The sequence below is a fragment of the Acidimicrobiales bacterium genome (assembly GCA_040219515.1).
Classification (GTDB): domain Bacteria; phylum Actinomycetota; class Acidimicrobiia; order Acidimicrobiales; family Aldehydirespiratoraceae; genus JAJRXC01.
Genome location: JAVJSI010000001.1, coordinates 1 through 57,435 on the forward strand (window position 1 = coordinate 1; position 57,435 = coordinate 57,435).

The 57,435-nt window shown below is 68.1% G+C and carries 51 protein-coding genes (1 of these 51 only partly in view); 23 read left to right on the forward strand and 28 right to left on the reverse strand.

The window, feature by feature from the left end; genetic code table 11:
* Positions 1–142: 142 nt before the first annotated feature.
* The 5 genes from arfB to RIB98_00025 are packed head-to-tail and all read right to left on the reverse strand — an operon-like array spanning position 143 to position 4,666.
* On the reverse strand, positions 143–538 hold the full coding sequence (arfB, locus tag RIB98_00005; protein ID MEQ8839341.1) for an alternative ribosome rescue aminoacyl-tRNA hydrolase ArfB: 396 nt from the start codon (positions 536–538) through the stop codon (positions 143–145).
* Positions 535–1,119, reverse strand: coding sequence for a histidine phosphatase family protein (locus RIB98_00010; protein ID MEQ8839342.1), 585 nt, complete (start codon positions 1,117–1,119; stop codon positions 535–537). The genes arfB and RIB98_00010 overlap by 4 nt, the downstream gene beginning before the upstream one ends.
* On the reverse strand, positions 1,119–1,601 hold the full coding sequence (locus RIB98_00015; protein MEQ8839343.1) for a hypothetical protein: 483 nt from the start codon (positions 1,599–1,601) through the stop codon (positions 1,119–1,121). Before RIB98_00015 ends, RIB98_00010 begins: the two co-directional genes overlap by 1 nt.
* A 14-nt stretch (positions 1,602–1,615) precedes the next feature.
* Positions 1,616–2,323 (reverse strand): hypothetical protein, encoded by a 708-nt coding sequence (locus tag RIB98_00020; GenBank protein ID MEQ8839344.1) that lies wholly within the window; start codon positions 2,321–2,323, stop codon positions 1,616–1,618.
* A complete protein-coding gene (locus tag RIB98_00025) occupies positions 2,324–4,666 on the reverse strand; it encodes a transglycosylase domain-containing protein (protein ID MEQ8839345.1) in 2,343 nt (780 codons plus the stop codon). It lies immediately after the preceding gene.
* Positions 4,667–4,751: 85 nt separating this feature from the next.
* On the opposite strand from RIB98_00025, the gene RIB98_00030 reads away from it, so the two are divergent.
* Entirely contained in the window at positions 4,752–5,642 is an 891-nt protein-coding gene (locus tag RIB98_00030; protein MEQ8839346.1) for a hypothetical protein, read from the forward strand.
* Here RIB98_00030 and RIB98_00035 read toward each other — a convergent pair.
* The 3 genes from RIB98_00035 to RIB98_00045 all read right to left on the reverse strand — a co-directional run bounded on the left by RIB98_00035 (position 5,635) and on the right by RIB98_00045 (position 8,115).
* Positions 5,635–5,988, reverse strand: a complete 354-nt coding sequence (locus RIB98_00035; GenBank protein MEQ8839347.1) for a hypothetical protein — start codon at positions 5,986–5,988, stop codon at positions 5,635–5,637. The genes RIB98_00030 and RIB98_00035 overlap by 8 nt on opposite strands.
* 76 nt (positions 5,989–6,064) lie before the next feature.
* On the reverse strand, positions 6,065–7,843 hold the full coding sequence (locus RIB98_00040) for a PilZ domain-containing protein (protein ID MEQ8839348.1): 1,779 nt from the start codon (positions 7,841–7,843) through the stop codon (positions 6,065–6,067).
* A gap of 65 nt (positions 7,844–7,908) precedes the next feature.
* Positions 7,909–8,115, reverse strand: coding sequence for a cold-shock protein (locus RIB98_00045; GenBank protein ID MEQ8839349.1), 207 nt, complete (start codon positions 8,113–8,115; stop codon positions 7,909–7,911).
* A 126-nt stretch (positions 8,116–8,241) separates the two neighbouring features.
* On the opposite strand from RIB98_00045, the gene RIB98_00050 reads away from it, so the two are divergent.
* On the forward strand, positions 8,242–10,068 hold the full coding sequence (locus tag RIB98_00050; GenBank protein ID MEQ8839350.1) for a carboxyl transferase domain-containing protein: 1,827 nt from the start codon (positions 8,242–8,244) through the stop codon (positions 10,066–10,068).
* Positions 10,069–10,071: 3 nt separating this feature from the next.
* Here RIB98_00050 and RIB98_00055 read toward each other — a convergent pair whose 3' ends face one another.
* The 3 genes from RIB98_00055 to RIB98_00065 are packed head-to-tail and all read right to left on the reverse strand — an operon-like array spanning position 10,072 to position 12,301.
* Positions 10,072–11,010: a TIGR03619 family F420-dependent LLM class oxidoreductase gene (locus tag RIB98_00055; protein MEQ8839351.1), complete on the reverse strand. Its 939-nt coding sequence runs from the start codon at positions 11,008–11,010 to the stop codon at positions 10,072–10,074.
* Positions 11,010–11,465 carry a hypothetical protein gene (locus RIB98_00060; GenBank protein MEQ8839352.1) on the reverse strand — a complete coding sequence of 152 codons (456 nt, stop codon included), beginning with the start codon at positions 11,463–11,465 and terminating at the stop codon, positions 11,010–11,012. Before RIB98_00060 ends, RIB98_00055 begins: the two co-directional genes overlap by 1 nt.
* Positions 11,462–12,301: a hypothetical protein gene (locus RIB98_00065; protein ID MEQ8839353.1), complete on the reverse strand. Its 840-nt coding sequence runs from the start codon at positions 12,299–12,301 to the stop codon at positions 11,462–11,464. Before RIB98_00065 ends, RIB98_00060 begins: the two co-directional genes overlap by 4 nt.
* Positions 12,302–12,360: 59 nt before the next feature.
* Here RIB98_00065 and RIB98_00070 point away from each other — a divergent pair, with 59 nt between their 5' ends.
* Positions 12,361–12,909, forward strand: coding sequence for a DinB family protein (locus RIB98_00070; GenBank protein ID MEQ8839354.1), 549 nt, complete (start codon positions 12,361–12,363; stop codon positions 12,907–12,909).
* Between the two features lie 19 nt (positions 12,910–12,928).
* On the opposite strand, the gene bmt is transcribed toward RIB98_00070, so the two are convergent.
* On the reverse strand, positions 12,929–13,930 hold the full coding sequence (gene bmt / locus RIB98_00075) for a betaine--homocysteine S-methyltransferase (GenBank protein MEQ8839355.1): 1,002 nt from the start codon (positions 13,928–13,930) through the stop codon (positions 12,929–12,931).
* 81 nt (positions 13,931–14,011) lie between these two features.
* Between bmt and RIB98_00080 the strand changes: the two genes are divergently transcribed.
* From RIB98_00080 to RIB98_00095, 4 genes are read left to right on the forward strand one after another with little or no spacing between them, the layout of a single operon-like run.
* Positions 14,012–14,836 (forward strand): phytanoyl-CoA dioxygenase family protein, encoded by an 825-nt coding sequence (locus RIB98_00080; GenBank protein ID MEQ8839356.1) that lies wholly within the window; start codon positions 14,012–14,014, stop codon positions 14,834–14,836.
* The gene (locus tag RIB98_00085; GenBank protein ID MEQ8839357.1) at positions 14,833–16,959 is read left to right on the forward strand and encodes an ABC transporter permease; all 2,127 of its coding nucleotides are present in this window, start codon (positions 14,833–14,835) and stop codon (positions 16,957–16,959) included. Before RIB98_00080 ends, RIB98_00085 begins: the two co-directional genes overlap by 4 nt.
* Positions 16,956–19,946, forward strand: coding sequence for an MFS transporter (locus tag RIB98_00090; protein MEQ8839358.1), 2,991 nt, complete (start codon positions 16,956–16,958; stop codon positions 19,944–19,946). Before RIB98_00085 ends, RIB98_00090 begins: the two co-directional genes overlap by 4 nt.
* A gap of 28 nt (positions 19,947–19,974) precedes the next feature.
* Positions 19,975–21,777, forward strand: coding sequence for a hypothetical protein (locus RIB98_00095; GenBank protein ID MEQ8839359.1), 1,803 nt, complete (start codon positions 19,975–19,977; stop codon positions 21,775–21,777).
* Positions 21,778–21,781: 4 nt separating this feature from the next.
* On the opposite strand, the gene nagA is transcribed toward RIB98_00095, so the two are convergent.
* Together nagA and RIB98_00105 are read right to left on the reverse strand one after the other, a co-directional pair.
* On the reverse strand, positions 21,782–22,867 hold the full coding sequence (gene nagA / locus RIB98_00100; protein ID MEQ8839360.1) for an N-acetylglucosamine-6-phosphate deacetylase: 1,086 nt from the start codon (positions 22,865–22,867) through the stop codon (positions 21,782–21,784).
* Positions 22,864–24,414: an AMP-binding protein gene (locus RIB98_00105; protein MEQ8839361.1), complete on the reverse strand. Its 1,551-nt coding sequence runs from the start codon at positions 24,412–24,414 to the stop codon at positions 22,864–22,866. Before RIB98_00105 ends, nagA begins: the two co-directional genes overlap by 4 nt.
* A 122-nt stretch (positions 24,415–24,536) precedes the next feature.
* Between RIB98_00105 and RIB98_00110 the strand changes: the two genes are divergently transcribed.
* Positions 24,537–24,932, forward strand: coding sequence for a PilZ domain-containing protein (locus tag RIB98_00110; protein ID MEQ8839362.1), 396 nt, complete (start codon positions 24,537–24,539; stop codon positions 24,930–24,932).
* Positions 24,933–24,937: 5 nt separating this feature from the next.
* On the opposite strand, the gene RIB98_00115 is transcribed toward RIB98_00110, so the two are convergent.
* Positions 24,938–25,960: a hypothetical protein gene (locus RIB98_00115; GenBank protein MEQ8839363.1), complete on the reverse strand. Its 1,023-nt coding sequence runs from the start codon at positions 25,958–25,960 to the stop codon at positions 24,938–24,940.
* A gap of 31 nt (positions 25,961–25,991) precedes the next feature.
* On the opposite strand from RIB98_00115, the gene RIB98_00120 reads away from it, so the two are divergent.
* On the forward strand, positions 25,992–26,933 hold the full coding sequence (locus RIB98_00120) for an SDR family NAD(P)-dependent oxidoreductase (protein ID MEQ8839364.1): 942 nt from the start codon (positions 25,992–25,994) through the stop codon (positions 26,931–26,933).
* Complete coding sequence (locus tag RIB98_00125; GenBank protein ID MEQ8839365.1) at positions 26,933–27,832, forward strand: GTP-binding protein; 900 nt, start codon at positions 26,933–26,935, stop codon at positions 27,830–27,832. Before RIB98_00120 ends, RIB98_00125 begins: the two co-directional genes overlap by 1 nt.
* Here the strand turns inward: RIB98_00125 and RIB98_00130 are convergent.
* Entirely contained in the window at positions 27,816–28,274 is a 459-nt protein-coding gene (locus RIB98_00130) for an NUDIX domain-containing protein (GenBank protein ID MEQ8839366.1), read from the reverse strand. The genes RIB98_00125 and RIB98_00130 overlap by 17 nt on opposite strands.
* Positions 28,275–28,334: 60 nt before the next feature.
* Here RIB98_00130 and RIB98_00135 point away from each other — a divergent pair, with 60 nt between their 5' ends.
* Both RIB98_00135 and RIB98_00140 read left to right on the forward strand, forming a co-directional pair.
* Positions 28,335–29,408 carry an acyltransferase gene (locus RIB98_00135; GenBank protein ID MEQ8839367.1) on the forward strand — a complete coding sequence of 358 codons (1,074 nt, stop codon included), beginning with the start codon at positions 28,335–28,337 and terminating at the stop codon, positions 29,406–29,408.
* The gene (locus RIB98_00140) at positions 29,408–30,289 is read left to right on the forward strand and encodes an alpha/beta hydrolase (protein MEQ8839368.1); all 882 of its coding nucleotides are present in this window, start codon (positions 29,408–29,410) and stop codon (positions 30,287–30,289) included. The genes RIB98_00135 and RIB98_00140 overlap by 1 nt, the downstream gene beginning before the upstream one ends.
* Here RIB98_00140 and RIB98_00145 read toward each other — a convergent pair.
* Positions 30,282–31,304, reverse strand: a complete 1,023-nt coding sequence (locus tag RIB98_00145) for a pirin family protein (protein MEQ8839369.1) — start codon at positions 31,302–31,304, stop codon at positions 30,282–30,284. The genes RIB98_00140 and RIB98_00145 overlap by 8 nt on opposite strands.
* 56 nt (positions 31,305–31,360) lie before the next feature.
* On the opposite strand from RIB98_00145, the gene RIB98_00150 reads away from it, so the two are divergent.
* Positions 31,361–32,977: an AMP-binding protein gene (locus RIB98_00150; protein MEQ8839370.1), complete on the forward strand. Its 1,617-nt coding sequence runs from the start codon at positions 31,361–31,363 to the stop codon at positions 32,975–32,977.
* Between the two features lie 16 nt (positions 32,978–32,993).
* On the opposite strand, the gene RIB98_00155 is transcribed toward RIB98_00150, so the two are convergent.
* Positions 32,994–33,725 (reverse strand): alpha/beta hydrolase, encoded by a 732-nt coding sequence (locus tag RIB98_00155; protein ID MEQ8839371.1) that lies wholly within the window; start codon positions 33,723–33,725, stop codon positions 32,994–32,996.
* Positions 33,726–33,746: 21 nt separating this feature from the next.
* Entirely contained in the window at positions 33,747–34,997 is a 1,251-nt protein-coding gene (locus RIB98_00160) for a serine hydrolase domain-containing protein (protein ID MEQ8839372.1), read from the reverse strand.
* Positions 34,998–35,034: 37 nt separating this feature from the next.
* On the opposite strand from RIB98_00160, the gene RIB98_00165 reads away from it, so the two are divergent.
* Genes RIB98_00165 through RIB98_00175 form a run of 3 tightly spaced genes read left to right on the forward strand, consistent with a single transcriptional unit; the run spans position 35,035 to position 37,406 of the window.
* The gene (locus RIB98_00165) at positions 35,035–36,147 is read left to right on the forward strand and encodes a DUF1214 domain-containing protein (protein MEQ8839373.1); all 1,113 of its coding nucleotides are present in this window, start codon (positions 35,035–35,037) and stop codon (positions 36,145–36,147) included.
* Complete coding sequence (locus tag RIB98_00170) at positions 36,144–37,025, forward strand: crotonase/enoyl-CoA hydratase family protein (protein MEQ8839374.1); 882 nt, start codon at positions 36,144–36,146, stop codon at positions 37,023–37,025. The genes RIB98_00165 and RIB98_00170 overlap by 4 nt, the downstream gene beginning before the upstream one ends.
* A complete protein-coding gene (locus tag RIB98_00175) occupies positions 37,026–37,406 on the forward strand; it encodes a nitroreductase/quinone reductase family protein (protein MEQ8839375.1) in 381 nt (126 codons plus the stop codon).
* Here the strand turns inward: RIB98_00175 and RIB98_00180 are convergent.
* Positions 37,366–39,015 (reverse strand): ABC-F family ATP-binding cassette domain-containing protein, encoded by a 1,650-nt coding sequence (locus RIB98_00180; protein MEQ8839376.1) that lies wholly within the window; start codon positions 39,013–39,015, stop codon positions 37,366–37,368. The two genes, RIB98_00175 and RIB98_00180, sit on opposite strands and share 41 nt — an antisense overlap.
* A 40-nt stretch (positions 39,016–39,055) precedes the next feature.
* The gene (locus RIB98_00185; protein MEQ8839377.1) at positions 39,056–40,048 is read right to left on the reverse strand and encodes a hypothetical protein; all 993 of its coding nucleotides are present in this window, start codon (positions 40,046–40,048) and stop codon (positions 39,056–39,058) included.
* A gap of 119 nt (positions 40,049–40,167) precedes the next feature.
* Here RIB98_00185 and RIB98_00190 point away from each other — a divergent pair, with 119 nt between their 5' ends.
* The 3 genes from RIB98_00190 (at position 40,168) to aceA (ending at position 45,245) form a co-directional block, all read left to right on the forward strand.
* Positions 40,168–41,091, forward strand: coding sequence for a 2-oxoglutarate and iron-dependent oxygenase domain-containing protein (locus RIB98_00190; protein MEQ8839378.1), 924 nt, complete (start codon positions 40,168–40,170; stop codon positions 41,089–41,091).
* Between the two features lie 127 nt (positions 41,092–41,218).
* Positions 41,219–42,829 (forward strand): ABC transporter substrate-binding protein, encoded by a 1,611-nt coding sequence (locus RIB98_00195; GenBank protein MEQ8839379.1) that lies wholly within the window; start codon positions 41,219–41,221, stop codon positions 42,827–42,829.
* Positions 42,830–42,998: 169 nt separating this feature from the next.
* Entirely contained in the window at positions 42,999–45,245 is a 2,247-nt protein-coding gene (gene aceA, locus RIB98_00200; GenBank protein ID MEQ8839380.1) for an isocitrate lyase ICL2, read from the forward strand.
* A gap of 15 nt (positions 45,246–45,260) precedes the next feature.
* On the opposite strand, the gene RIB98_00205 is transcribed toward aceA, so the two are convergent.
* Positions 45,261–46,016 (reverse strand): hypothetical protein, encoded by a 756-nt coding sequence (locus RIB98_00205; GenBank protein MEQ8839381.1) that lies wholly within the window; start codon positions 46,014–46,016, stop codon positions 45,261–45,263.
* A gap of 51 nt (positions 46,017–46,067) precedes the next feature.
* Between RIB98_00205 and RIB98_00210 the strand changes: the two genes are divergently transcribed.
* Positions 46,068–47,546 (forward strand): cryptochrome/photolyase family protein, encoded by a 1,479-nt coding sequence (locus tag RIB98_00210; GenBank protein MEQ8839382.1) that lies wholly within the window; start codon positions 46,068–46,070, stop codon positions 47,544–47,546.
* Between the two features lie 29 nt (positions 47,547–47,575).
* Here RIB98_00210 and RIB98_00215 read toward each other — a convergent pair whose 3' ends face one another.
* Both RIB98_00215 and RIB98_00220 read right to left on the reverse strand, forming a co-directional pair.
* Positions 47,576–48,274, reverse strand: a complete 699-nt coding sequence (locus tag RIB98_00215; GenBank protein ID MEQ8839383.1) for an EthD domain-containing protein — start codon at positions 48,272–48,274, stop codon at positions 47,576–47,578.
* A gap of 66 nt (positions 48,275–48,340) precedes the next feature.
* Positions 48,341–49,726 (reverse strand): hypothetical protein, encoded by a 1,386-nt coding sequence (locus tag RIB98_00220; GenBank protein MEQ8839384.1) that lies wholly within the window; start codon positions 49,724–49,726, stop codon positions 48,341–48,343.
* A 214-nt stretch (positions 49,727–49,940) separates the two neighbouring features.
* Between RIB98_00220 and RIB98_00225 the strand changes: the two genes are divergently transcribed.
* Genes RIB98_00225 through katG form a run of 3 tightly spaced genes read left to right on the forward strand, consistent with a single transcriptional unit; the run spans position 49,941 to position 53,587 of the window.
* Positions 49,941–50,819, forward strand: a complete 879-nt coding sequence (locus RIB98_00225) for a TauD/TfdA family dioxygenase (GenBank protein MEQ8839385.1) — start codon at positions 49,941–49,943, stop codon at positions 50,817–50,819.
* Between the two features lie 20 nt (positions 50,820–50,839).
* Entirely contained in the window at positions 50,840–51,349 is a 510-nt protein-coding gene (locus RIB98_00230; protein ID MEQ8839386.1) for a Fur family transcriptional regulator, read from the forward strand.
* 60 nt (positions 51,350–51,409) lie between these two features.
* Complete coding sequence (katG, locus tag RIB98_00235; protein ID MEQ8839387.1) at positions 51,410–53,587, forward strand: catalase/peroxidase HPI; 2,178 nt, start codon at positions 51,410–51,412, stop codon at positions 53,585–53,587.
* Positions 53,588–53,692: 105 nt separating this feature from the next.
* Here the strand turns inward: katG and RIB98_00240 are convergent, their stop codons facing one another.
* The 4 genes in view from RIB98_00240 to RIB98_00255 are tightly spaced (at most 37 nt apart) and all read right to left on the reverse strand, a layout consistent with a single transcriptional unit that may run on beyond the window.
* A complete protein-coding gene (locus tag RIB98_00240) occupies positions 53,693–53,995 on the reverse strand; it encodes a zf-TFIIB domain-containing protein (protein ID MEQ8839388.1) in 303 nt (100 codons plus the stop codon).
* A gap of 19 nt (positions 53,996–54,014) precedes the next feature.
* Complete coding sequence (locus RIB98_00245; protein ID MEQ8839389.1) at positions 54,015–54,536, reverse strand: hypothetical protein; 522 nt, start codon at positions 54,534–54,536, stop codon at positions 54,015–54,017.
* Positions 54,536–54,841, reverse strand: a complete 306-nt coding sequence (locus RIB98_00250) for a zf-TFIIB domain-containing protein (protein MEQ8839390.1) — start codon at positions 54,839–54,841, stop codon at positions 54,536–54,538. The genes RIB98_00245 and RIB98_00250 overlap by 1 nt, the downstream gene beginning before the upstream one ends.
* 37 nt (positions 54,842–54,878) lie before the next feature.
* Positions 54,879–57,435, reverse strand: partial view of a cation-translocating P-type ATPase gene (locus RIB98_00255; GenBank protein ID MEQ8839391.1) — the 3' portion only. It continues 230 nt past the right edge of the window; 2,557 of the gene's 2,787 nt are visible here — the last part of the coding sequence; the start codon falls outside the window, past its right edge — the gene reads right to left on this strand; its stop codon occupies positions 54,879–54,881.

The window sequence follows — 57,435 nt, forward strand, 5'->3', positions numbered from 1 at the left end:
GTGTTGCGTCCTAGCGTGAATCACGAGCCCTCCGGAGTGACGTAGTGAGTTGTCGAAGACCCACAGCCTCACTCGGAGGGCTCACCTCACCGGGGGACCACCCACCCCAAACCGCCAGGGACAACGTCCCGGGTCATCACAGCTAGTCGTCTCGGGTCGGACGCCGCCGCTGCTTTTTCACCTCGCCGCGTTTGCGCTTGGTGTCGAGTCGCCGCCGCTGACTGCCACGGGTGGGCTTGGTCTTGCGTCGCCTGCGCTCGACCTTCCCCGCCGCGTCGAGACGTTCCTGGATCCGCTCCATCGCCAGGTTGCGGTTGCGCAGCTGGGAACGCTCGTCTTCGACCGTGACCCGCACGACGTCGCCGAGCTTGGCCGTGACCCGGGCCTTCAACGCCGCGGGCATCGACGGTGACTCGTCGATGCGAAATACCGCTTCGACCTTGGTGTTGGACCGGTTGGCATGCTGCCCACCCGGCCCGCCCGACGCCATGTAGCGAAACGACACCTCGTCCTCGGGCACCTGCCAGCTCGATGTCATGAGCCGGCGTCCTCGTCGAGATGATGGACCTCGTTGAACGACAGGAGCGACGGCGTGGCGCCTCGCATGGCGATCCGCGACACCGACGCCTGGGCGACGAAGCATCGCCACTGGGTGGCGATGCCGACGCCGAGCGACCAGGCCACGGCGGCCTTGATCGGCGAGACGTGGGTGACCACGACGATGTCTCGCTCGGTCGCCTCGTGGATCAGTTCGTCGAGCGCGGGCCATACGCGGGCCGCCAGGTCGTCGAGGCTCTCGCCGCCCTCCGGACGCCAGGCGGTGTCCGCCCGCCACGCCGCCCATGTGTCGGCGGGGACGTCGGCGACCGGCGTTCCTTCGAGCCGGCCGTAGTCGAGCTCGATCAGGCGTTCATCGATCTCGACCGGGAGACCGAACGCCGCTGCGGTCTCCCGGCACCGCGCCAATGGACTCGACACCACTCGATCGATACCGACCAGCATGCGGCCGATCGCGGCGGCCTGCCGCTCACCCAGATCATCCAGCCCGGGGTCCCGGCGACCGAGCAGCTCCCCCGACGCGTTCGCGACCGTGCGTCCGTGGCGAGCGATGATCAGCATCAGGCCATCTTCGGGAGTCGGCCGGTGCGTCGCAACTCGTCGAGATGCTCGGGTCGGGTCAGATCGAAGCGTCGCACCAGCCAGACGAGTGCCGCGACACCGGCGAGCTCGAGCAGCACGAGCACCGCCGGAGCCCGGTCGAACTCGGGCAACGGACGCTCCGCAATGCCGTCGAGACCGCCGACCGGCCACCAGAACAGATCGGTGCGGGTCCACGAGCCGGCGGCCACGAGGAAGACGAAGGTGCCGATCGGGATTCCCAGAAGGCGACGGCGCAGGATCCGGCGGCGCACGGTGACCGCCATCACCAGACTCATGAGGGCAACCGAGCCCAGCAGCGTGTGGAGGATGAGCGGCCGCCCGGTTGCCGCCTCCACCAGCGGCAGCACACCGCCGAGGGCGACGAAGCGGTAGTCGATGGCCGGGCTGTCGAAGACGAACAGCACCGTGAGCACAGCGGCGGCGATGAAGAAGAAGAACATCGGCGACCGACGACTCAGGTGATGACGATGCGTCCGCACTCGTTGCAGCTGAGCACGCTGTCGGAGGGCGCATGTTTCATGCGATCGAGTTCCATGGCCGGCATCGTGGACGGGCAGCCGACACAGTTGGATCCGTCGAAGCCGACCACGGTGGCCGATCCGAAGCCCGGGCGAAGCCGTTCGTACTCGGCGAGGTCGGCCTCGGAAACCTGGGCGACGGCCTCGGCCCGTGCGGTGACCACATCGGCGAGCAGGCCATCGACCTCGGCCTCGCTCACGGCCAACTCGGCCTCGAGCGTGGTGATCTGCTCCTCGACGCGCTCGAGCGAAGTCGTTGCGGCGGACTGCTCGCCGGCGAGCACCTCGGACTCCTCCATCGCTTCCAACGCCTGATCCTCGAGTTCGCCCTGCCGCGCCCGCAGTCCGGCGATCTCGTCCTGCAGCGGCTGGAGATCCTTCATCCCCACATCACCGCTGTAGAGACGCTTGTCGTCCTCGTCAGCCTTCGTCGCGAAGATCTGCGCTTCGTCCTCGAATCGTTTCTGGCGGTTGGCCACGTCCACCCGCCGGATTCCGAGCGACTCGATCTCGGCCTGAAGGGCAGCTCGGGTCGTCTGCGCCTCGTCGATCGCGTCGCGCGCCGGGAGCGTGGCGTGACGATGCCGAAGCTGCTCGGCCTCGGTGTCGAGCCGTTGGATGTCGAGAAGTCGGTGGTCGGTCATTCAGCCCGTCGTTGTCGTGGTCGTTGGCGATGTTGTCGTCGTGGTCGGCGCTGCGGTGGTCGTCGTGGTCGGCGCCGCCGTGGTCGTCGTGGTCGGCGCCGCCGTGGTGGTGGTGACCGGCGGCGTCGTCGTGGGTACCGGTGTCGTGGTGGTCACCGGCGTCGTGGTGGTGGTCGTCGTGGTGGTCGTGGTGGTTCGCGGAACGCAGACATCGAAGGTCCCGTCGCCATCCTGATCGAACGGATCGAGCAGCGCCGGGCAACGTCCGATCGAGGGATCGAAATTGAAGTCGCGATTCTCGCAATAGTCGACTTCGCCATCGCCGTCCTCGTCGATCTCGGCGCTCGAACTACCGCAGAGACTGTTGATCGCGTTGCTGTAGCGATCCTCCTCGTCGTCGGTGCGAACCCTCTGGCCTGACCTCGTCGGCGCGGGCGATTCGAAGGATCGTGCCTCGAGGTCGGCATGGTAGAACTCGTTGAACGCCGACCAGACCGCGGCCGGCAGGAAACCGCCGGTCACGCCACTCGTGTAGCCCAGCTCGGGAACCGTCACGCCCCGCATCTCCACCTCGGCGAGCGGGTTGCCGAACCACACGGCAGTTGCGAGATAGGGCGTGTAGCCGACGAACCAGGCGTTCTTGAACTCCTGACCGGTGCCGGTCTTGCCTGCTGCCGTCTGGCCGGTGATCTGCGCCCTGGTGCCGGTGCCGCCCTGCACGTTGTCCTCGAGGATCGAGGTGACCAGGCGTGCGGTCTGGGTCGACACCGCACGCGAGGGGTTCGGCTCGTTCGAGAACACGACATTGCCGGCTCGGTCCTCGACCCGTTCGATGAAGATCGGATCCACTTGGAGGCCGTCGTTGGCGAAGGTCGCGTAGGCCACGGCCATGTCGAGCGGGGTGACGTTGAGCGGCCCGAGTGGCATCGAGATCGGAACCGACGAGAGATCCGACGTGACGCCGAGCGCTCGCGCCGTGTCGGCCACGTTCGACAGGCCGACGATCTGGCCGAGTCGCAGATACGCACAGTTCGACGACGACAGTGTCTGGCTGCGAATGGTTCGCACCGACCCCGAGCTCCCGCCACCGAAGTTCGTGGCCCGATAGGGGTCGGGGAAACCACCGGGGTTGTCGAACTCGCAGGGGGCGGAACCGTTGATCTGGTCCGACGGCACGAACCCCTTCTCCATCGCCGCCGCGAGCACGAACGCCTTGAAGGACGAACCGGTGGGGCGGCCGCCCTGGGTGGCGATGTTGAACTCGCCGTAGCCCTCGACCTCGAAACCCGGACCGCCGATGATGGCCCGGACCTTGCCGGTGCCGGGCTCGACCGAGGCCAGGGCGCCGACGAAGCCGCGCTCGTCGTCGGGGGTGAAGCGGTCGACCGCGGCGCGGGCCGCGTCATAGGCCGCAGGGTCGTAGGTCGTGTAGACGCGGAGACCACCGCTGAAGAGGGCCTCGGCCCGCTCCTCGTCGGTGCTGCCGAGGCGCGGGTCGAGCAGCAACTGCCGACGCACCTCCTCGATGAAGTAGTTGTCGGGCTGCCATTCGGAGGGAACGAGCCGCGAGGTCGGCACGGCAACGGCTCGGTACTCGTCGGCCTCCGCCTCGGTGATGTCGCCGGTCGCGACCAGCCGCGTGAGTGCGGTGTCGCGACGGTCACGGGCGGCGATGGGGTTGAGCGTGGGGTCGAAGCGCGACGGGTTCTGGATGAGCCCGGCGAGCATCGCCGCCTGTGGGTAGTCGAGCTCGGCCGGAGTGGTGCCGTAGTAGATCTCGGCCGCGGCCAGGATGCCGTAGGCACCACCACCGAAGTACACGGTGTTCAGGTATTTCTCGAGGATCTCCTGCTTGGTGAACTGACGCTCGAGCCGCCGGGCGAGGGCAGCCTCGGCGATCTTCCGGTCGACGTTCTGGTCGTTACCCACCACGGCGTTCTTGATCAGCTGCTGCGTGATCGTCGAGCCGCCCTCCTCGATCCCGCCAGCGTTGACGTTGCGGATGAAGGCACGGGCGATGGCCTTCGCATCGATTCCGGTGTGCTCGTAGAACCCCTCGTCCTCGACGGCGATGACTGCCTCGATCATGGCGTCGCTCACGTCGTCGAGCTCCACCAGTTCGCGGTTCTGTTCGCCGTAGAGCACGTCGAACTCGACGCCGTTGCTGTCGTAGACGATGGTCCGCTGGGCCAGTTCCTCGAGGTTGATCTCGACGGCCGTGGAGTCGTTGGCTGCGTAGATGTCAGCGATCCGCGGTCCGAGCGCAGCAAGCGTGAAGGCGACGACGATGCCGCCGCCGATGATCACCGTTGCAAATCGGAGCAACCCGACGACACCACGCACCCGCGCAACGGTACTGGCCGTCTTCCCGAGACTGCGGTCAGGGCCCACATCTGCGACGGCGGGGCGGGGGTGCCAACATGCGTCCGTGACCAGGATCGCCATCATCGGGGGCGGGCGCGCCGCCACCCTGCATGCCGAGGCGGCACTGGCCGCGCCCGGCGTCGAACTCGTCGGCGTCGGTGGTCGTCCGGGCACGGCTGGCGCGCTGGCCGCGGCGACCGGTGTTCCCGACCTCGCCGTCGACGATCTCGCGGCCCGCGCCGATGGTCTCGTCATCGCCGTGTCGTCGGATCAGGCCGCCACCGTCATCGGTCGACTCGGGCCCGACATGCCGCTCCTCGTCGAGTCGCCGGTGCTGTTCGGTCCCGAATGTCCCGTGTCGCCGCTGGCCGTGACGGCGGTCAACCTGCTGCACGCGGCCACCGTGAAGCGCGGCCTTCGCGCCATCGCCGATCTGGGTGCCGTGCACCACCTCGTGCTCCGGGGCCGGGCGGTTCGCCGGGCGCACATGAACGACGTGGCGACAGATCCGTTCGCCGGCGCGTGGCCGGTTCTCCTGGCGGCCGCCGGGACACCCGCCACGACCGTGGAGGCGACCGTCGCCGCCCATCATCTGACGGCGACGCTCGGCTTGACCGACGGCCGTCGAGTCCGTGCCGAGCTCGAGTGGGTCGATGCCGACTCGGCGGCCTCGGCACTCACCGAGCTGGAAGCGGCCGGCGAGACCGGCGTGGTGACGATCGGCCTGTGGCCCACCCCCACATTGGACATCGATGGCCGCCAGGTCGTCGGCGACAACAGGGACGAGTCGCCACTGGTCTGCCTGGGCTTCGTCGAGCAGATGCGCCGGTTCGCCGGCGTCTGTGACGGTCGATCCGCGCCGTGGCCACCTCTCGGTGTGGGCCAGGGTGTCGCGGCGCTCGCTCGGGCCGCCCACCGCAGCGCAGCCACGGGCGGCGCCGTCGAGGTCAGCTGACGGGAACGGTGCGCCGGGCGATCCGGTCGGCGAGGATCCGGGTCGAGCCGCCGAGTCCGAGGAGCAGCAGCGCCACGGCAAGGAGCATCGTGGTGGTCCGGCCGGTCATCGCGAGCACCGCCGGCGGTGACGGCTGCGCGGGAGCGGCGACCTCGGGGGCCGGGCGGGACGCCGACGCGGTCTCGCCTTCCTCCGACGGGGCCGGCGACGGCGCGACCGAGGATTCCGGCGACGACAGCTCGAGCGCCGGTTCGGCAGGCACATCCTCCTCGGTCGTCTCGGCCGACGCACTTCGGACTGTTGCCGCAACACCCATCAGCGACACGACGACCGCGATCGCCGTCATCAAGCCGGCGACGCGGCGAATCAACGGGACACGGACAGAAGGCGCGACAGCGCGAGGGGTCGTCACCGCCATCAGCTCAGAGGGCCGCCGGCGTGTGTCGCCCGAGGGCGACGAGGCGGCGGTCGATCGTCAGGAACTCGACCACCGGGTCCAGCGGCGCATCCGTGGGTTCGTCGAACGCCAGACCGATGCGGACACCGCCATCCGGGTCGGGGCGGCGATGGGCCACGCGTACGAGGGTCGACACGTTGCGCCACGCCCCATCGGCGTCGGGAATGCGGAACGCCACCGTGGTCACCGCGCCCACGGGCAGGTCGTCGTCGGCCAACTCGGGCACGACGATGCCGGCACCGCCGGTCGACAGGTCCACCAATTGGCCGTCGATCTCCTCGATGCGACACGTCACGAGACCGAGACGGACGCGATGGTCGGCCCGGCGTTGACGTCGGGCGAGTGCATCGAGGAGTACCTCGGTGGCGACACCCAGAAACCCCGCTGTGAGGATGAGCGCAGTCGACGCGACGGCGATCGGGAGCCGCCCTTCCCAATCGCGCCACATCGAGATGGAGGCCAGAATCACAGCGCCGTCCAGGGCGATCACCGTGGCAACGACCGCTCGGAGCCCGGCGCGGCTCGCTTCCGGTCGAATCCGCCCGAACGGGGTCAGATCGACACCCAGAGAACGAAGATCGCTCCGAAGGATCGAGAACAGGCCGAGCCGCCCTCGACCCAGCAGGATGTGTGCGTTCCAGCGCAGGAGGTAGGCCGGCACGGCGAGGACGGCCAGGTCGAGCGCGGCCGCGTGCATCGGCACCCTGGCCAACGCCAGCACCAGGACCGCCGTGACGACGAGCAGTACTCGTTGCACCGCCGCCACCAGCGGCAGCAGGGCGAGGAGGTGGGCGATCTGCAGCGAGCGGGGAACTCCGGAGAGGTGACGGCGCCGCAACGTCCGCAGCGCTCGCGCCGTGCGATCATGCCGGCGAACGAGGCTTTCGCCGAGGCCCTGCGGACCACGCACCCGCGCCAGCGTCAGCGGCAGATGGGTGATGGTCAGCCCGGTCCGGACGATGTCGAGCCCGACCAGGTACGAAGCGTCGAGCATGTGCCCGTTGCCGGTGGACGCCAGCTGGGCGACGGCGCTGCGACGAACGAGCGCCGGTCCGTCGCCGTACCAGGGAATCGAGCCTCGAGCAGCCAGGGCCGGCCGCACGACCTGTTGTTCGAACGGCTCCAGGGACCAGTGCCCGTCGGGGTCGTGTTCGAAGGATGTGGGGTCGGCTTCCTCGATGCCGACCTGGATGACGGCGACGTCGGGCGAACTGCACCGGGGTGCAGCCACGGAGACCAGATCCGGCATCGGCAGGTCACCGGACCGCAGGAGCAGCACCCAGCTCGCACCGGCACCCACGACGGCATCATCCAGGCTGACCGCAGGATCGACCACCGTCGCGCCGAAGCGCTCGGCGATGGTCTGTAACCGACGAGAGCCCGACCGATCGACGACCCGCGTCCGGTCGATGCCCTGGACACGGCGGAGGGCCACGAGGGTCGTCCGCAACTCGTCGGCCGAGGAACCGGAGGCATCGACCACAGCGGCGATGTCGGGCATCGGCGCGCCGGGCGACGCCACCACGCGGATGGGGGTGTGCCATGCCGAACCGAGACGCGCGGCGAACACGACGACGCCGAGTACCTCGGCGCCGATGAGGGTGGCGCCCGCGAGGCCATCGGCACCACCGAGGGTGAAGCCGATCCGCCAGACGAGATAGGCGATCGACCACCCGAGCGCGGCGATCGACGCAATGCGCACGACGCGCTCGTTCACCACACGTGAGGGGGCGAAGGGATCCATCGCTCTCCCGTCGGAGCGAGCACGCCGAAGTGAAGGAAGACCTTCGGCCGGGTCAGACGACCTTGCTAGATCTCGATGACCTTGACGCCGAGTGCCTCGTCTCCCTTGCGACCGGGTCCGACCTCGAACTCGACGCGTTGGCCTTCTTCGAGGGTCCGGAAACCGGAGCCGTCGATGTTGGAGAAGTGCACGAAGACGTCATCGCCGTCTTCGCGGGAGATGAAGCCGTAGCCCTTCTCGTTGTTGAAGAACTTCACTGTGCCCGTCGGCATGGGGCATTCCTTTCGCTCGGCCAGCGCCCTGGTGAGGCTGGCTCTCCGTCACATTAGAGAACTCCGCCACGGTTTCGTCATCGCCGTCATTGGGCCCCGGCGTCGGGCTCCGCGAGACTCTCGACCATGGATCTCTCCGTCGCCGTCGCTCCCTCGGACTGCACCGTCGTGCTGGTGCACGTCGGTGTGGGCGACGAGGTCTCGGCCGGCACCGTGCTCGCGATCGTCGAGGTCATGAAGATCGAGCAGCCGGTCGTGGCCGCCGTCGACGGCAGGGTCGCGACGGTCGATGTCGTGGTCGGCGAGGTCGTCACGGCCGGCCGCGCCGTGGTCTCGATCGCCCCCGGCCCGATCTCGGCGGTGGGCCCCGAGTCGCTCGACCAACAACCGGCTGCCGAGCACCGCGATCCGGTCGAACGCGGCGACTTGGTCGAACTCCGCGAGCGGAAAGCTGCGTTCGCCGACGCTGCTCGTCCCGACGCCGTCGCCAAGGTCCACGCCCGGGGTCGTCGCACGGCTCGCGAGAACGTGGCCGACCTCGTCGATGGCGACAGCTTCGAGGAGTACGGGTCGCTCATGTACGCCGCGCAGACCGCGCGGAGGAGCCGCGAGGATCTGATCGCGTCGACGCCCGGCGACGGCATCGTCGGCGGGATCGGGCGGGTCAACGGCGACCGGTTCGCCGACGAACAGAGCCGGTGCGCCGTGATGTCCTACGACTACACGGTGCTGGCCGGAACCCAGGGCTACCGGGGCCATCAGAAGAAGGACCGGCTGTTCGAGATCTGTGAGCGGCTGCGGCTGCCACTGGTGTTGTTCGCCGAGGGCGGCGGCGGACGTCCGGGCGACACCGACGTGCCCGTCATCGCCGGACTCAACGTGCCGTCGTTCGCGGCCATGGCCCGGCTGAACGGCCTCGCCCCCACCGTCGCGATCGTGTCGGGACGTTGTTTCGCGGGCAATGCGGCGCTGGCCGGGATGTGCGACGTCATCATCGCCACCGCCGACGCCAACCTCGGAATGGCCGGCCCCGCCATGATCGAGGGCGGCGGACTCGGGGTCGTCGCACCCGAGGACATCGGACCGGTCGACGTGCAGACGGCCAACGGCGTCATCGACGTGTTGGTCGACGACGACGCGGCGGCCGTGGCGGCGGCCAAGCACTACCTCTCGTTCTTCCAGGGTCCGGTCGACACCTGGGAGTGCGCCGACCAGACACTTCTGCGCGAGGTCGTGCCCGAACGACGCAAGCAGGCCTACGACGTGCGCGAAGTGGTCGAACTGCTCGTCGACCGCGACTCGTCCCTCGAGCTACGGCCGTCGTTCGGTCCGGGGATGATCACCACACTCGCTCGCGTCGAAGGTCGACCGATCGGCATCCTCGCCAACAATCCGCTGCATCTCGGTGGCGCCATCGACGGCGCCGGCGCCGACAAGGCCGCTCGCTTCATGCAACTCTGTGACACCTTCGGCCTGCCCCTGCTGTTCCTCTGCGACACCCCCGGGTTCATGGTCGGACCCGAGGCCGAGCAACAGGCCCAGGTCCGCCGGTTCGGACACCTCTTCGTGGTCGGGGCCAGGCTCACGGTGCCGTTCGGCACGGTCGTGTTGCGCAAGGCGGTCGGTCTCGGCGCCCAGGCGATGGCCGGCGGCAGTTTCCACTCGCCGCTGATGACGGTGGCGTGGCCCACCGGCGAGGTGAGCGGCATGGGCATCGAGGGCGCCGTCACCCTGGGGGGCCGCCGAGAGCTCGAGGCCATCGACGACCCCACGGCGCGAGCCGCGGCCCACGCCGAGCGGGTCGAGGCGATGTACGAGCGCTCGAAGGCGATCAATGCCGCCGCACACCACGAACTCGATGACGTGATCGACCCGGCCGAGACCCGCCGCCGGGTGGTGAACCTGCTGCGCAGCGCACCGAACACGATCCCAGGGGGACGGCGCCCGCGTTAGTGGTCAGCCGGCGGCCGCGGCGCGGAAGGCTTCGACCATCGCGGCGATGCGTTCCTGGGCATCGGGCGCGTCGGGTGCGAGTCGCAGACCGGCGCGGAAGTCGGTGGCGCCGGCGGCCACCAGATCGGGCACGCCGGCCATCGACCGCTCGAAGTCGGGTTCGCCCGCGTCGTTCGTCGCGATGGCGAGGTTGGCGACGACCTCGATGTCGGCGGGATCCCGACCCTCGGCGGCCACCGCCTCACGCATCTTCGCGATGCCGGTCGGCAGGTCGGCGGCATCGGGACCCCACGGGATCCACCCGGCCCCGAAACGGGCGAGCCGACGCATGGACCGGCGGTTGACCGTGCCACTGACCCAGATCGGCACGCCGCCCGGCTGGACGGGTTTCGGCATCTGATGGATGGCCTCGAACCGGAGTCGGTCGGACGAATGCGATGCCCGCTCGTCGCGCCACAGCGTCTGGATCACCTCGAGTGTGTGGTCGAGTTCGGCCCCTCGGTCCGCGTAGTCGAGCCCGGCCGCCTCGTACTCCTCCTTCTGCCAACCGACGCCCACACCGATGTCGAGTCGGCCGCCGCTGAGCACGTCGATGGTCGAAGCCATCTTGGCCAACACCGCGGGTCGGCGCAGAGCGGCCAGCAGGATGCTGGTGGTGAACCGCAGGTCGGTGGTGACCGCGGTCAGGTGGGCGATCGTCGTCAGGGGTTCGAGCCAGTGCCCGTCGGGCCCGGTCGGCTGGCGGCCACCGGCGGTGCCGCCGGCGGCGGGATCGCCGTAGGCGTCGAGGTCCTCCCCGAACACCACGTGGTCGGAGAGGGCCATCCGATCGAGGCCGGCGGTGTCGGCCGCTCTCACCCGGTCGACGAGATGCGCCCAGCTGCCCGGATCCTCCGCCGCGAACGTGATGAGCGTCATCGAGATCTTCGGTGTGGCCGGCATCAGTTGTGCTCCTCGGAGGGTGATGGGGTAATCGACGGGATCTTGCGGGTGTGACGCCAGACGAGAGCGCCGAACACGAACTGGAATGGCAGGCGGATCAGGTTGGCCCGGCGGGTCGCCTCGACCCCTTCGATTCGCTCGAGTCGGCCGTCCTCGCCGGAGGCGATCTTCACGTTCTTCACGTACATGTCGACGTTGGCCGGGAACACCACGGCGAGCAGTGCGAGGAGACCGAATGCGGCGACTCGGCGCGTGCGGCGCGGCACCATCGCGACGCCGAGCGCGATCTCGGCCGCACCCGACACCTGGTTCGTCAGCGCCGGGTTCGGGAACCAACGGGGCACGACCGCCTCGAAGAAGTCGGGCTTGGCGAAGTGCGCCGCGCCCGCGCTCGCGAACATGACGCCGAGGACGTACGCGGACCGGTCGGACACTGGTTGGGCACGCGACGTCATCGACCCATCCCTGCGAACGCCCCGCCGTCGATGAGCGCTCGGCGGATGGGCTTCAGCAGATCGACCAGCCGTAGGGCCTCGGCCTCGCCGACGACGTCGACCATCGCCTGACAGGCGACATCGGTGCGGTGCTCGATGTCGCCCCGGTACCTCCGCCCTTTCTCGGTGAACGCGGCTTCCGCGTCGAGAAGGCCGCGGTCGCGCAGACGGGAGAGGCCGGCCGCCCACGCCTCCTCGGACCATTGACGGGTTGCGAGCAGCGCGGCCTTCGGCACCTGCCCGGTGGCGGCGTGGAGCAGCAGCGCTTCGACCGCATCGAGCGGTGCGGCGGTGAGCACCGCGACGTGGACATCACCACGCCACTCGCGCAGCACGGTGATTCGCTGCCACAGGCGCGCCCAGGGATCGTCGGGCTCGGCGACGGACCGATTCGCCGCCGCGAGGGGCTTGCCTTCCATGCCGAGGCCAGCGGCCATCGCACCGGCGAGCACCGACGCCGCGTCGACATGAGCCGGGTCGACGTCGGGGCAGAGCCGGGCGAGCGTCGATCCTGCGGCCCGCATGCGCGCCGCCTGGATCGCCCCGGGTTCCGCCGCGGTCCAGGCGGCGGGTATCGCCGCATGCACGATGTCCGGGTTGAAGTTGAAGAAGGTGGCCACCACCACTTCCGCCGGCACGGGACCGAAGGCGGCGGCCCGACTCGCGAAGTAGTGCTGCTCGGCAGCGAGGCCGACCGCGTCGTACTCCTTGGCCGCCTCGGGAGCGAAGTAGATGAAGCCGTGGACGAGATTGGTCATGGCGCCGAGCGACGATGCGACCGCAGTGTCGGAGGTCATGACGGCACCGTAGGACGAATTCGCTCGCCGTCCCCGATCCGATCGTGAAGGATTGGCCGGTGAGCGACGACATCATTCCCGACGACATCATTCCCGACGAGAAGGACTGGACCTGGGTGTTGGCGACGCCGTGTCCCGAGTGCGGCTATCGGTCCGACTCGGTCGAAGTGTCCGAGACCGGCCCACTGATCCGGGAGAACACGGCCGTCTGGCTCGAGGTGCTCCGCCGCGATGACGTACGTCGTCGACCGTCGACCGCGATCTGGTCGCCGCTGGAGTACGCCTGCCACGTCCGCGACGTGCACGTCCTCTACCTCCAACGACTCGAGATGATGCTCGAACAGGACGGACCGCACTACCCCAACTGGGACCAGGACGCGACGGCGGTCGCCGAGCGCTACCACGAGGCGGATCCGCGAACGGTCGCCGAGCAGCTCGTCGCGGCAGCAGGTGCGCTGGCCGATCGTTTCGACCGGGTCCGCGACGACGAGTGGGCCCGCACCGGCCATCGCAGTGACGGCGCGGCGTTCACCGTGACGACCTTTGCCCGGTACTTCCTGCACGACCCCGTCCACCACCTCCACGATGTCGGCGCGAGCAGTACTTGAGGGCAGAACCGACCGCTGATCAGCCCCGGCGGCGACGGTTGCGACGGGGCGCGCCGCCCGCGTTGGCCCGCACCGGCGCCTCGGCGACCTCGACATCGGGCAGCGGCATCGTGCCGTCGAGCACCCCACGGATGGCGGCGACATGGGCCGGGGAGTTGCCGCAGCAACCACCGATGATCTGGATGCCGGCGGCCCGCATGCGGTGGGCGTGGGCACCCATGATCTCGGGAGAGCCGCTGTAGGCCAGTTCGGCGCCGTGCCACTCGGGGATGCCGGCGTTGGCCTTCGAGATGACGGGCACGTGGGTGGCGGCTCGGATCTCGGCGAGCGCGGCTTCGGTCTCGGGCAGGTTGTTGCCACAGTTGGCGCCGATGGCCGCCACGCCGAGTTCGGTCAGCCGTTGGGCGGCCAGCGTGCCGGTGACGCCCATCATGGTGCGACCGGCGGTGTCGAAGCTGAAGGTGACGGTGACGGGCAGGTCACTCGCGTCGCGGGCGCCGGCCACGGCGGCCTCGACCTCTTCGAGAGAGCTCATGGTCTCGATCCAGAGCAGGTCGGCCCCGCCCTTGGTCAGCCCTTCGGCCTGCGCAGCGAACGCGGATCGGGCATCGGTCGGGTCGAGCTCGCCGAGGGGCACGATGAGTTCGCCGGACGGGCCCATCGAACCGGCGACCAGTACACGGCGCTCGGCCTCGTCGGCGGCGACTCGGGCGTTGCGGGCGGCCGCCTCGTTGATCTCGACGACGCGATCGTCGAGTGAGTGCAGGGCGAGACGGAACTTCGTGCCGCCGAAACTGTTGGTGAGAATGATGTCGGACCCGGCCTCGACATAGGCCCGATGCACCGCCTGGACGGCGTCGGCCATGTCGAGGTTCATGCGCTCGGGGGCATCGCCCGGAGGGAGGCCCCGGGCGAACAGCTCCGTGCCCATCGCGCCGTCGATGACCAGATGGCCGCGCTCGGCGATCAGTTCGTCGAGCACGGTTCGGCCCGTCACGGAAAGGTCAGAGGGGGTCGTCACGACTGTGCAGCGTAGCGCTGCTCCCGACCGGCGACATTGGTCGTCTGGCCCACTCTCACCGATCGTGCGAGAGTGTCGCCCGTGTTGCGGCATCCCTGGAACACCGACTTTGTGTGGCGTCGGCCCCAAATCAGTCCCCGGTCGCTCAGCACCGCGCAGCTCGACGCGTTCCACACCGACGGATGTCTCGTCGTCGAGGACCTGATCGACGAGGAATCACTGGTCGCCCTGCGGAGCGAACTCGACGAGATCGAGGCGGGCGTCGATGCGTTCCTGAAGACGATGCCCGATGAACGCCTCTTCATCGCCGAGTCGGGCGCCATCACGTTCTCGCCCCACGCCGTGCTGACCTCGGCGGCGGCACGGGCGGTCAGCACCCATCCGGCGATCGTGGGCCTGTGCCACGACCTTCTCGGACCTGACGCCCGTCTGTACTGGGATCAGCTCGTCTACAAGAAGCCGGACCGGCCCCGTGAGTTCCCGTGGCATCAGGACAACGGCTACACGTTCGTGGAGCCGCAGCAGTACCTGACGGTCTGGCTCGCGCTCACCGATGCGACCCTCGACAACGGCTGCCCCTGGGTGGTGCCCGGCCTCCACCTCGGCGGCACGCTCGCTCACGAGTACGTCGACCCGTTGGGCCATCAGTGCTTCGCCGACCATCCCGACGCGGTCGCGACGCCGGTGCGGGCCGGCGGCGCCGTCGTCTTCTCCTCGCTGACACCGCATCGCACCGGGCCCAACACCTCGGCCGGTGTGCGCAAGGCCTACATCCTCCAGTACGCACCCGACGGTGCCGTCAAGCTCGACGGTGATCCCACGACCGGCGCTGATCCACAGCGGGTGCGCCAGGACGATCCCGATCGCCAGTACCTCGTGGTCCGACGAGGGGTGTCGGCTAGGTGACCAGCGCGGCGACCGACGCCGCGCGTCGGCGGCTCGGTCCGCTGGCGACCACGCTCGGCCCGGCCGCGGCGGTCCTTGTCGCGCAGACGCTGCTGTTCCCCACCGACGTCGGTTTCCTGCTCCAGGGCACCACGATCGGTCTCCTGACCGCGCTGATCGCGGTCGGCATGGCGCTCATCTATCGCGCCAATCGGGTGCTCAACTTCAGCCAGGCCGACCTCGGCTACATCCCGGGCCTGCTCGGCGTGATGCTCGTGGCCGTCTCCGGGCTCAACTACTTCCTCGGGTTCTTCGCCGGACTCGCGGTGGCGATCGTCGGCGGGGCGCTCGTCGAACTCGTCGTGATCCGTCGCTTCTTCCGGGCCGCGCGCCTGATCCTCACGGTGGTCACCCTCGGCCTCACGCAGGTCCTCGTCTTCCTCGCGCTCTGGATGGCCGGCCTCTGGGATGCCGAGTCCCGTTCACAGCGGGTCAACTTCCCGGTCGAGATCCGTTTCGAGGTCGAGTCGATCATCTTTCGCGAAGACGACGTCGTCACCTGGGTGGTCGCGCCCCTGGCGATGGCCGCGGTCGCCCTCTTCCTGCGCGGCACGGTGGTCGGCACCGCGATCAGGGGGGCGGCGGAGCGAGCCGACCTCGCCGGACTCCTCGGTGTACCCGTTCGGCGGCTCCACACCATCGTCTGGTCCATCGCGACCACACTCGCGTTCATCGCCATCTGGCTGCGGGCCGGGATCATCGGATTGCCGGTCGGCGCCGCCCTCTCCTTCAGTGTTCTCCTCCGGGCCTTGGCCGCGCTGACCCTCGGCAATCTCACCAACCTTCCGGCCATCGCCACCAGTGCCGTCGCGCTGGGCGTGCTCGAGACCAGCATGGTCGCCAACAACCGCAGTCCCGCCGAGAGCGGCGCCGTTCTCGCGGGCGTGATCATCCTCGCGCTCCTGATCCGCTCGCTCCTCGCCCGCTCCGACAGTCGGGCCGACGCCGACGAGACCTCCACGTGGCAGGCCGCCGAGGAGATCCGCGACGTGCCACCGGAGCTGCGGCGGGTGCCCGAGGTGATGGCGACGCGCGCCGTGCTCGCCCTCATCCTCCTCGGTGGGGTCCTCTTGCTGCCCCTCTTCCTGGGCACCGCCGACCTCATCAAGGCCACCGCGGTCGCCGTGTTCGGCATCATCGGCGTGTCGGTGATCATCCTCACCGGATGGGCCGGCCAGGTCTCACTCGGCCAGATGGCGTTCGTCGCGGTGGGCGCCGCCGTGACCGCCAAGCTCAGCCACGAATGGAACGTCGACCTGATCCTCGCCCTGCTCGCCTCGGCCGCCGTGGGGGCCGCGGTCGCCGTCGTGGTCGGGCTGCCGGCGCTACGCCAACGCGGGCTCTTCCTCGCCGTCACGTCGCTAGGATTCTCGTTGGCGACCACCAGCTACTTCCTCAACGACGAGTTCTGGGTCGGCTCGTGGGTCCACGACAACCCGTTCCGGCGGCTCCCGCTTTTCGGCCGCGTCGACATCGATTCGCCCACCCGCATGTACTACGTGGCCGTGGTCGGGCTCGCGTTCGTGATGGTCACCGTGCGCGGGGTACGCCGGACACGGACCGGCCGAGTGCTGCTGGCGTTGCGAGAGAACGAGGCGGCCGCCCAGACGTTCGGGATCAGTCCCTTGCGGGCGAAGCTGACCGGGTTCGCACTCTCGGGGGCGGTCGCTGCCTTCGCCGGTGGTCTTTTCGCCTACACCCTCAAGATCTACACCGCGTCGAGCTTCGAGCCCAACGACAGCATCGAGGTGTTCGTGATGGGCGTGATCGGCGGACTGGGCAGTCTCTCGGGCGGGCTGATCGGCGCGATCTACCTCCAGGGCCTTGGCTGGTTCCTTCCCGGCGAATGGGTCTTCTTCGCCACCGGTGTCGGTGTGTTGGTCGTGCTCCTCGTCATCCCCTCGGGTATCGGCGGACTCTTCTTCTGGCTACGGGACCAATGGCTCCGCTCCATCGCCAAACAGCGCAACATCATCGTGCCGAGCCTGCTGGCCGACGTCGCCCCGACGAAGGCCGAGGAAGCCGCCGTCCTCGACGCGGTCGGCGCCACCTCGCCCGAGAACGACACGACGGGACCCCCATGAGAAACCGTCTCCGCCCGGCCGCGCACGCCATTGCCCACCCGGTCCAGTCACTCGACTCGATCACGGGCGGTGGGCCGATCTACCCGCTGCTCATCCTGTTCGGCCTCAACGCGGTCGACGAACTCGACCGGACGGCATTCAGCGTCCTACTGCCCGAGATCCGGGAGGAATTCGGGCTCAACCTGACCGGGGTTCTCGGCATCGTCGCCGCCGTCGGCGCCGCCGCCCTCGTCCTTCAGGTACCGATCGCCCAGCTCGCCGACCGGGGCTCACGCACCCGGCTCACGCTCCTCGGTGCCGCCGTCTGGGCGATCTTCTCGTTCGTCACCGGCCTCGCCTGGGTCCTCTGGGCCCTGGCCGTCGCCCGGGCCGGATCCGGCATCGGCAAGGCGGTGGTCGATCCGACGCACAACTCCCTGATCGCCGACTACTACGCACCCGACCACCGCAACAAGGTCTTCGCGTTCCACCGGTCGGCCAACGTCCTCGGCCAGATCGTCGGTCCCATCGTCGCCGGACTGATCGCCTTCCAGTTCGGGTGGCGTTGGCCGTTCATCATCTTCGCCGTTCCCACCCTGATCCTGGTGGTCGTCGGCCTCCGCATGAAGGAACCCGTCCGTGGCGCCCACGAGCGACGGGCGATGGGCGCGAGCGAGGATGCCATCGCCACCGAGGAGGAGGCGCCCTCCTACGCCGAGGCGTGGCGGATGATGTGGAAGATCGAGAGCCTGAAGCGCATCTGGTTCGCCCTCCCCTTCCTGGCCGCCTCGCTGATCGGGTTCGGCACCTTCGCCTCGCTGCTCTACGACGAGGTCTTCGGCTTCGACGAGCGGGCCCGCGGCGTGCTCGCGGCGGCCGTGGAGCCGGCCGGGCTGATCGGTCTCGTCATCGGCGCCCGCATCGGCACCCGGCTGATGGCTCGCGACCCGGGACTGGTGCTGCGGTTCCTCGCCGTCACCGCCTTCTTCAACGCCGGCGTCATGGTGATCTTCGCCAGCGCCCCGGTCTGGTGGGTGGCCACCGGCGCTGCGGCCGTCGCCTCGCTGGTGAACGCCATGTTCGTCCCGACGATCTTCGCGGTGCTGTCGATGGCCATTCCGCCCCGGGCCCGCGCCCTCGGCTTCTCGATCGGATCACTCTGGATCCTTCCGGGCCTCGTCGTCCTCCCCCTGATCGGGGCGATCGGCGATTCGTGGGGCATCCGCTGGGGCATGGGGATGATGGCGCCCGTCTACCTCATCGGCGGCCTGGTCATCTCCACGGCGGGCATCGTGATCAAGGACGACATCGCCCAGGTCTGGCAGACGGCCGCCGCCCGGGCCGAGGTCGCCACCGAGCGGCGAGCGGGACGCAGCAAGCTGCTGCTCGTGCGCGGGCTCAACGTGTCGTACGGCGACGTGCAGATCCTCTTCGACATCGACTTCGAGGTGGAGGAGGGTGAGATCGTCGCACTCCTCGGCACGAACGGCGCCGGCAAGTCCACGCTCCTGAAGTCGATCTCCGGACTGGTCGAGGCCGACCGTGGCGCCATCATGTTCGACGGTCGCGAGATGACCTTCGCTCCGCCCAACGAAGTGGCCCAACGGGGGGTGATCCAGGTCGCGGGCGGGCAGGGTGTCTTCCCGTCGCTCACCGTGCAGGAGAACCTCGACGTCGCCGGCTGGCTGCACCGACGAGACCGCGAAGGACTGATCGCCGAGTACGAGCGGGTCTACGGGATGTTCCCGGCGCTCGACCAGCGGCGCGAGGAACCGGCGGCGAATCTCTCGGGTGGGCAGCAGCAGATGCTGGCGATCGGCATGGCCCTGCTCGGACGGCCCCGTCTGCTGATGGTCGACGAGCTGTCGCTCGGCCTCGCGCCCGTGATCGTCGAACAACTCCTTCCCGTCCTGCGGCAACTGGCCGACGAGGGCGTGACCATCATCCTGGTCGACCAGTCGGTCAACGTGGCGCTGACGATCGCCGAGACCGCCTACTTCATGGAGAAGGGCGAGATCCGCTTCCACGGGCCCACGGCCGAGCTCCTCGACCGGCCCGACGTGCTCCGGTCGGTGTTCCTCGAAGGTGCCGGTGCGGCCGTCGACCCTGCGGCCCACGCGGCGCTGTCGAAGGTCCGGCCCGCGAAGGTCGTGCAACCGGAGGTCGAGCGCGCGGAAGTCGAGCGAGCGACCTTCGACGCCGACGAACCCCCCATCCTCGAGACCGTCGACCTGATGAAACGGTTTGGCGGTATCCGGGCGGTCGACGACGTCGTGCTCCGGGTGCGACCGGGAGAGATCATCGGTCTCATCGGGCCGAACGGTGCAGGCAAGACGACCCTCTTCGACGTGGTCAGTGGCTTCACCCCGGCCGACGGCGGACGTGTGTTCCTCGACGGCCGCGACATCACCGGGCTGGCGCCCTTCCAGCGGGCCCGTCTGGGTCTCGGTCGATCGTTCCAGGACGCCCGCCTGTTCCCGTCGCTGACCGTGGCGGAGGCCATGGCGGTGGCCCTCGAACAGGAGATCGAGGTCCGCAGCACGCTCGCCGCGATGTTCTACCTCCCCAACGTCCACGATGCCGAGGAGAAGGTCAGGCTGCGCGTCGACGACCTGATCGAGATCCTCGGGCTCGGCGCCTTCCGGCACAAGTTCCTGCGGGAACTGTCGACGGGCTCACGCCGCATCGTCGACCTCGCGTGCGTCGTGGCCCACGCGCCGCGGGTGGTGCTGCTCGACGAACCCTCCAGCGGCATCGCGCAACGCGAGACCGAGGCCCTCGCCCCTGTTCTCACCCGCATCCGCGACGATCTCGGCGCCGCGATGCTCGTGATCGAGCACGACATGCCGCTCGTCTCCGCCGTCGCCGACCGCATCATCGCGCTCGACCAGGGGGCCGTCATCGCCGACGGCACGGCCGAGCAGGTGCTCAATCATCCCGATGTAGTGGCGTCATACCTCGGAACGAACGAGGATGTCATCGCCCGTTCGGGGGAACGGCGCAGTTGACGAGTTCCAGATCAAATGGGGGAATGACATGACCGACGGTGAACCAGCCGATCTCAGCCGACAGCTCCGGCGGTGGGGGCCACTCGGCGCCATCGTCGCGATCGTTCTCATCGTGGTCGTCGTGGTCGTCGCCTCGGGTGGTGACGACGACGGCGACGACGCCCGGACCGACCTCGACACGACCACCTCGGAACCGACGACCGACACCGATCCGGACACCGACACCACCACCGATCCCGACGACGGGACCACCACCTCGAGCGACACGGGCGAGGATTCCGCCGATGACGTCATGGCCGACGGCCGGGTGTACTGGACCGAGGCCGACGCCGCCGGCGTGACCGGCGACTTCGACTGGGGCGAGAAGTGCGACACCGATCTCGGCACCTACGCCTATCCCGACTTCTTCGCCGGTGAGTGCGTGGTCCCGTGGACCGGTGACAACGGCGGCGCCACCGAGACCGGCGTCACCGCCGACACGATCACGATCGTCGTCTACTCCGCGGCCGAGGTCGATCCCGTACTCGACTACATCACCGGACCGATCAGCAACGACGACACACCGGATCAGGTCTTCGAGACCCATGTCGGACTCGCCGAGTTCTACGGCGCGTACTTCGAGACCTACGGCCGTACGGTCGAACTGGTCCAGTACAAGGCGACCGGCACCAGCGACGACGAGGTCGCGGCCATCGCCGACGCCGAGACCATCGCTCGTGATCTCCAGCCGTTCATGGTGTGGAGCGCCCCCACCCTCCAGGTCGAGGTGTTCGGCGAAACGCTCGCCGCCAACGGGATCATGTGCAACTGCAACGGCGGGGCATCGGCACAGGACAACTACCCCTACCTCCACGTCGTCACGAAGTCACCCGAGCAGAGTCGGATCCTGCTGGCCGAGTACATCGGCAAGCGACTGGCCGGGCGCAACGCGATCCACAGTGGGGACTTCACCGAGCAGGAGCGGACGTTCGGCTATCTCTACCTCGAGACCAGCGACGCGTCGACCCAGGTGGCCGAGGACTTCCGCGACGCGCTGGCCGATGACTATGGCGTCACTCTCGATCCGCTGATCCCCTACGAGCTCGACCCGTTGACGCTCCAGGAGCAGGCCACGACCATCATCGCCTCGCTGAAGAGCGCCGGAGTCACGAGCATCGTGTTCGCCGGTGACCCGATCGCACCGCGCGACTTCACACTGGCCGCGACCGAGCAGGAGTACTTCCCAGAGTGGATCCTGTCGGGTACGGCACTGGTCGACACGTCGGTGTTCGGCCGCACCTACGACCAGGAGCAATGGGCCCACGCATTCGGCATGAGCAACACGTCGGTGCCCATCGCCCGCGAGGTGGGTGGCAACTACTTCCTCTACGACTGGTTCCACGGAGAAGCGCCGCCCGCCGGGGACACGATCGGGATCCAGTGGCAGGCGTCGCTCACGTACGCCCTGCTGCAAGGCGTCGGGCCCGACCTCACCCACGAGAACTTCGCCGACGCGATGCTGAACGCGCCGCCGACGCGGCGGGGGGCGATCACCGCACCGTCGATCTCGTTCGGCAGCGACAAGGGGCTCTGGCCCGACGAGATCCTCCCCGACCTCAACGGCATCGACGACGTCTCGGAGGTGTGGTGGGATCCCGAAACCGTGGGCGTCGACGAACTCGACCGGGAGGGCCCCGGCATCTACCAGTACGTCGACGGCGGCACCCGGTACCTGCCGGGAGCGTGGCCCGACACCGATCCGAACGTGTTCGTCCCGGAAGGAGCCGTCGATCGGTACGTGACGCGACCGGCCTCGGAGGATCCGCCCGACTATCCGAGCCCCGCCGGCTGACCCCTCATCCGGCCACGCCGGCCACCCAGGTCCGCTCGACCTGGAGGTCATCGGTCAACGCGACGAGATCAGCGCGACGGCCGGGGGTGATCGACCCCCGGTCGTCGAGACCGAGCACGCGGGCCGGGTTGGCCGAGGCTGCCGCCAGCGCATCGAACAGATCGACACCGACGACCCCGACGCAGTAGCGCACGGCCTCGTCCATCCGCAGTGCACTGCCGGCAAGGGTGCCGTCGGGCAACCGGGGCGCGCCGTCGACCAGTTCGACTCCCGCGTCGGCGAGGCGTCCGGCCCGCCACGCGGTCGCGTCGGTCACCAGGACGACTCGGCTCGGTCCCTTCGCCCGCCACGCAATCCGCAGGACCCGAGGGTCGACGTGGATGCCGTCGGCGATCAGCGAGACACACAGCCGGTCGTCGCTGAGCGCGACGCCCAGCGCACCCGGCTCGCGGTGATGCAGCCGGCCCGATGCGTTGAAAGCATGGGTGAACAGCGATGCACCTGCCTCTACCGCGGCCTCGGTCCGGGCCGCGTCGGCGGTCGTGTGGCCGAGAGAGCAGACGATGCCCCGAGCGGTCAGCCGGGCGATCGCCTCAGGGGCGCCGGCACGCTCCGGGCCGATCGTCATCAGCCGCACCCACGAGGGCAGTTCGGCGAGCCAGGCCGTGTCGATCGGTTCATGGCGGAGGTCGGGGTGGGCGCCGAGCGCTTCGCCGAGGTAGGGACCTTCGAGGTGGAGCCCGAGCGTGTCGGGGCCGTCACCGGATTCGGTCGTCCACGCTCCGTCGACCAGGCGCCGGGCCAGCACCGACGGCGGCGCCGAGATCAGGGTCGGCAGCCACGAGGTGACCCCCTGCCCGCGCACGAGCCGGCGCAGTCGCGCCCATCCCGTCGCATCGGCGGTCGCCACGTCGACGTCGTCGTGGCCGTTGACCTGGAGGTCGATGAACCCGGGCGAAAGCAGCGCCACGTCGGGCGCGCCCCGGCAGGGTTCGACCGCCACGATGCGCCCGCCCTCGATGTGGACCGCCGAGTCCTCGCGGATCCCGTCGGGAGTGACCAGGCGCCGAGCGCCGACGACGTCGATCAGTTCTCCCGGTCGCGAAGCTCGCGGCGCAGGATCTTGCCCGACGCGCTCTTCGGGATCGTGTCGATCGTCTCGAGCAGGCGGATCTGCTTGTAGCTCACGAAGTGTTCGCCGACGAACTCCTGTACCTCGTCGAGGGTGAGCGAGGCGCCCGGGGCGAGGGTGACGAACGCCTTGGGCAGCTCGCCGGCCGCGTCGTCGGGCACGCCGATCACCGCGACGTCGGCGATGGCCGGGTGGGTGATCAGCAGCCCTTCGAGCTCGGCCGGCGGCACCTGGAAGCCGTTGTACTTGATGAGTTCCTTGATGCGATCGACGATCGAATAGTTGCCGTCGTCGTCGATGATGGCGACATCGCCGGTGTGGAGCCAACCGTCGGCGTCGATCGTCGCCGCCGTCGCCTCGGCGTTGTTGAGGTAGCCCGCCATCACCATCGGTCCGCGGACCCAGAGCTCGCCGCGCTCGTTCGCCGGCTGGTCCTCGCCCGACACGGGGTCGACGATCCGACACTCGACGTTGGAGATCGCAACGCCACTGGTGCCCGGGCGGGCCTTGCCCTCGACCGAGGCATGGGAGACAGGGCTGAGCTCGGTCATGCCGTAGCCCTGCACGACCTCACAACCGATACGCGCCGCCGCCTCCTGCGCGAGTTCGGCACCCAGGGGAGCCGCCCCCGAGAAAACCTGCTTGAGGGACGAGAGGTCGTAGTTGTCGACGTCGGGCAGCTTGGCCAGGCCGAGCACCATCGGGGGCACCGCGAAGAAGCGAGTGATCTTCTCGGACTGCACCAGGGCCAGCGCGTCGGCCATGTCGAACCGAGGCATGGTGACCACACGGACGCCGTTGGCGATGAGCCCGTTCATCAGGACCTGCATCCCGTAGATGTGGAAGAACGGCAACGCAGCCAGCCCGGCCTCGCCTTCCCCGTACTCGAGCACGTGCTCCATCTGTGCGATGTTGGCGACCAGGTTGTAGTGGGTGAGCATGACGCCCTTGGGCAACCCGGTGGTGCCCGACGAGTAGGGCAGGACGACGACGTCGGTCATCGGATCGACCTCCACCTGCTCGATCGCCTCGCCGATCAGCGTTGCCATCGGGGTGGCGCCTTCGGCCTCACCCATCACGTAGAGGTCGGTGACCTCGGTGCCCTCCATCGCGGTGCGAGCCACGTCGACGAACATCGGCACGGTCAGCAGCAAGGTCGCACCCGCGTCCTGGAGTTGAAAACGGACCTCCTCGGCACCATAGGTGGGGTTGATCGTGGTGATCGTGCCGCCGGCGACCGCCACGGCGTGGAACGCGACGGCGTATTCGGGCACGTTGGGCGCCATGATCCCGAGCACGGAGCCGGGGCCGAATCCGCGGGCCTGGAGTCCGCCCGCCATGCGATGGATGGCCTCGCGCAGCGCGTCGAAGGTGTAGGACGACGAGCCGCCGTCGGTGATGGCGACGGCATCGGGATGCGACGCGGTCTTGCGAAGGACGAACTCGGTGATCGGTATCACCGGAATCTCGACATCGGGCAACGGACTCGTGTGGATGATGGGCATTCGGCGACCTTTCACTCGGCGCCGCGCATCGTAGCGCAGGAGCTGTTTTCGGCCGGCGCCACGACCACGATGGGCCGTTCGACCCTTACTGATCGCCACGGCCGGCAATACCGTGGCGGGCTATGGTAACAAGCGCCAACCAGATCGATCGGCTCCTCCCCCGCCACGAATCGGTCATCAACCTCGACCTCACCTGGGACGTGCGGATGAACCGCAACCTCTGGAAGAAGGAAGAGGTCAGCGCGCCGGCCACGATCCGCGACATCTCGCTCGAGGGCGCGCTCGTCCAAGTCGAGAGCACGCACGAACACGCCGTCGGCGACCGCATCACGGTGCGGTTTCGCGGCCACGAGGGCACGGCTGTCGTTCGCCACTGCCGCGAGGGCGAGGACAACACCCTTCTCTACGGCGTGCGGTTTGTTCCCGACCCGGCCTTCGTCGACTGCCTCTGCGACGCCGTCGGCGAGATCCGAGGCCACTCGGCCGAGCTGCGCCGGGCCTGGCAACGCCCCAACTGAAGCGTTCAGGCAGCGGCGTCGAACTCGGCCAGCACCCGACCCGGTTCAGCGTGCGCGGCGATGCGCTCGAGCAGCATCCGGCGTGACTCCTCGGCGACGAGCGCCGGTTGATCGACGGTCGCCCACTGCACGAGACCACCCCAGAATCGGTCGATGAGCTCTGCCCCCGAGACCGTGCCGCCGTCGAGCGTCGAGAACGACACCGACCGCATCTCACCCAGGTAGAGGTTGAGCGAGCGGACGTGGATCGATTCGTCGGTTCGGATGCGTTCGACGATCTCGGCGGCGAGCTCTGCGTCCTCACGCCGGTCGACGAAGAGGTCGGGGGTCCGAAGGATCTCCTGGGAGTCGGCGAAGCCGAGCTCGGCTCGGAACTCGATGATCAGCAGGTTGGCGAGGAACGAGACCATGCCCTCGACGGGGGCTGCGATCTCGGGAACGTGACGGACGCCGGCATCCTCGCGACCGATGTTCTCGGGCGGGTCCACATCCGGAAAGGCATCGGGTCCGAAGGCCAGATCCCGGGCCGCGAACCACATCGCGTCGTGGCCGCCGATCCCCTGCTCGGGCAGGCCGCCTTCGTCGAGGCCGTGGGCGAGGAGCAGTCCACGGTTGAGGTGACCGATCGCCATCTCCGAGATGTCGTCGACGATGTAGTCCTGAAGGTCGGGAAACTCCATCTCGGCCAGCAAGCGGCCCCGGGCCTCGATCTTCCCGATGATCGTGAGGGAGTTCCAGAAGGAGAGTCCGAGTCCGTTGCGCAGCAACACCGACTGTTGGGCCGCAGTCGGGACTCGTAGCCCCTCGAGCAGCGCCGCCGACGCGCCGAACGGCTCGCCGCCGCGGTCCCTCAGGGCCGTCTCCCATGCCGCCAGGGCCGGCTCGCGCACCAGCGCCCTCGGCGGTTGGTACGTGCCGTCGGCCAACATCCCGCCGTGCAGCCGCTGCCCCAGCACTGTGTGCGGAGCGGCGTAGTCGTGGTCGGTGAGCAATTCCTCGCTCGAGTACCTGCGACGCGTCTCGGTCATGAGAAGGAGCCTAGAGCCCTAGCGTGGTCCCATGAGCTGGAACGTCAACGACATCCCCGATCAAACCGGCAGGGTCGCAGTGATCACCGGCGCCAACGGCGGACTCGGCCTCGCGTCGGCCATGGCGCTCGCCGGCAAGGGCGCGCACGTCGTCATGGCCGCTCGAGACCAGGCCAAGGCGGCAAAGGCCCACGCCGAGATCCTGTTCCTCCACCCCGACGCCTCGCTGGAGATCGTCGAACTCGACCTCGGGTCGCTGGCCTCGGTCGCCGCCGCGGCCGACCAGATCACGGCCGCCCACGACCGACTCGACATCCTCATGTGCAACGCCGGCGTGATGGCGCTGCCGCAGGGGACCACCGACGACGGCTTCGACACGCAGATGGGCATCAACGTCCTCGGTCACTGGGCCCTGCTCGCACACCTGCTTCCGTTGGTCGTCGCCACGCCCGGGGCTCGGGTCGTGACGCTGTCGAGTGCTGCGCAGCACATGGGCCGAGCCGTCGACCCCGACGACCCCCACATGCGCGAGAAGTTCGACGAATGGCGGATGTACGGCCAGACCAAGCTCGCCATGCGGCACCTGGCCGTCGGGCTCCAGGCCCAGTTCGACCAGGCCGGGGTGGCGGCATCGGCGCTGTCAGCCCATCCCGGTCTGACGAACTCCGACCTCCAGACCACCACACAGGCCCATGGCGGCGCCGGCCTGATGGGCGCGATGTCCGAGAGTCTGGTGAAGTTCACGGGCATGTCGACGGACCGGGGAGCACTCAGCCAGCTGCGGGCCGCCACCGACCCCGACGCGCCGGGCGGCGGCTTCTACGGTCCGCTCTTCGTGACCAGCGGGCCTCCCGTGCGCAAGCCGCTCGTCCGTCCCGGCAGCGACGACGCAGTGAAGGCACTGTGGCGCGCCGCGGCCGAGGAGACGGGCGTGGACGTCGACGTGCGTGCCGCGCTGGCCGCCTCGGGTTGATGGACGACCCCTACACAGACACCGTCGCGCCGTGGGACGGTCGCCGGGTGCCGGTCACCCTCCTGGGGGGCTACCTGGGCGCGGGCAAGACGACCGTGATCAACGCCGTGCTCGCGAAGACCGACCGCCCCATCGCGGTGCTCGTCAACGACGTCGGCGCGGTCAACATCGACGCGTCGCTGGTCCGGAAGCGCCACGGCGACACCATCGAACTCACCGACGGTTGCGTCTGCTGCAGCCTCGCCGGCGGCCTGGCCGCCGCCTTCGATGACCTGCGGGCGCGCCCGGAGCCACCCGATCACGTCATCCTCGAGCTGAGCGGTGTCGCCGACCCGGACCGGGTGGCCCCGTGGGCCGGCAGCGACGGCTTCCGGCTCGACGGTGTGGTCGTTCTCGTCGACAGCGAGCAGTTCGTCGAACGGCTCGAGGACCCGGCCACCGGGCCGTCGGTGCGCCGACAGATCGAAGCCGCCGATCTCTTCGTGCTGTCGAAGCTCGACCTCGCATCGGCCGACGATCGCCGTGCGACCGAGACGGCGTTGGCCGAACTCGCGCCGGCGGTACCGATCCTCGACGCCGCCGATGCCGTCGCCACCGCGTCGTTCCTCGACCTCGGCACCCGTCGCCCCGGGGGTGTGGCCGACACTCCCCCACCCGAACTGTTCGATGCCCACGACGTGCACACCCAACCTGTGCCCCAACCCATCGAGCGTGCCGATTTCGAGACGATGATCGAGTCCCTTCCGGCCTCGACGCTGCGGGCCAAGGGCATCGCCGTCACGCCCGACGGCACCCGCCTCCTCGCCCAGGTCGTCGGCCGCCGCCGACTCGTGACCGTGCTTCCCGATGCCGAACGGCAACCACCGACCGACCTCGTGGTGATCACCCCTCGCCGATAGCTGCTTCCAGCCGTTCGAGGAACGGCAGCATCCCCTTGACCAGCTTCGTCCGCGCGATGTCGAGCGGGAACCACTCGGCCCGGTCGACCTCGGGGAACTCCTCGACCTTCCCGGACCGTGGTGGCCACTCGAGCGTGAAGGTGTTGCTGAGGATCTGCGACGCGTCGAAGTCGGCCGCTCGTGCGTAGATGCGATTGGTCTTGCGGCCGGCCTTCACGATCCCGAGATCGATCGTCGGACCGGGCGGTGCCGGGCGGCCCATCTCCTCGGCGAACTCGCGTTCGGCAACGGCCAGGAGGTCCGAATCGAGTGTCTCCTCGAGCCCCTTCGGCACGGTCCAAGCGTGTGCATCCTTCGACGCCCAGAACGGCCCGCCCAGGTGGGCGAGCAGCACCCGGAGCCCGCCATCGAACTCGCGATACAGCAGAAGTCCGATGCTCATCACCATTCCAGCATCTCACGCAGGACTGAATGCGAGGCGGGACGTGCCGATACGACAAGGGTGACGTCCACCACTCGCCGTCAGAGCGCGCCGCGCACGCCCGGCGACCAGTGGGTGCCGATGGGCTTCGTCCCCGGCCTCGACGGCATCCGCGCCATCGCCGTCATCGTGGTCGTCTTCTACCACGGCGGCTGGTTCAGCTTCTACGGCGGCTTCGTCGGCGTGGACGTGTTCTTCACCCTCAGCGGGTTCCTCATCACCCGGCTGCTGATCGACGAACACCACCGCCGCGGTGGCGTGTCGATGAAGAACTTCTACATCCGGCGGGGCCTGCGCCTGCTTCCCGCGCTCTTCGGACTCGTCGCCGGAGTCTGGCTCGCGGCGGCACTGCTCGAGATGCCGATCCTCGAACGCGACCTCACCGAACGGAGCCTGTGGGCGGTGTCGTACGTCGCCAACTGGCACGACGTCGTGACCGGAAGCCACAGCGGGCCGTTCAAGCACCTGTGGTCCCTCAGCGTCGAGGAGCAGTTCTACGTGGTGTGGCCGGTGATCGCGGTCCTCCTGCTTCGTCGGGGCCTGCGGACGGTCCGATGGGTGGCGGGAACGCTCGCCGTCGTGCTGGCCCTCGTCACCACCTGGCGCCACTGGAACGGCGCCTCCGGCTTCGACATCTACTTCGCCACCCACTCCCACGGCGCCGTGCTCCTGTTCTTCGGCGCCTGGTTGGGGGCGTCGGTCGATCTGATCGCTCGCGTCGGTCAGGACCTCGGCCGCCAACTCACCATGATCGGTGTGGGCGGCATCCTCGCGATCTCGTTCATCCCCGATCGGTTCGGCCCGCTTCACGCCGGCCTCGGCTACGCGCCGATCGCCGCCGTGTCGGCCGCAGTCATCGTCGGCGCAGTGGCCGACGCCCGGCCCACACCGCTCACCTGGGCCCCGATGCGCCAGATCGGCCGGTCGTCGTACGCCATCTATCTCTGGCACATTCCGATGTTCCGCATCACCGCGGCGATCGCGCCCGACCTCGACGGCCGGATCCGCATCATCGTGGGCACCGCCATCGCGGTCGTCATCTCGCACTGGCTGATCGAGCGACCCGCGCTGCGGCTGAAGCACCGCTGGGCGTGATGACCCGCCCGATCAGGATCGGTGTGCTCGTCGCGCTGTTGATCACGGCGATCGGCACGCTGTGGTGGATGCGCGATCCGACGCCGGTCGCCCTCACCCCCGCCGAGGTCGGCGCCACGCGGTTCGCCGACGTCGCCTACGGCCCGCACGACCGCAACCGCTTCGATGTCTACGTCCCGGAGGGCGCGGGGCCCCATCCCACCGTCATCTGGTTCCATCCCGGCGGATGGGTGCACGGTGACAAGGCGGCGTCGATGCCGGTCTGGGATTGGACCGAACGGGGCTACGCCGTCGTCTCGGTGAACTATCGCTATGCCGACGATCCGGACACCGTGAACGACTCCGTCGACGACGCGATCGCGGCGGTACGGCGAATCCGAACCGGTCAAACCGAGTGGGACCTCGACGTCGACCGTATGGGGATCTACGGCTTCTCGGCCGGAGGCCACCTCGCCGCGATGGTCGGTCACGCGGGTGGTGTCGATGCCGACCTCCGCGTCGCCGCCATCGCCATCGCCGGGGCACCCACCGACTTCGTCGCGCTGCTCGATCCCGCGGTGCCGTTCTTCGACGGCAACCGGGGACCCGACGTCGTCGTCGCGGTACAGGACCTCCTCGGCTGCACCTCGTCGCCGGCGACGTGCGAGGCCCGTGCCTCGGCGGCGAGCCCCGCCCGCCTCGACCCCGGCCCGGCCGATCTCCTCGTGGTCCACGCAGCGAACGACCACATCGTCGATGTCGACCAGGCCCACCGGCTCCAGGCGCACCTGGAGGCCGCCGGCTCGCCGGCTCAGGTCGTCGTCGTCGACGAGGGCGGTCACTCACCACTCCTCGAGGAGGGCGGCATCGCCGAGTTCTTCGACGAGCGATTGCTCAGCTGACGTCTTCTCGTCGGCCGTCGGCGTGGATGGCGAATCGATCGGCGTCGGCGCCGTGATCGGGGGCCGGTGACGGCCACGGCCAACCGCCGAACCGGGTGGCCTGGTAGTCGGCGTAGGCCTCGCGGATCTCGTCCTCGGTGTTCATCACGAACGGGCCGTAGCGGGCCACCGGTTCGGCGATCGGGCGACCCTGCAGGATCATGCAGTCGATGCCGCCGGCACCCGCGGTGAGCGCGAGATCACGATCGGCGTGGATGTGGGCCCCGGTGCCGGCGGGCAACGGGTCGAGATCATCGATCGTGATCGACGATCCCTCGAACGCGTAGAGGACGCGCTGCGTGTCGTCGCCGACGGCCGCCGGCAACGTCCAGTGTGCGTCGGGCTCCAGCGACAGGTGCCAGATGGCCACGTCGGCCACCTCCTTCGATGCCCAGGAGTCGGGGGGCGGTGGCGGTCCGGCCTCGTCGCCCAGACGGCCGGCGATGATCGTCACCTCAGTGGTGCGACCGTGATCGTCCGCGACCACGTGACGAGGAGTGCCCTCGCTCCACAACATCGTGAAGTAGGGCTCGACCATCTTGTCGGCCGCAGGAAGGTTGAGCCAGATCTGGAACAGCTCGAGCGGGTTGGGCTGATCGGTGCGGGTCAGCGGAAACATCTCGGCATGCTGGACACCGGCGCCGGCCGTCATCCACTGGGTGTCGCCCCGCCCGAAGCGGGCCGTCGCCCCCAGCGAGTCTGCGTGGTCGATGAGCCCCTGACGCACATAGGTGATGGTCTCGAACCCCCGATGCGGGTGTTGCGGGAAACCCGGTACCTGGCTGCCGTGGTACATGCTCCAGCCATCGAGGCCGGAGAAGTCCTGGCCGATGGCGCGACCGCCGAGCGATGCATCGGGCCCGAGTTCGCCGTTGCCCGACGGGTACATGTCGTGGTGGTGGGCGACGAAGAGGAACGGGTCGATCGTCGGCCACTGGGCGCCGAGGGGAAACGTTTCGATCACGGCATCGGTCACCCGCTCAGCCTACGGCCCCTCAGCCGGCGGATGGGCCGTGCGTATACTCCGCAGCCATGGAAATGCACTTCGCGACCATCTGGGAATCGATCGCGGATCGGGTCGGCGATCGGCCCGCGATCACACACGGCGCGGTCACCCGCAGCTGGGCGGAGTACGAGGACCGCGCGGCCCGAATCGCCGCCGCCTATGACGCGGCCGGACTGGGGCCCGATGCCAAGGTCGGACTCTTCATGTACAACTCGAACGAGTACATGGAGGCGCAGTTCGCGGCGATGAAGATGCGGGGCGTCCCGATCAACATCAACTATCGCTACATCGACGCGGAGTTGCGCTACCTGCTCGACAACTCCGACGCCGAGGCGCTCGTGTTCCACTCGTCGCTCGGCGATCGGGTTGCCAGCGTCATCGATCGCCTGCCCGATCTGAAGCTCGTGATCGAGGTCGACGACGGCGGCGCCGGTCAGGTCGCCACCGCCCGGCGTTACGAGGAGGTGATCGCCAACCATGAGCCGATGCCGCGCATCGAGCGGGCCGAGGAGGACACCTACATGCTCTACACCGGCGGCACCACCGGAATGCCCAAGGGCGTCATGTACGCCATGGGCGGCCTGACCGCCGGGCTCAGCAACTCGGCGTTCCCGATCCTCGGTCTGGCCCCGCCGTCGGGCGCCGAGGACGTGGTGGACGCAGCCGTCGGCACCGACGGCTCCATGGTGTCATTGCCGTGTGCGCCCCTCATGCACGGCACCGGCCTGTGGCTCGGGTGCTTCATCCCGCACCTGATCGGGTCCCACGTGATCACGCTCACCAACCGCAGCCTCGACGCCCACGAGGTGCTCGAGGCGATCGAGCGTCACCGGGTGAGTTCGGTCACGATCGTGGGCGACAGCTTCGCCAAGCCGCTCATCGTCGCGATCGACGAGGGGCGACCCGATGGCGGCCGCTACGACCTCTCGTCGCTCGCCATCATCCAGTCGTCCGGTGTGATGTGGACCTCGGAGGTGAAGCAGCAGCTGCTCGAGCGCATCGAGCAGGCCATGCTGATCGACGTCATGGGCTCCACCGAGGGCTCGATGGGCACCCAGATCACCATGAAGGGCGTGGAGACCGAGACGGGCAGCTTCACGCAGGCACCGACCACCAAGGTGTTCACCGACGACGGCCGACTCGTCGAACCCGGTTCGGGCGAGGTCGGCATGGTCGCCGCCGGCGGCAACGTGCCGCTCGGCTACTACAAGGACCAAGAGAAGTCGGCGAAGACGTTCCGCGTCATCGACGGCCAGCGCTACTCGTTCCCCGGCGACCTCGCGATGGTGGCGGCCGACGGGTCACTCATCCTGCTCGGCCGGGGAAGCCAGGTGATCAACTCCGGGGGCGAGAAGATCTTCCCCGAAGAGGTCGAGGAAGCGGTCAAGCGGGTCGAGGGCGTACTCGACTGCCTCGTCGTCGGGATCGACGACGAGCGGTTCGGCCAGGCCGTCACCGCGGTGGCGAGCCGGTCGGCGGGCAGCACGGTGGACGCCACGACGATCATCGAGTCGGTGAAGACCGAACTCGCCCGCTACAAGGCACCGAAGACGGTCGTGTTCGTCGATCAGGTGCCCCGGGCACCGAACGGGAAGGCCGACTACACCACGGCCCGCCAGTACGCGATCGACGCGGCCGACTGACCATCATGCGCGTGGCCTAGAGCGACGCCCAGAACTCGCGGATCGCGGCGGCGGCCTCGTCGGCATGGGTGGTCATCCACCAGTGTCCGGCCTCGGCCAGCGTGGCGTCGATCGCGCCGGTGCGGGCGGCGAACGCCGCGGCTGCGCCGGGTGACCTGAACGGATCGAGGCCGGCCTGGATCGCCAGCGTGGGCACGACGATGTCGTCGATTCCCGGGCCCCACTCGACACCGATCCGGGTGGCCGATCGGTAGAGCGACAGGATCGCGGCGCCCATCGTCGCGTCGACCTCCGGACTGAGTTCGGCCGCGGTCACCGACTCGATTCCCAGCCCGGCGAGCAACTCGGCGCGCTCGTCGTCGGAGAGGGCGGTGATGCCGTCCATGAATGCCTCGCCGTCACCCGGCGTCTGCCACGTGCGAGCCGTGTCGTGCCACTCGAAGTCGTCATCCAGGTTGCCCATGTCGGTCACCCACGACCGCACGAGCGCGGGGTGCTGGGCGTTCACGCGGGTGGCGAGCAACGCCCCCCAGTCGTGGGTGACGAGATCGATCGAACCGTCGATCGCCGCCAACTCCTCGTGGAGCCAGGTCGCGTAGCCGTCCATGGTCGGTTCGAAGCCGGCCGACAGTGCGCTTCCGAATCCCGGCAGCCGCAGGCAGATGGGGTCGTCGACGCCCAGTGCATCGATCAGCGGGTCCCAGATCACCGGGGTCTCGGGTACGCCATGGACGAAGACGGTCGACATGGGGCGACCGTACCAGCCGGGTCAGCCGAGGACGGCGGCCTCGACCGGATCCTGGAGGAGGGCCGCCAACTGCCCACCGAGCGCGGAGTTCTCCTCGATCACCAGATAGGCGCCGAACCCGTTGTCGAGGTCGAGCCATGGGAATGACCCGTAGGCTCCGGCGTCGCTGATGACACCGCTCTCCCGGTCGACCCACCAGCCCATGCCGTAGCCCGGGTTGGCCTCGGCTGCCTCGCCCTCGTAGACGGCAGCCACTCGGTCCGAGTGGAGCCGGTCGAGGGCCTCGGGACTCAGCACCTGTGTGTCGCCGCACATGCCGTCGCGAAGATGCATCAGGAGCAACTTCGCGTAGTCGCCGGGGGTGCTGTAGGCCCCGCCCTCCATGTTCGGATTGTCGACGGCGGCGAGCGTCGACGGATCGGCGTCGAACTCGCTCGGATACGTCAGACCCGCCGACCCGATCTGGGCGAAGTGGTTGTTGTAGCCCAGCGTCTCGAGCCCGCACGGCTCGACGTAGATCTCGTCGATCAGCTCGGCCCACGAAGTGCCGGAGACCGCTTCGGCGACCGCCCCGGCCACCTGCCACTGCGCACCGCCGTAGCGGAACTCGGTGTCGGGCGCGATCACGTCGGCATCGTCGGCGGTGGTGGTGAAGATCGATTCGCCGCATTCCTGGAGGGTGCCGTTGGGCGAGAACTGACAGAGGTAGGGCGCATACCCGAAGTCGGGCCCGAGCCCGACCAGCCCGGAGCTGTTCGAGACGAGTTGGGCCGGGGTGATGTCCGGGTTGCCGTCACCCCATTCGACGGCATCCGCCACCGGCGCATCGATGTCGAGGAGGCCCTCGTCGGCGAGATGGAGGAGCACCCCGGCGGTGATCATCTTGGACGACGATGCAATGAGAGAGATGCGGTCGGCATCGAACTCGCCCCAGTAGTCCTCGTGCACGACACCATCGTCGCGATCGACGACGACGAGGCCGGCGCCGTTGAGCCCGTGTTCGGCGACGAATGCCTCGACGATCGGGGAGATCGCCGAGAAGTCCCGCTCGACGACCGTCGACGTCGGCGCCGCCGTGGTCGTGGGAGCCGTGGTGGTGGGCGTCGTGGGGGTTGTCGGTGACTCGGTCGTCGTCGGTGACTCGGTCGTCGTCGACTCGTCATCGGCGGGGGCGGCATCATCACCGTCGTCGTCGCCGCACGCGATGGCGAGCAGCGACAGCACGAGGACGAGGCCGACGATCTCGAGGCGCTTTTTTCCGGAGCCGTACATCTGCGCGACGCTAGCCGTCCAGATCAGGGAGACGGCAATGCCACGACCGACACCAGAGGAACAACGAGAGGCCGCGGTCTCGGGCCGGGCCTGGGCCGACTTCTGCGACTCGCTGAAGGCGGCAGGGCAGATGATCGTCGACAACTCGTCCGACGATCTCGACCGGGTCGAGGGATTCCGCTATCTCAGCCGCCTCACCAGGGGTGGCCTCGATTCGTTCATCGAGGCGTCGAACACCTCCTTCCCCGCCGTCAACCCTCTCCCCCACATGCTGAAGATCGGCTGCGACAACCCCGACGCGTTCTATCAGCGGGTCGAGATCAGCCCCCGCCACCGGTATCGCATCACCGGCACGCGCGGCACCGTCAACTACCTCAGCATCGGTGCCTACTCGGGCGGCTACGGCGTGGGCGCCGCGCAGGCGAAGAACCAGGGGCTGGTCACCGACAACGACCCCGACCCGACGGGGACGATCGACATCATCGCGAGTGTCGAGGAGCCGGAGTTGGCCAAGGGTCAGCGCTGGCTGGAGATGTCCGAGCTGACGACGATTCTCATCCTCCGCCAGTTCTACCTGGACCGCACGACCGAACGCCCGGCCGACCTTTCGATCGAGTGTCTGGACCCGACCACTCCCCTCCCGGAGCCCTTCTCCCCCGCCGACCTCGCCGGGGGTCTGGCGATGAGTGGCCTCTTCGTGCACGGCGTGGCGCAACGGTTTCTGACCTGGCTCAACGACTACTTCCTGCCCCGTCCGAACACGCTCGAGTTCCTGCCCGACGAGGACCAGGCCGGCGGCTGGGGCGACCCCAACCAGCTCTTCCGTCACGGCTACTGGACCCTGGAACCCGGCGAGGCCCTGGTCGTCACCGTGCCGAAGATCGACGCGTACTACTGGAACTTCCAGCTGAACAACATCTGGGAGGAGTCACTCGACTACCGGTACCTTCAGGTCACCACCAACAAGCACACGGCCACCTACGAGGACGACGGCACCTGTCGCATCATCGTGGCCGACACCGATCCCGGCGTCGGCAACTGGATGGACACCGCCCACCACCGGCACGGCACCATGGGGCTGCGCTACAACCAGATCGTCACCGACATCGCGCCGACGTGTGCGGTCGTGCCGTTCGAGTCGCTGCGATGAGCCCCGACTACGAGACGCTTCTCTACGAGGTCGAGAACCGTGTCCTGACGATCACGCTGAACCGGCCCGATCGCCTCAACGCGTTCACCACGACCATGGGAGCCGAACTCATCGACGCGCTCGATCGCGCCGATGCCGACGACGGGGTGCGGGCCATCGTCTTCACCGGCGCGGGGCGGGCGTACTGCGCCGGCGCCGACCTCAGCGGCGGCGGCGGGACCTTCGACAGCGGCAGCCACGACCTCGCCGACGCGGATTCGCCCGCGTCCGACCGCGTCCATCGCGACGTCGGTGGCCTCGTGAGCCTGCGGATCTACGACTGCCTGAAACCCACGATCGCCGCCATCAATGGTGCAGCGGTGGGCGTGGGCGTCACCTCGACCCTGCCGATGGACATCCGTATCGCCAGCGTGGATGCCCGCTTCGGGTTCGTCTTCGCCCGCCGGGGCATCGTCCCCGAGGCGTGCTCATCGTGGTTCCTGCCCCGGGTTGTCGGCATCAGCCGGGCCACCGAGTGGTGCTACACGGGCGAGGTGTTCGACGCGGCCGAGGCGCTCGACGGCGGCCTCGTGCGGTCCGTGGTTCCGGCCGACGAGCTGATGCCGACGGCGCGAGCGCTCGCCGAGAAGATCGCCGCCAACACCAGCGCGGTGTCGGTGACGCTCACCCGCCACATGATGTGGCGCCTGTTGGGCGCCGATCACCCGATGGAGGCGCACAAGCTGGACAGCCGGGGCGTGCAGTACATGGGCGGCACCGCCGACGCCCGCGAGGGCGTCGAATCGTTCCTCGAGAAGCGCGAACCGAACTATCGGCTGTCGCCATCGTCGGACATGCCCGAGTGGTTCCCGTGGTGGGACGAGCCCGAATTCCGCTGAATGCTGGTTGACTTGGGCATGCCCGAGAACCCCCAACAGGCGATCTTCCGACGACTGAACCGGGTCGTGAAGCCGCTCGTCAAGGCCGGTCTGGGCTCACCGCTGCCGATCGGGCTCGGTGCGGTGGTGCTCGAGAGTACGGGCCGGGTGAGCGGCAAGCCCCGCGAGGTACCGGTGCTCGGCTTCCGGCTGGGCGGTCGTGTGCTCGTCTCGACCGTGCGGGGCAACTCCCAGTGGGTCAAGAACCTCGAGGCCGACGACCGAGCCGCCGTCTGGTACGGCGGCCGCCGCCACGACGCCACGGCCACGGTCCGGCGAGGACCGCTCAACGTCGTGACGCTCAGCCAGCAGGGTCCGGGCGAGCAGGGTCCGGGAGCGTGATGGTGCGATCGAGCGCCACGTTCTCGAGCAACCGCTCGTCGTGCGACACGAGCAGCAGGGTTCCGCCGTAGTGCTCGAGGGCGGATTCGAGTTGTTCGATGGCAGGGAGGTCGAGATGGTTCGTGGGCTCGTCGAGGACCAGGAGATTGACACCCTGCGCCTGGAACATCGCCAGCGTGGCCCGCGTGCGTTCGCCGGGCGACAACGACTCGGCCGGTCGCTGCATCGCGTCGTGGTCGAGGCCGAACTTCGCCATCACCGACCGGGCGTCCTGATCGAGCAACGACGTGGAGCCGGTGATCACGTCGAGCACGCTCCGATCGCCCCGGGAGAACTCGTCGCGCCGCTGCCCGAGTTCACCGACGACGACGTTCGGTCCGAGCCGGCACGAACCGTCCGCCGCCGACCGTCGGCCCAGCAGCACGTCGATGAGTGAACTCTTGCCCGACCCGTTGGGGCCGGCGAGCCCGACGCGTTCGCCGTAGCGGATCTCGTCGTCGAGCGGCCCGAGCACGAATGTCCCGCGGCGGATCACGAGACCGTCGAACGTCGCCACCACCGTGGCACTGCGCGGCGCCTCGTTCACCGTGAAGCGGAGGTCCCACCCTTCCCACGGCTTGTCGACCGTTTCGAGGCGGTCGATGGCCTGTTCGGTGGCCCGGGCCTTGCCCGCCAGCTTCTCGGTCTGCGCGATCTGGGCGCTGCGCCGGATCTTGTCCCCGTCGGCGGGACGCTTCCGGGCGCGACTGGCCCCACGATCGACCCACTCCCGTTGCTGCTGGGCGCGCTGACGCAGCCGGTCCCGCTGGTTGACATAGGTCGCGTAGCGGTCCTGTTCGTGAGCGGCGGCGGTGGCTCGCTCGTCGAGGTACGCCTGCCAACCGCCCTCGAACAGCGTCCCGCTGCGGGCATGCTCGTCGAGCTCCAACACGCTGCGGGCATGGCGTTCGAGGAACCCACGATCGTGGGAGACGACCACCAGCCCGCCGGGATTGCGCTCGATCCAACCATCGAGCACCGCCAGTCCGTTGGTGTCGAGATTGTTGGTCGGTTCGTCGAGGAGTGTCACATCGGCGCTGGTCAGCAGCAATGCGGCCAGCCCCACACGGCTCACCTGCCCACCCGAGAGATGTGCGGTGGGCAGGTCCAGCGCACTCGGCGCGAGACCGAGCTCGGCGGCGGCCTCGTCCACGCGCGCGTCGAAACCGGCGACGTCGGCCTCGAGCCAGTCGCCGAGCGCGCGGTCGTAGCGATCCGCAGCACCCTCCGCGCCGGCGGCCAGCTCGGCGGTGGCCTCGTCGAACTCCTCCTGGAGCCCGGCGATCCCGCACATGCGGGCGAGCTCGTCGCGAACGACGACCGTCGAGGAGCGTTCAGGCTCCTGGCGGACGAGTCGCACCTTCAGCCCGTCGGGTTGGCGGCGAACCTCTCCGGCCTCGGGCGCCAGTTCCCCAGCGAGCAGGTGGAGCAGCGTGGTCTTTCCCACGCCGTTCGGACCGGCCACACACAGACGCGTGCGCGGGCCGATCGACAGGTCGATGTCGCGGAGCACCGGCTGGTCTCTCCGACTGAACGACACCCGGTCGGCGACCAGCGCGAAGGAACTCACGACGCCAGTCTGTCGCCCGGGCGAGCCGGGGCGGAGGAAATTACGTGCGATCGGTGCGGTATGTGGTGAATCGCGAACTCAGCTGGTCGCGCAGGGCCGGCGATGCGAGCGCGTCCTCCCCTGTTGCCGCCAGCGGCTCGTCGACCACTGCGGCGAACCGGTCGAGCGCCTCGGCCAGGTCGATGGCGCCCACGCCCGACTGGGCGGCGTCCGCCGTCGCGCCATCGGCGTAGACCTTGGCTTTCCACGACAACGAGAGACGCACGTTGCGGTCCTCGAGCCGTTGCAGCTCGACGCCCTCGTCGGTGACGACCCAGCCACGGTCGTCGAAGTCCAGCAGCGAGTCGATCGACAGCCCCTCGACCGGGGCAGCGTCGGGTTCACCGACCCGCTCGACCTGATGGTGCATGAAGTCGTTGTCGCCCATCACGCCGGTGTTCCACATGTCCTCATGGCGCACGCTCGGCGCGTCGCGCCCATCGGGCCAGTAGCGGAAGTAGCCGCGGTCGCCGCGATGGAACCAGCACACCGCGGTGGCGATGTTCTTGCGGACGTCCTCGAACTGGCCGGAGACGCCCATGGCGGTCAGGAACCAGCCCGGCGCGTTCGACCGGTCGATGCCGACGAACTCGGGGATGTCGGTGTGGCTGAACCCGTCGCCCGCCCGCGGCCCGGTCAGGTTCACGAACAACTGCTCGGGGACCACGATCTCGGCATCGAAGAGCTGCCGTGCCGCCTCGATGAACACGGCGGAGTGCAGCAGCTCGTCGGCGCCCTCGATATGGGGCCGGCCGTGGGTGGCCCAGTCGCCGCGCCACACCGGGCCGATGATGCCCGGCGGCACGTCGCCGTGCTTCAGGATGGTGCCGTCGGATGCCGCCTCGGCCGGGACGCCGCCGACCAGGTAGCGGCCGGGCATGAAGTACGGGCCGTTGCGTTCGGCCATCGTGCGGACGTGATCTGCGTCGTCGACCACCTGGCTGATGGCGACCGGCGGCAGGCAACCGGCGGGGCGGGCAACGGTCATCGTCATGGCACTGGCTCGTTCCTCACGGCTTCTCTTCGCGCCATGGATAGCCGACCGTCCCTCGCGCCACCAATTGCTGCGGGCCGCGCCTCGCGCTCACGTGCCGTTCCGACAGAATGGCGGTCATGAGCCACGTCCCCGTCATCGACGTCGCCGGCCTCACCTCCGACGATCCGCGAGTCCGCTCCTCCGTCGCCGCCGAGATCGGCGAGGCGTGTCGCACGATCGGGTTCCTGTCGGTCACCGGGCACGGCGTCCCCGACGAGGTGATCGACGCGGCCTTCGCCGCCACGCGGCAGGTCTTCGACCTTTCCTTCGACGAGAAGATGAAGTCCGCCTGGGACGATCAGCATCCTGACCGGGGCTACGACCCGCCCGGGAGCCAGCGCCTCGGCGCCGATGCTGCTCCCGACCTGAAGGAAGCCTGGGCGTTCAGCCCCGAACGGTTTGCCGGATCGAGCCGCATGCACGGCGCCAACCAGTGGCCTGACCTCCCCAGCTTCCGGGCACCGATCGAGCGCTACCACAACGAGGCGATGCGACTCTGCGAACGCATTCTCGGCGCAATGGCCCTGTCGCTCGACCTCGACGAGCACCACTTCGCCGAGTTCCACCAACAGCCGATCTGCACCCTGCGCATCCACCACTACCCTCCCCGTCCCGACGACGCGGCCGAGAACGAGTTCGGTACCGGCGCCCACACCGACTGGGGTGCGGTCACCGTCCTCGCCCAGGACGCCTCGGGCAGCCTTCAGGTGAAGGCCAAGGACGGCTCGTGGGTCGACGTCCCACCCACGCCGGGCGCGTTCGTCATCAACGTCGGTGACCTCCTGTCCCGGTGGACCAACGATCGGTATGTCTCCACCGAGCACCGAGTGCTCGGTGTGCCCGGCGTCGATCGCCACTCGATCGCCTGCTTCTTCGACCTTGACGAGGACGCCGTGATCGAAGTGCTGCCCACCTGCATCTCCGCCGCGGATCCTGCGCGCTACGGCCCGATCACCGCCGGCGACTACATCGAGCAGCGCTTCCTCGCGAGCATCTCCTGACCGTGCCGAGGAAGCCGACGTTGCGAAGGTAGACCCGAGGGCGCGATGACCATCAGCACCCACACGCACTATCCCTGCGAGGCATCTCTGTTATCGTTCGGGCAAATAGGTCACCTGGGGGGTCACCGTGAGTCGTCTTCTCTTCCGTTGGTTCGCGATCGCGTTGTCGTTGAGCCTGTTGGCCACGGCGTGTGGCGGCGAGTCGGATGCCGAGGACGGTGCCGACCCCGAGACCGAGACCACCGAGCCCGACGACACCACCGACCCCGACCCCGAGCCCGAGGACACCACCAATCCGGAGCCGGAGCCCGACGAGGACCCGGCCGGCGAGCCCGTGATCTACGACGATCCCCGCGGCGGCATCTTCGCCGAGTTCCAGGAGAGCTACGACCGCGCCGGCGATCCCTTCGCCCCGTACGACGCCTTGTGTCTGCCGCACGACGCGGCCGAGGACCGGGTCGACACCGATCCCGGCATCACCGCCGACGAGATCCGTGTCGGCCACATTCGCAGTCGCCTCGAGGACGCCGTCGACATCGGCTTCGGCGTACCGGTCGGTGACCCCAAGGAGATGTTCGAGGTCTTCGTCGACTACATCAACACCGAGTGCGGCGGCATCCGAGGCCGCCAGATCAACCTCGGCTACGCCGAGGCCGACCTGCTCGGTGATGCCGTCGAGGCGAGCCGGAACCAGGCGTGTCTGGCGATGACCGAGGACTTCAACGCCACGATCATCATGAACAGCACCGGCTTCCAGGGCTCGGCCAACCTCTGCATCGTCGAGGAACAGCAGACCGCGTTCATCTCGACCCAGGGCCAGACCGAGGAGTTCATGGCGCGCGGCGAGGACCGATTGATCTCGCTCTCGCCGACACTCGAGGAGAGCCTGCGCTTCCTGGTGGCGGACCTCGTGGACTCGGGTGTTCTCGAGGGCCACTCGCTCGGCGTGGCCGCACCCAACACACCCGGCCAGTACGAGGCGGTCGAGCAGGGTCTGGTCCAACCGCTGCTCGACGCCGGGTTCGAGATCGTCATCGACGAACTCGACTGTGCGGGCGGCACCGTGTGCTCGGGCGGGGTGCCCGAGTCGGTGCAGAACATGGTCGACGCCGACGTCGACGTGTTCTTCAACGTCATGAACATCCTGACCGCCCCCGGCTATCTCAACGAGATGGTCAGCCGCGGCTTCCAGCCCGGCGACGTCCAGTTCTACGCCAGCGACTTCAACAGCCAGGCGGCCGAGCTCGTCTCCGGTCAGATCGCCAACAACCCCGAGGCCGGCAACCTCTACAACGGGGCCATCGTGGTCGACTTCCGTGACACCGGCGTGGAGCGGACACCCGACTACGAGCCCAATCCGTTCGCCGCGGAATGCAATCGGGTCTACTCCGAGAACAGCCCGAGCGGTGCGTCGCACGCCTGGGACGATCCGGGCGACTCCGCCTTCGGGATGGTCGGCAGTGTGTGCGGCATCGTGCGCATCATGGCCCGGGCCATCTACGCCGCCGGGGACAACCCGACCATCGCCGACATCCAGGCGTCGATCGCGAGCCTCGGACCCATCGACAACAACGCGATGAACCCGGCGTCGATCGTTCCGGGCAAGACCCAGTCGTCCGACGTCATCCAGACGCTCGACTGGGTGTTCCCCTGCGACCTGACGTTCCCGTTCACTCGCAGCTCGGGCGACCCGATCTGCCTCACCGGACGCGGCGACTGGCGGCCCTCCCCGCGTTGATCGAAACGGCCGTGTCGAAGCCGGGGATGGTGCCGGGACCGCTGTCAACCGGCCGGAGCAAGAACCGACGGTAGGAGATACGGCGGGGCATCGACCAGAGGCGACAACCACGCCGGATTGGCCTACGTTGCATCTCGCGAACGCCGCCCAGCGAGAAGAGGCAAGAAACATGGCAGATCTCGATTCGGAAGTCGAGGCCACCGACGCCTGGTTCGCGTCGGAACGCTTCTCTGAGACAACTCGGCTCTTCACCGCCCGTCAGGTCGTGGAGCAGCGGGGAACCATCGAACAGGACTACACCGTGGCCCGGGTCGCCGCCGAGCGGTTCCACTCCCGGCTGCGCGAACTTCGTTCGCAGGGAAAGAGCATCACCACCTACGGCCCGTACTCGCCGGGTCAGGCCGTTGCCATGAAACGGTCCGGTATCGAGGGGATCTACCTGGGCGGCTGGGCCACCTCCGCCAAGGGGTCGATGTCGGAGGATCCGGGCGCCGACCTCGCCAGCTACCCGCTGAGCGCGGTGCCCGACGAGGCAGCCCCCATCGTCCGGGCGCTGCTCGCGGCCGACAAGAACCAGCGGTTCGCCCGCAGCCGAATGAGCGAGGAGCAGCGCGAGCGCACCCCCGAGGTCGACTTCTTGCCCTTCATCATCGCCGATGCCGACACCGGCCACGGCGGCGACGGCCACGTGCGCAATCTCGTGCGCCGCTTCGTGGAGGTCGGGGTTCCCGGCTACCACATCGAGGACCAGAAGCCGGGTGTCAAGAAGTGTGGTCATCAGGGCGGCAAGGTGCTCGTGCCGGTCGACGAGCAGATCAAGCGCCTCAATGCCGCACGGTTCCAGCTCGACATCATGAAGGTCGGCGGCATCATCGTTGCTCGCACCGACGCCGAGGCGGCGACGCTCCTCGACGGCTCCGGCGACGAGCGCGACCAGGCGTTCATCCTCGGCGCCACCAAGCTCAACGTTCCGAGCTACAAGAACGCCTTCCTCGCGATTCTGGAGAGCCTCGACAACGCCGGCGTCTCCGACCTCAACGGTCACCTTCTCTACAGCATCCCCGACGACCAGAAAGCCGGCGCGATGGCCTGGCTGGAGTCGACGGGCCTCACCGCCCACATCAGCGAGGCGGCAGCCACCGTGGCCGACGGCTCGGCCACCGCCGAGCAGGCGCTCGACGCGGTCAGCAACGTCTTCATCGACGTCTGGCAGAACGCCGCCGGTCTGATGACCTACCGCGAGGCCGTGGCCGATGCGATGGCGTTCCGGGCCGAGGAGGGCGTGGAGCTCTCGATGACACCGGAGGAATGGGACGCCTTCTCCGAGCGGGCCTCGTGGCATGTTGCGCAGGGCAAGGCCGACGAGATGGGCCTCGATGTCCACTGGGACGCCCGTCTGGCCAAGACGCCCGAGGGCTACTACCAGATCCGCGGTGGCATCCCGTACGCCATCGCGAAGTCGATCGCGGTGGCACCGTTCTGCGACATCATCTGGATGGAAACCAAGACCGCCGACCTCGAAGACGCCAGGATCTTCGCCGACGCCCTGAAAGCCGTCTATCCCGACAAGATGATGGCGTACAACCTGTCCCCGTCGTTCAACTGGGACACCACCGGTATGAGCGACGACGAGATGCGGGAGTTCCCGGCCGAGATCGGCAAGCTCGGGTTCGTCTTCAACTTCATCACCTATGGCGGCCATCAGATCGACGGTCTGGCGAGCGAGGAGTTCTCCGCCTCACTCCAGGAGGACGGCATGTTGGCGCTGGCTCGACTCCAGCGAAAGTTCCGCCTCGTGGAGTCGCCCTACGCGACCCCCCAGACCCTCGTCGGCGGGCCTCGGCTCGACGCCGCCCTCATGGGCTCCTCGGGTCGTACCGCCACCACCAAGGCCATGGGCAAGGGTTCGACACAGTTCCAGCATCTGGTGCAGACCGAGGTGCCGCCCCGGCTACTGGAGGACTGGCTCGCCGAGTGGGCCGAGGCCCACGGCGTCGACGCCGCGTTGTCCGTGCAGTTGCGCCCCCACACTCCCGGCTCGGAGATCCTCGAACTCCAGGTCAACGGCCCCGACGAGACCTACGCCAACGTGGTGTTCTCCGTGATCCACGACCGTCGGAACCGACCCATCCTGCTCGTGAGGGATCAGAACAACCATCGCCAGGAAATGCGCCGCAAGCGGCTCATGACCTTGATGCACCTGTTCCTGATCCATCGCTACGGGATTGCCGCAATCCACTTCCTCAGCCCGACGACCGACAACCAGAAGATGGCGGAGGGCATGCGGAACAACGGCATCTTCGGCAACGTCACCGACGAGGTGGGCGAGATCATCGTCGCCGAAGTCAGCGAGGCCGACGTCGCCCCGCTGCTGGGCGAGGACCGCAGCGCCCTGTCGTCGTTCATCGCTGTCTGATCGCGGTACTCGTCCTCAGTCGGGAGCCTCGCCGACGGCCCCGGTGACGAGGAGTTCGGCCGACATCTCCCGTCGACACGGTCCGCAGATGCCATGCGAGATCGGAGGAAGTTCGTCGCGCTCGAGGAGGCGAGCGGAGCGGACCAGTGATTCGATGTCGAGCCAGACGTCGCCGTGTCTCCCGCGCCCGCACCAACTGCACAGCGCGACCACCGAGGCGCCGGCGTCGCGCGTCGCGCGTGGATCGAGGAGCGCAACCGCCGGCCGGGTCTCCTCGTAGGCGAGAACCGAAACGAACCGAACGCCCCGGTCCGCCTCGGGTGTGACGGTCATTTCGAACCATCGTCGTGCGTGCGGCGCGTCACACCGCAGAGGGATCGTCGCCTCCGTCTGCGTCGAACGTACGCGGCCCACCACCACCTGCCAGAGCTCGCGGATCTCCTGTCGATCGAAATAGGACCAGAGATCTCGATCGGGCGCGGGCGCCGCCAGCTCAGGTGCGTCGTTCTCCCGGGCGAAGGACGCCCAGCCCTCGCCGACCGGCCGAACCCGATCCTGGGCATCGATCCGATACTCCACGACCGTCGTCGAGCCTACGACACGGGCCGGTGGCCGGCGGGCGCGATCTGACGCAAGGGAGTCCTCGATCCCCAGCCATATCGCCGCCGGGGGCGTGAGGAGCTCGAGGTCCTCGGGTTCGAGCGCTGCGAGGATCCGCTGAACCCATGGCACCCCGGCGTCGGCGATGCCCTCGTGATCATCCGTGGTCATGGCGTGAGAGTAGTCCCGCGAAGCGCGACCTGACGGGTAGGTTCCGCTTGTATGCGATCCATCTGGGTGTTCGGCGACCAGCTGAATCGGCGCATCGGTGCGCTGGCCGATGCCGATCCTGACGACACGCGGATCGTGCTGGTGGAGAGCGAAGAGCTGCTGGACCGAGGCCGCCACGTGCAGCGAGTGCACCTCGTTGTCACGGCGATGCGTCGCTTCGCGATCGAGCTCGAGGACGCCGGATTCGAGGTCGATCTGCGTCTGGCCCCGACCATCGCCGATGGGATCCGTGCGCACATCGACGAACTCGATCCGAGTGAGGTTGTTGCGACGGAACCCAACTCCCGGCGGGCGCAGGCACTGTGCGAACGGCTCGACGTGACGCAGGTTCGATCGAACCAGTTCCTCTGCCACAAGGACGATTTCGCGGCGTGGGCGGCGGATCAGTCGAGCATGCAGATGGAGCGCTTCTACCGGTGGCGGCGCCGCGAACTCGGCTATCTGATGGACGACGACGAACCGGTCGGGGGTACCTGGAACCACGACGCCGACAATCGGCAGCCTCCGCCGGACGATCCCTCGATCTTCACCGACCCGCAGACCTCCGAGCTGGACGAACTCGATGCCGAGGTACTCGACTCGCTACCCGCCGGCCACGGTGCGCAGCCCGTCGGCATCTGGGCGACGTCGCGCCGCTCGGCGCTGGCCCGCCTCCGTCACTTCGTCGACCACGAACTGGTGCGGTTCGGACCCTACGAGGACGCGATGACCCACCGATCGTGGAGCCTGGCCCATTCGGCGCTGAGCCCCTACCTCAACCTCGGGCTCCTGCTGCCCGGCGAGGTGTGTGACAGGGTCGAGGAACGCTTCCGCAACGGCGACGTGCCCATCAACTCCGCCGAGGGCTTCATCCGTCAGGTGATCGGCTGGCGGGAGTACGTCTGGGGGCTGTACTGGCTGTGGCCCGACCACGCCGACTCGAACCATCTCGGACACCGACGGGAACTGCCCCCCATGTTCACCGGCGAGGCCGACACCGAGATGCGGTGTGTCGCCGATGTGCTGGATGGCCTGCACGAACGGGCGTGGGTGCACCACATCCCCCGACTGATGGTCCTGTCGAATCTGTCCAACCTCTACGGCATCCATCCCCGCCGGGTCATGGACTGGATGTCGGACAACTACGTCGACGGTGCCGAGTGGGTCATGGTCCCCAACGTGATGGGCATGGGGCTGTGGGCCGACGGTGGGCGGATGGCGACCAAGCCCTACATCTCCGGTGGTGCCTACATCAACCGTATGAGCGACTACTGCAGCGACTGCCGCTACGACCACAAGGCCCGCACCGGAGACGACGCGTGCCCCTTCACCACCCTCTACTGGGACTTCCTGGCCCGCCATGAAGAGAAGCTCTCCGACAACCACCGCCTCGCGCGCCCCCTCGCCAACATGCGGCGGCTCTCGGATCTCGACGAGGTCCGAGACCGGGCGTCCACGGTCGTCCGCAGCATCCGCGACGGCCGTATCTGAGCTGGGTGGCACCTCTCGCCTCCAGCCGCCTACCGCTCGTAGACGTACTCACTCGTGATGGTCACGTCGGTCTGGTCCATCTCGAGCATCTTGGCGACGGTGTCGACCATGCGGCCGATGTTGGCCTGGAAGCGATCATCGTCGCCGACCGCATCGAAGAAGACATGCGGATCGGTCATCGCCTCGAGGGGAAACGCCTCCTCGACGATCGCCGCCCAGGGCTGGGCCGGGCCTGCCATCTGGCGCACGATCTCGTTGCGGACGTACTGGAACGTCGACTGTGTCTCGATCGCACAGGGGCGCTGCTCCTCGTGCCAAATGCGGATGAACTCGTCGTAGTCGAGCCCCTCCCTGCGGACGATCCCGGTGACCTGCACCATTCCGGGCGTTCGCTCCCCCGGCGCGGCGACGTGTGCGGTGTTGACGATCGGCACCGATTCCACCACGAGGAACGAAGCCAGATCAGCCGCATGGGCAGCGAGCACGGCCTCGATCGGGCCTCGATCCTCGCTGCACTCGACCCAGTACGACACCATCGCCGACTTGGGTGGTGGCGCCGGGTTCATCCGCAGCGCCTCACCGTCGACGTCGTCGTCCTCGACACACACCTTGAGCTTCCGAGCGCCGAGATCGACCATCGGCGGAACGGCATCGCGCAACAGCGCATCGGCGAACTGCTGCTTGCTCGACCCTTCCGGCTTCCACAACACGGTCACGATCTTTTCCACGACGCCCCCTGGTTCGTTGCGAGTCTGCCAGAGTCGGCCGCAGACCACGCGACCGCCGGGTCATGGTCAGATGTCGAATTCGACCTCGCCGTCGTTGTTGCCGGACAGGTCCGACTTGGCGACATTCACCGAACCGGAGCCACCCTCCGCCTCCACGCCCCACTCGCCGTTGTCGGACAGGGTGGACTTGTCGACGGTCACGACGACGGCACCGCCGTCATCCTCGACAGCCTTGGCTCCCGAGCCTTCGGCGCCGGTCGACGTGGTCTTGGACAGCTTCACCGTCACGGTGCCTGACCCGTCGCCGTCGGCGGACTCGACCTCGATCTGGTCGTTGCCGGCGTCCTCGAAGACCGACTTCGAGATGTCCGCAGTGTTGTCGCCAGGGCCGGCCTCGGACGCCTTGTAGCCCTCGTCGCCGTTGCGGGCGGCCTCGGTCTTGGCGACGATGCCCACGATCGACCCTTCGCCGGCCTCGTCCATGTCCATGCCCTCGTCCCGGTTGTCGTTCACCTCGGAGCGAGACACGGAGACGATCAGGTCGCCGGCGTCCTCCTCATCGATGTCGAAACCATCGTCGAGGTCCTCGATCGTCTCCCCGAAGTCGTCGCCGCAGAGCTCTTCGACTGTGCACGTGATCGCCACGGTGTCGCCGTTGTCGTTGAAGGAGGAACGGTCAACTGTCGCTTCGACCGAGCCGTCGCCCTTCTCGTCGAGTTCGACACCGTCGGCGAGGTTGCCATCGAATGTCGAACGGTCGAGATCGGCGACGAGGTCGCCGGCACCGCCCTGGTCGACACGCAGACCGTCGAAGTCCTGGGGGCACCCCGTGTCCTGGCTGATGTCGTATCCGTCGAGTTGACCGGCACCCGTGATCGTCGAACGGTCCACCGTGATGTCGATGGAGATGCCCGAGTCGACCGGATGAGGGTCGACACAGGTCGGATGGATGAAGTCGTCGGTGTTGTACCCGGTGGTCGCCTGACCATCGACGAGTACTCCGTGGAACTGGGCGTCGGTGACGTTGACCTTGTCCAGGACGATCTCCACGGTGCCCGACCCTTCGGGGAGGAACACGGCGAGCCCGTTGTTGAAGCTGTCGGCAAAGGTCAGACGCCGGACCGTGAGGTCGCCACCAGACTCGGAGACGAACAAGCCGGAATCCCAGGTATCGGTGTCGGCAGTCGCCATCGCGCCCGAAATCGTCGCACCCCGCCCGACGAGCGTGAGGTCCTGAACGCCGGAGTACCGGACCTCTGTGCTCAACTCGATGACGGCGTTCGGCGCGAACACGATCTCGCTGATGGACGGGTCCGCGTTGGCGGCCTCGACGGCTGCGAGAAAATCGGCCTGGCTGGATACACCTGCCGCAGCCGCCTGGGCGGGGTTGGCCAACAGGCCTGCGCCGGCGAGAGACAACGCGGCGAGGGCGGCGACGAAACGGATCTTCATGGTTCTCCCAAGTGAGCTTCGATGTTGCTGAGGAGGTCTTATCGCTCCGTACTGGACCCTGGGCGAACGTGCGGGAGTCAGCGAGTGAACATCACGTGGCTGTCATCCGGCGGGCCGTTCTCGATCATGCCCGTCAGCCTCGGCGATGCGAACCTCGCGTAGCGTTGGCGCGGCGTCCGACGTCGGTTCGCTGACGAGTCTGCCAGACTCGACCATGACCTCATTCGAGCTGACCCCGCTGAGTCGAGCCCTGGGTGCCGAAGTCCGCGGGATCGACCTGAACGCGACGACTGACTCCGATGTCGAGCAGATGAAAGCCCTGCTTCTCGAACACCTGGTGTTGTTCTTCCCCGGTCAAACGATCACCCTCGACGCCCACGTGGCACTGGGGCGCCGGTTCGGCGAGCTGGAGGTCAACCCGAACCTGCCCGGGCCCGACGGTGCCCCGCCCGAGGTCGTCGAGCTGCGGGCGAGCTGGGGCGGGACCGCCGACGAATGGCACACGGACGTGACGTTCCTCCCGCAACCCTCGGTGCTGTCGATCATGCACTTCGTGGACGGGCCCACCCTGGGTGGCGACACGATGTGGTCCAACCAATACCTGGCCTTCAGCGAGTTGAGCGAACCGCTGCAAGAACTCCTTCGCGGCCTCAGTGCGCTCCACGACGCGACTCCCCATGGCAAGCCCGAGATGACGGCGGTACATCCGGTCGTGCGCACCCATCCCGAGTCGGGCCGGGAATCCCTGTTCGTGAACGAGCACTTCACCCGTCGAATCGTGGAAATGAGCTTCTCCGAGAGCCAGATGCTGCTCGAGCACCTGCGCCAGTGGTCGAGCCAGGAACGGTTCACGGTTCGCTATCGATGGACGCCGGGGACCGTCGCCATGTGGGACAACCGCTGTACCCAACACTTCGTGGTCAACGACTTCGAAGGTGAGCGAGTCATCCAAAGGGTGACCGTCCTCGGTGACACACCGGCTGGACCGGGCCCACGATGGGCACCTTTCTCGAGCACGCACGTCGGCGCAGCGTCACTGCACGACCTCCCCCTGAAGCGACACCTCTCGACCAAGGATCATCCCGTCTCCTGACCGACAACTCCTGCGCGCCCGTGCAGACCGGACTCCTGTCGAAAACTTCGAGCCTGATCATTTTCTTGACTCAGTACATAATTTGTGCTGAAGTGCACTTCGTGGACGAATCGAACGAGCCCGACTTCGCACGACAATTGCGAGATCACGGCTTGCAGGTGACGGCTCAGCGAATCGGTGTGATGGAGGCTCTGGCTTCACATCCCCACGCCACCACCGAGGAGGTCGCCGACGCCGTCCGCGGCAAGCTCGGTGCAATCTCCCGCCAGGCCGTATACGACACACTCGGAACCTTCGTCGAGAAGCAACTCGTGCGCCGTATCCAACCGAGCGGGTCCGCCGCCCGATACGAGGACCGGGTGGGTGACAACCACCACCATCTGGTTTGTCGCGGTTGCGGCGTGATGTTCGACATCGACTGCGCCGTCGGCGACACCCCGTGCCTCACTGCTGACGACGACCACGGTTTCGAGATCGACGAAGCCGAAGTCGTCTATTGGGGCCGCTGCCCCACCTGTCGGATCGGCTGATCCGGCGTCCCGCCCATTGCAATCAAACCGGTTCCCCAACCGCTTCTCCAGGAGAGATTCATGACCGACCAACCCTTCGACATCAACGACAGCGAGCGCAGGTGCCCCGTGCTCGAACATGACCACGCCGCTCGTGGCAGCTCGGCGAACCAGCACTGGTGGCCCAACCAGCTCAACCTGAACATCCTCCACCAGGGAAACCGCATCGCCGATCCGATGGACGAGGACTTCGACTACCCCACCGCGTTCGAGTCGCTCGACTACGACGCACTGAAGGCCGACCTCCACGCCCTGATGACCGACTCGAAGGACTGGTGGCCGGCGGACTACGGCCACTACGGCCCCTTCTTCATCCGCATGGCGTGGCACGCCGCGGGCACCTACCGCACCCACGACGGGCGCGGCGGTGGCGCCACCGGTACTCAGCGATTCGCTCCCCTCAACAGCTGGCCCGACAACGGCAACCTCGACAAGGCCCGCGCCCTGCTCGAGCCGATCAAGAAGAAGTACGGCAACAAGATCTCATGGGCCGATCTGCTGCTGCTCACCGGCAACGTCGCCCTCGAGTCGATGGGTTTCGAGACGGCCGGGTTCGCCGGCGGCCGGGCCGATGTCTGGGCACCCGAGGAGGACATCTATTGGGGTCCCGAGACCGTCTGGCTCGACGACGAGCGCTACAGCGGCGACCGAGAGCTGATGGAGCCGCTCGGCGCGGTGCAGATGGGCCTCATCTACGTCAATCCCGAGGGCCCGAACGCCAATCCCGACCCGGTCGCATCCGGGCGTGACATCCGCGAGACGTTCCGCCGAATGGCGATGAACGACGAGGAGACCGTCGCACTGGTCGTCGGCGGTCACGCCTTCGGCAAGATGCACGGCGCCGGCCCCGAAGACCTCATGGGCCCCGAGCCCGAGGGCGCGCCGATGGAGCAGCAGCTCCTGGGCTGGAAGAACGGGTTCGAGTCAGGGGTGGGCATCCACGCCACGACATCCGGGTTCGAAGGGGCCTGGAATTCCACCCCGACCCAGTGGGACAACAACTATCTCGAGACGCTGATGGACAACGAGTGGGAGCTCACCGAGAGCCCCGCCGGCCACAAGCAGTGGACCGCCCCGGCCCTCGCCGGCACCGTCCCCGATGCCCAGCGCGACGACGTGAAGCACGCGCCGGTCATGACGACCGCCGACATGGCGATGAAGATGGACCCGATCTACAACGAGATCTGCACCCGCTTCCGCAACGACCGGTCCCTGCTCGACCGGGCCTTCGCCGACGCCTGGTTCAAGCTCACCCACCGCGACATGGGTCCCAAGGTCCGCTACCACGGCCCCGAGGTCCCCGCCGAGGAACACAGCTGGCAGGACCCGATTCCGGCCGGTGACACTCTGTCCGATGATCAGGTGTCGGCGGCCAAGGCAGCGATCATGGACGCCGGCCTCAGCATCACCGACCTGGTGAGCACCGCTTGGGCGTCGGCATCGACCTATCGCGGTTCCGACATGCGGGGCGGCGCCAACGGCGGCCACATCCGCCTGTCGCCGATGAAGGAGTGGGAGGCCAACAACCCGGCCGACCTGAGCCGGGTACTCACCGCCCTCGAAGGAGTGCAGTCGGGCCTCGGCTTCGATGTCTCGATGGCCGATCTCATCGTCCTCGGTGGCACTGCCGCGGTCGAGGCGGCGGCCGCCGCCGGTGGGAGCAGCATCGCCGTCGACGTGAGCACCGGTCGCGGCGACGCCACTCAGGAGCAGACCGACGAGGAGAGTTTCTCGTGGCTCGAGCCCCGCTGGGACGGCTTCCGCAACTACCTCGGCAAGGGCAACGCCCACGTCGCCGAGCACCTGCTGGTCGACAAGGCCCAGCTCCTCGGCCTCTCCGCTCCGGAGATGGCCGTGCTGGTCGCCGGCCTGCGCGTCCTCGGCGTCACCACCGATGGGCACGGTGTGCTCACCGATCGTGTCGGCACCCTCAGCAACGACTTCTTCGTCAATCTGATGGATCTCGACACCGAGTGGACCGCCTCGGCCTCGGCCGAAGGCGTGTTCGAGGGCAAGGACCGAGCCACCGGTGCAGCCAAGTGGACGGGCACTCGCAACGATCTCGTGTTCGGTTCCAACTCGATCCTGCGAGCGATCGCCGATGTCTACGCTGCCGACGACGCGGGCGAGAAGTTCCTGAAGGACTTCGCCGGCGCTTGGGCCAAGGTCATGGACGCCGATCGTTTCGATCTCGGCTGAGCAGTCCACAAGACGCCCCACCGGACGGCCTCGGCCGCACCGGTGGGGCGTTTGCCTTTTTGCTTCGAGCACGTCGATCTTCTCTTCGAGCTGGGCCGACCGTCGTCAGAGGTCGACGATCTCCTCGAAGACGTCACCAAGGCGTTCCGAGAGTCGCTTCTTTCGTTTCCGCTTGCCGGCGCGGTCGTGTCGGTCGTCGTCGAGATGTCGGTCATTGCGGTGCTCGTCATCGTGCGCCATCGATCGATCGGTGTTCGGTCGTCGTGGCCGATCGTTCGTGTCCGATCCGATCCGGTCGAGTTCTCCTCGGTCGAGCCAGACGCCGCGGCAGCGAGGGCAGATGTCGAGTTCGATGCCGGCGTGGAAGGTGATGTCGAGAACGGTGTCGAGACAGAGTGGGCAATGCATGTGATGGGGTCGCTCCTCCTCAGAGGTGCTCGATCTCGCGCCGTGCGAGTTCGAGGGATCTCAGGTCGATGTCGAGGCGTTCGAGGTGCTCGGACAGATCATCGTCTGATCGCGACTCGAGGGTGCTCGCGTGGACGGCTTGCACAGCGAGGAGTTCGACGTCGGCAACGGTGTCCACGAGTTGTCGGGCGATGAGGTCTCTGCGGTTGGCCATGTCGTTCACTGCGTCGAAGCGATGTCGAAGCCTGTCGATGCGCTTCTCCACGCTGGAGCGGTCCGCACCGGGTCCCGCGTATCGACGGTCGCGCAGGGCGGCTTTGAGTTCGCTGGCGGTCTGGTCGACGCCGAGTTGATCGAGCGAGTTGTCGAGTTGCTGCTGGGCGGCGTGGGTGTCGGTGAGAGCGCGCTGCAGATCCTGGAGTCGATCGTCGAGCCAGGGCGGCTGTGGTCGGGACCGGATCAGCTCGGCTGCGGCATCGAAGCGTTGCTGCCATTCCGGAATCGGTGCTGCTGGTTGGGCTTGTGGTTTGCGTCGGAGCATCAGAAGTCGAAGAGTTCGCTGAGCAACGATTCGCGCTTGCGTCGTTTTCTGCCGCCGCCCGATGAGCTGCGTTCGTCGTCCCAGTCATCGTCGTTGTCGTAGCGTCGGCGGTCATCGGCACGATCACGATCACGATCGTCGGAACGTTCCGGTTCGCGTCGGGGCGGCGGTGCGTCGCGTTCGATGATCTTGTCGAGTTCTCCACGATCGAGCCAGACGCCGCGACACGTCGGGCAGTAGTCGATCTCGACGCCGGAGCGTTCGGCCATGACGAGGTTGGATTCGGGGCAGGTCGGGCAGTTCATCGCTGTCTCCAAGGGGTCGAATACACCAGTGACCGACTCACAGGTCGGCGCGTGATGTGCGGTTGAGGTACTTGTTGATCTCGAGGACCACGAGCAGCGCGGCGCCGAGGCCGATACAGATCCCGAGGTCGGCAGCCCCGAGCGGGTCGAGGTCCAGGAAGTCATTGAGCGGGGTGTAGAGCGCTGCGAGTTGAAGAGCGACGACCACGCCGGCGATGGCCAGCATGAGACGGTTGGAACCGAGTCCGATGGTGCGCAGCGACTCCGTTCGCGATCGCGTGCCGAAGGCCTGGAAGACCTGCATGAACGCCAGCGTCGTGAAGATCATCGACTGCCATTCCGCTTGGCCGGTTTCTCGATAGATGAAGCCGATACCGAGCGAGGTGACGCCGATGAGCGCACCGATCCAGAGCGTCTGGCGGCCGAGCCCGCCGGCCCACAGGCTGGCGCCGGGCCGATGCGGGGAACGCTGCATGACCGTGGGCTCCGGTGGCTCCACTCCCATCGACAGGCCCAGCAGGCCGTCGGTCATCAGGTTCAGCCACAGCAACTGCAGCGGAAGCAGCGCGACGGCGGCGTCGAGTTCACCCCCGGCCAACAGGTACGGGATGGGCCAGCCGAGCATCACGATGATCTTGCCGAGGTTGCCGGCAACGGCGAAGCCGACGAAGCGGCGCAGGTTGTCGTAGATCACCCGACCTTCTTCGACCGCGGCCACGATGGTCGCGAAGTTGTCGTCGCGCAGCACCATGTCGGATGCCTCTTTGGTGACGTCGGTACCTGTGATGCCCATCGCGACACCGATGTCGGCCTGCTTGAGCGCCGGAGCGTCATTGACGCCATCGCCCGTCATGGCAACGACCTGATGTTGCTGACGGAGCGAGCCGACGATCCGCAGTTTGTGTTCGGGCGAGACACGAGCGAACACCGAGACTTCTGAGGCAGCGGAGTCGAACTCGGCATCAGTCAGCTGGTCGAGGTCGGATCCGGTCAGCACGCGGTCGTCGGTGGCGATACCGAGTTGCTCCGCTATCGCCTTGGCTGTCAGAGGGTGGTCGCCGGTGATCATCACTGGACGGATGCCAGCCGACCGGCACACAGCAACCGCGTCACGGACCTCGCTCCGAGGCGGGTCGATGATGCCGACCAGACCGATGATCGTGAGCGACGACTCGGCTCCGGCGACCATCTCCGCAACGACCATCTCCGCAACCGGTGATGAGGGATCGCTGAACGAGCGGACAGCCACGCCGAGCACACGGATACCTGCCGCAGCCATCTCATCGTTCGCGGCGAGCAGACCGGCGCGGTGTCGGTCGTCGAACGCGACGACCCCGTCCTCGGTCCATATGTGATCAGCGTGGGCCACGAGGCCATCGATGGCGCCCTTCGCGAACGCGACCGGGCGGGTGCTGTCGATCCCATCGAAGAGCGTGGCTGTCGCAGGGGACGCGGCGATGGGACCGTGGACGGTGCTCATGCGCTTGCGGCCCGAATCGAACGGGTTCTCGCCGATCCGCGGCACCTCGGCCCGCAGTTGCTTGATGTCGATGCCGGCGTTGGCCGCAAGATGGAGGAGCGCGGTTTCGGTGGGGTCGCCGATCATCGACAGCGTGCCGTCGCTGTCGTGGTCGGCCTCACCGTCGTTGCACAGCGCAACGGCAGCCACCAACAGACGTTGTGCTTCGCCCCAGGTTGCGATGTCGACCGGTTCTCCTGGTTCGACGATGGTGCGCCGGTCCGCGACATGCAGCTGAGTCACGGTCATCTTGTTCTGGGTGAGTGTCCCGGTCTTGTCCGAGCAGATCACCGTGACCGAGCCGAGCGTTTCGACGGCAGGCAGCTTGCGAATCAAGGCGTTGCGGCGCAGCATCCGTTGCGCACCGATTGCCAGCGTGAACGTCACCACCGCCGGCAAACCCTCGGGGATCACTGCGACTGCGACGCTGATCGCCGTGAGCACCAGGTTCGAAGCGGACTCACCTGCGAGCGCACCCATTGCGACAACCAACGCGGCGACGCCGACCCCAACGAGCGCGAGCTGCTTGCCGACCCGGTCGAGGCGTTCCTGAAGTGGCGTCGCCTCGACCGCGACACTCTGCAGAAGGGTGGCAATGCGGCCGAGCTCGGTGCTCATGCCGGTCGCGACGACGACACCCGCCCCCCGGCCGGCAGATACCTGCGTCCCACTGAACGCCAGGCACCGTCGGTCTCCGAGCGCGACGGAGTCGCCGTCGATCGGCGCAGTGTGTTTGTCGACCGGTTCGGACTCGCCGGTGAGGGCGGCCTCCTCGACCCGGAGGTTCGCGACCTCGATCAGTCGGACATCGGCGGGCACGACCGTGCCGGCGTCGAACAGCACCACGTCACCGGGTACCAGATCGACCGCAGGGATCTCCATGGTGCGGCCGCCACGGCGCGCTTTCACGATCGGTACCGACATCTGACGCAATGCCGCGATGGCGCGTTCGGCGCGGTACTCCTGGAAGAAGCCCAGCATCGTGAACAGAACGACGATCGCACCGATCGCGCCTGCTTCGAGGAACTTGCCGAGCACCAGCGACAACAGCGCAGCGCCGATCAGGATCAACACC

Bases quoted from the DNA above. Each gene is read 5' to 3' on its own strand.
- arfB (MEQ8839341.1), bottom strand. From the start codon at position 538: ATGACATCGAGCTGGCAGGTGCCCGAGGACGAGGTGTCGTTTCGCTAC.
- RIB98_00010 (MEQ8839342.1), bottom strand. From the start codon at position 1,119: ATGCTGATCATCGCTCGCCACGGACGCACGGTCGCGAACGCGTCGGGG.
- RIB98_00015 (MEQ8839343.1), bottom strand. From the start codon at position 1,601: ATGTTCTTCTTCTTCATCGCCGCCGCTGTGCTCACGGTGCTGTTCGTC.
- RIB98_00020 (MEQ8839344.1), bottom strand. From the start codon at position 2,323: ATGACCGACCACCGACTTCTCGACATCCAACGGCTCGACACCGAGGCC.
- RIB98_00035 (MEQ8839347.1), bottom strand. From the start codon at position 5,988: ATGACGGCGATCGCGGTCGTCGTGTCGCTGATGGGTGTTGCGGCAACA.
- RIB98_00040 (MEQ8839348.1), bottom strand. From the start codon at position 7,843: ATGGATCCCTTCGCCCCCTCACGTGTGGTGAACGAGCGCGTCGTGCGC.
- RIB98_00045 (MEQ8839349.1), bottom strand. From the start codon at position 8,115: ATGCCGACGGGCACAGTGAAGTTCTTCAACAACGAGAAGGGCTACGGC.
- RIB98_00050 (MEQ8839350.1), top strand. From the start codon at position 8,242: ATGGATCTCTCCGTCGCCGTCGCTCCCTCGGACTGCACCGTCGTGCTG.
- RIB98_00055 (MEQ8839351.1), bottom strand. From the start codon at position 11,010: ATGCCGGCCACACCGAAGATCTCGATGACGCTCATCACGTTCGCGGCG.
- RIB98_00060 (MEQ8839352.1), bottom strand. From the start codon at position 11,465: ATGACGTCGCGTGCCCAACCAGTGTCCGACCGGTCCGCGTACGTCCTC.
- RIB98_00065 (MEQ8839353.1), bottom strand. From the start codon at position 12,301: ATGACCTCCGACACTGCGGTCGCATCGTCGCTCGGCGCCATGACCAAT.
- RIB98_00090 (MEQ8839358.1), top strand. From the start codon at position 16,956: ATGAGAAACCGTCTCCGCCCGGCCGCGCACGCCATTGCCCACCCGGTC.
- RIB98_00095 (MEQ8839359.1), top strand. From the start codon at position 19,975: ATGACCGACGGTGAACCAGCCGATCTCAGCCGACAGCTCCGGCGGTGG.
- RIB98_00105 (MEQ8839361.1), bottom strand. From the start codon at position 24,414: ATGCCCATCATCCACACGAGTCCGTTGCCCGATGTCGAGATTCCGGTG.
- RIB98_00110 (MEQ8839362.1), top strand. From the start codon at position 24,537: ATGGTAACAAGCGCCAACCAGATCGATCGGCTCCTCCCCCGCCACGAA.
- RIB98_00115 (MEQ8839363.1), bottom strand. From the start codon at position 25,960: ATGACCGAGACGCGTCGCAGGTACTCGAGCGAGGAATTGCTCACCGAC.
- RIB98_00120 (MEQ8839364.1), top strand. From the start codon at position 25,992: ATGAGCTGGAACGTCAACGACATCCCCGATCAAACCGGCAGGGTCGCA.
- RIB98_00125 (MEQ8839365.1), top strand. From the start codon at position 26,933: ATGGACGACCCCTACACAGACACCGTCGCGCCGTGGGACGGTCGCCGG.
- RIB98_00130 (MEQ8839366.1), bottom strand. From the start codon at position 28,274: ATGAGCATCGGACTTCTGCTGTATCGCGAGTTCGATGGCGGGCTCCGG.
- RIB98_00140 (MEQ8839368.1), top strand. From the start codon at position 29,408: ATGACCCGCCCGATCAGGATCGGTGTGCTCGTCGCGCTGTTGATCACG.
- RIB98_00150 (MEQ8839370.1), top strand. From the start codon at position 31,361: ATGGAAATGCACTTCGCGACCATCTGGGAATCGATCGCGGATCGGGTC.
- RIB98_00155 (MEQ8839371.1), bottom strand. From the start codon at position 33,725: ATGTCGACCGTCTTCGTCCATGGCGTACCCGAGACCCCGGTGATCTGG.
- RIB98_00160 (MEQ8839372.1), bottom strand. From the start codon at position 34,997: ATGTACGGCTCCGGAAAAAAGCGCCTCGAGATCGTCGGCCTCGTCCTC.
- RIB98_00165 (MEQ8839373.1), top strand. From the start codon at position 35,035: ATGCCACGACCGACACCAGAGGAACAACGAGAGGCCGCGGTCTCGGGC.
- RIB98_00170 (MEQ8839374.1), top strand. From the start codon at position 36,144: ATGAGCCCCGACTACGAGACGCTTCTCTACGAGGTCGAGAACCGTGTC.
- RIB98_00175 (MEQ8839375.1), top strand. From the start codon at position 37,026: ATGCTGGTTGACTTGGGCATGCCCGAGAACCCCCAACAGGCGATCTTC.
- RIB98_00185 (MEQ8839377.1), bottom strand. From the start codon at position 40,048: ATGACGATGACCGTTGCCCGCCCCGCCGGTTGCCTGCCGCCGGTCGCC.
- RIB98_00190 (MEQ8839378.1), top strand. From the start codon at position 40,168: ATGAGCCACGTCCCCGTCATCGACGTCGCCGGCCTCACCTCCGACGAT.
- aceA (MEQ8839380.1), top strand. From the start codon at position 42,999: ATGGCAGATCTCGATTCGGAAGTCGAGGCCACCGACGCCTGGTTCGCG.
- RIB98_00205 (MEQ8839381.1), bottom strand. From the start codon at position 46,016: ATGACCACGGATGATCACGAGGGCATCGCCGACGCCGGGGTGCCATGG.
- RIB98_00210 (MEQ8839382.1), top strand. From the start codon at position 46,068: ATGCGATCCATCTGGGTGTTCGGCGACCAGCTGAATCGGCGCATCGGT.
- RIB98_00220 (MEQ8839384.1), bottom strand. From the start codon at position 49,726: ATGAAGATCCGTTTCGTCGCCGCCCTCGCCGCGTTGTCTCTCGCCGGC.
- RIB98_00225 (MEQ8839385.1), top strand. From the start codon at position 49,941: ATGACCTCATTCGAGCTGACCCCGCTGAGTCGAGCCCTGGGTGCCGAA.
- katG (MEQ8839387.1), top strand. From the start codon at position 51,410: ATGACCGACCAACCCTTCGACATCAACGACAGCGAGCGCAGGTGCCCC.
- RIB98_00240 (MEQ8839388.1), bottom strand. From the start codon at position 53,995: ATGCATTGCCCACTCTGTCTCGACACCGTTCTCGACATCACCTTCCAC.
- RIB98_00245 (MEQ8839389.1), bottom strand. From the start codon at position 54,536: ATGCTCCGACGCAAACCACAAGCCCAACCAGCAGCACCGATTCCGGAA.
- RIB98_00250 (MEQ8839390.1), bottom strand. From the start codon at position 54,841: ATGAACTGCCCGACCTGCCCCGAATCCAACCTCGTCATGGCCGAACGC.